The organism is Phenylobacterium sp. (assembly GCF_019636135.1).
In the GTDB taxonomy this organism is placed as follows: Bacteria; Pseudomonadota; Alphaproteobacteria; order Caulobacterales; family Caulobacteraceae; genus Phenylobacterium.
Genome location: NZ_JAHBYD010000017.1, coordinates 1 through 54,757, shown reverse-complemented (window position 1 = coordinate 54,757; position 54,757 = coordinate 1). Strand labels below are relative to the sequence as shown.

Genomic DNA, 54,757 nt, shown 5'->3' with positions numbered 1-54,757 from the left:
GTGCGCAATCCGCTGCCCGACATGCGCGCGCTTCGCGCCGCCGCCGACGGCGACCTGTCCGCGCTCGGCGACCTGGCCGACCGCGCCGACGCCATCCGCCGCGACACCCGGCTCTATACGCCGCCGGCGGGCGACCTCGATCCGGCGGAGGCCTACTACCGCGACAGCCTCGAACGCGCCGGCGCGCGCACCGCGCGCGATCTGGCCGTCGGCGAGGCGGTCGGCGGCGCCGCGGACCGGCGTCTACAGGGTCTGGAGACGCTCCGCTCCGCCCTCGACACAGCACCCAACGCCCGCGCCGTCCTCGACCTCGAGGCCCGCCTCGCGGCCGAGCAGGCGTTGATCCAGAATGAGCAGGTCCGGCTGCAGGGTCTCGCCCTGACCCAGGCGGCTGAGGCGCGCCTGGAGGAGCAGCGCGCCCGCGAACGGGCCGAAGCCGCCCGGACGGCGCGCATGGACGTCTATGAAAGGGCGTTCCGGTGAAACGGTCCGCCCTGCTCGTCGCCCTCGGACTCGTCGGTTGCGGGGCGCCCGAGCGGACCGCTGAAGACTTCGCCGCCGATCCCGACGCGGCCGAGGCGGTCGTGGCGGCGTGCGGCGCCGGTCGAGCCGAGCGCGAATGCGAAGCGGCGCGTCAGGGCCTGGCCGAAGCGCGTCGGCAGGCGCGGATGCGCGTCTATGAGCGGGCCTTCTGAGGATCCCGACGATGAGCTTTCGCGTCTTCGAGCCCAGCTACGACTTCATCGACGAACGGCTCAACGTCTTCCTCGGCGACCGCCTGTCGTCGGTGATCGCCGAGGTCGAGGGCCCGCTGCGCATCGCCCTGGTCCTCTATGTCGTGCTCTACGGCGTCGCCATCCTCAGGGGGGCGATCAGCGAGCCGGTGATGGACTTCGCGGTCCGCTCGCTGAAGCTCGCCTTCCTCTATCTGCTGGCGACCACGGCCGCCTATTCCACCTTCGTCACCGAACCGCTGTTCACCGGCCTGCCCAACGCCCTGACCCGGGCGGTCAGCGGCGCGGACACCCCCAGCGTCGGCGCGGCCTTCGACCAGTTCTTCGCCTATGCGGCTTGGCTGGGCGAGGACATCTCGCGTGAGGGCTCCGCCTTCAATCCGGGCCCTTGGGTGGTCTCGGCCGCCGTCTTCATCATCGGCGCCCTGGCCGCCGCCCTCGGCTTCGGCGTGGTGCTGGTGGCCAAGCTGGCCCTGGCCCTGCTCGTCACCCTCGGCCCCATCTTCATCGCCTGCGCCCTGTTCGATGCGACCCGCCGCTTCTTCTTCGGCTGGCTCAGCCAGGCGGTGAACTATCTCGTCCTGTTCGCCCTGATCATCGTCATCTTCCAGCTCGTCCTGTCGCTCGTGCGCGACCAGTGGGGCGCGATCCAGGGGGCCGACCCGATGATCGGCGGGCTGATCTTCATCGCCCTGTGCCTGCTGGGGGCGATCTTCTTCCTTCAGACCCCGGCCATCGCCGCCGGCATCGCGGGCGGCGCCAGCGCCGGCCTCGCCGACTTCGCCAACGCCGCGGCCCTGGGCGGGAGCGGCTCGGGCCGCGCCCAGGGTCCGCAAGAAGCCAGCCGCCAACCGCCCAGGGGCGGCGGCTCCATCCGACCGAGAGGCGCCTGACATGATCTATCGCTCCCTCCTGTTCGCCGGCCTGATGCTGTTGGGCGGCTGCGCCCACCAGAGCGATCCGGCCCTGCCGACCTGCGACGGCTCGGCCCGGCGACCGGCCAATCCCCACGGCTCGGTGCTCGCGCCCCAGGCCGGACCACGATCGGCCGAGGCCGCCGTCGATGCCGGCCCCGACGCCGGAACGGGAGGCTGCGCATGAGCGGCGTCCCCTCCTCCGAGCTGAAGCGCTACTTCACCGAAGCGCGGCGCTGGGACCAGGACCGCCTGGCCTCGGCGCTCCGGTCGCGCCGGCTCGCCTGGTCGATAGCGGCCACGGCCACGGGTCTGGCGGTGATCGCGACCGGCGCGGTGGCGATGCTGACGCCGCTGAAGTCCACCGAACCCTTCGTCATCCGGGTGGACCGGACGACCGGCGCGGTCGACGTCGTGCGTGGCCTCTCGGCCGAGGACGGGCCGGTCCGCTACGACGAGGCCGTCAGCAAATATTTCCTCGGCCAATATGTGCGCCAGCGCGAGGGCTACCTCGATCCGGCCGCCGAGGACGCGTTCCGTCTGGTCTCCATTCTGTCGGCGCCGGCCGAACAGCGGCGCTGGGCTGATCTGTTCCGCGGCTCCAATCCCGACAGCCCGCAGAACGTCTACGGCCGCGACGGCGAGGCCGTCATCTCGATCCGCGCCATCGGCTTCATTAACGACGGCGTCGCCAACGTCCGCTTCCACCGAACGGTCCGCCAGGCCCAGCAGACGGTGGAGAGCGACTGGATCGCCACCATCGCCTTCACCTACACCCGCGCGCCGATGTCGGAACCGGACCGGCTGAGGAATCCCCTCGGCTTCCAGGTGACCTCCTACCGCGCCGATCCGGAGGTCATCCGATGAAACGTCCCCTCGCCGTCCTTTGCCTGGCCGCCGGCCTCGCCCTCGCATGCCCGGTCGCGGCGCAGACGCCTCAGGACCCGCGCATCCGCGAGCTCGCCTATGATCCGGCCGCCGTCTACCGGATCGCCGGGGCCTTCCGCACGGCGACCCAGATCGTCTTCTCGCCCGAGGAGACGATCCGTCACGCCGCCATCGGCGACAGCGTCGCCTGGGAGGTCGCCGCCGAGGGGTCGGTGCTCTTCCTCAAGCCGCGCGAACGCCATCAGGCGACCAACCTCCTTGTCGTCACCGAGCGCGCCGGCGCGATCCGCCACTACGCCTTCGAGCTCGTCGCCCGCGAGCCCGGTGATCGGACCGCGATCGCCTATCAGGTCCGGTTCCGCTACCCGGCCGACGACCAAGCCGAGGCGGCACGGGCGCTGGCCGTCCAGGCCGAGGCGGTGGAGCAGCGCCTCATCGGGCTGGAGCTGGAGCGCGGCGTGGTTGAAGGGATCCGCAATCTCGCCTGGTCGGCCCAGGGCGACGCCGCTCTGCAGCCGAGCGAGGTCAGCGACAACGGCCGTTTCACCGTGCTGCGCTTCCCCGGCGTCCAACCCCTGCCGGCCGTGTTCGAGGTCGGCGACGACGGCTCGGAACGGCTTATCCCCTATGACGTCCGCGGCGAGTTCGTCGTCATACACGGCGTGACGCGCGGCCTGCGGCTGCGGCGGGGGCAGTCGGTCCTGTGCCTGTTCAACGACGCCTATGACGCGCGCGGCGTCGCGGTGGGTACGGGCACGGCCTCTCCGGCCGTTGACCGCGCCCCCCTCGGAGGCCGGTCATGACCGCGCCCGATTCCATGCCGCCCATTGACGGGCCGCCGCCTCCGCCCGCCGCGCCCGGCGATCGCGGGATCTCGCCGATCGCCGGGCGGTTCGGCGGACGGCAGGGCAAGGTCATAACCCTGGCCGCTCTGGCCGTCGGCTGCGGCGTCTTCCTGATCGCCAGTTGGGATCGCGGCGACGCCGAGGGCAGCGAACCGTCGCGTCGCGACGAGCCCGCCCGGCAGACGACGCCGTTCGAGCCCGCCCGTCGCGAGCCGCCGCCCCTGCTCAGCGAGGCCGCCTTCGATCCGGATGCGCCGGTCTTGAGCGACGAAGATGCCATCCCGCCCCTGGAAGTCGCGCCCCGGGGTGAAGCACCGCCCCGTTCCGGCCCCGGTCCCGCGGAACAGCGGCGCGCCCTGGCCGAAAGCGCCCGGCGGGCGCCCGTGCTCGCCTATAGCCGGGCCGGCCGCCAGCCCGGCCCGCCGCCGATCCCGACGACGCCGACGACCCCGACGACCCCGACGCCTCTAGGCGAACCGACGTCGCTCGACCAGCTCCGTCAACTCACGCCCGTGGGCCAGACCCGCGCTGGCCGCCTGCCCGACCGCAATCTGCTGGTCACCGCCGGAACCAGCGTGCCCTGTGTCCTGCAGACGGCCCTGGACAGCACCACGCCCGGCTATGTCACCTGCGTCCTGCCGCGCGACGTCTGGTCCGACAACGGCGCCGTGGTGTTGATGGAGCGCGGCACCCGGGTTCTGGGAGAATACCGCGGCGGTCTCCAACAGGGCCGCCGCCGGCTGTTTGTGCTCTGGACCCGGGCGGTGACGCCAACGGGGGTCGCCGTCGCCCTCGCCTCGCCCGCCGCCGACGCTCTCGGCCGGTCGGGGTTCGACGGCGTGGTCGACACCCATTTCTGGGACCGGTTCGGCGGGGCGCTGCTGCTCTCCATCGTCGACGACGGCGTTTACGCCGCCGCAGGCCAAGGCGAAGGCGCCTCCTCCCTGGCGCGCGTGCCGTTGGACGCCGCCAGCGTCGCCCTACAGGGCTCGGTCGAGATCCCGCCGACGCTGCGCAAGGGCCAGGGCGCGGAAGTGTCGATCTTCGTCGCGCAGGACCTGGATTTCGCCGGAGTCTATCGGCTGCGGTCCCGCTGATGGACGACACCTCGGTCCTGGATCATTACCTTGCGCCGCTGCGCCCCTTCCTGGAGCCGGCGGCCGTGACCGAGGTCGTCATCAACCGACCGGGCGAGGTGGGGGTCGAGGCGGACGGGGCCTGGCAGTGGACCGAGGCGCCCGAACTGACCGAGGCCTGGCTGCGCACCCTGGCGGTGGCCGCCGCGGCCTACACCCGTCAGGACGTCGGCCCCGAGCAGCCGATCTGCTCAACCACCCTGCCCGGCGAGGTGCGCTGCCAGATCGTCCTGCCGCCGGTGGCGGCGGACGGGGGTCTTTCCCTGACCCTGAGAAAGCCGTCGCGGCGACGTCTGGGACTGAAGGCGTTCGCGGCGGCCGGCTTGTTCGACGAGGTCGCCGACGCCCAGACGGACGCCACGGATCTCGTAGACGCCGAACTGGTCCGTTTGCGGCAGGCGGGCGACTGGCCCGGCTTTCTGACCCTGGCGGTCACCGCCCGGCGCAACATCCTGATCTCCGGCGCGACCGGCTCGGGCAAGACGACCCTGGCCAAGGGGCTGATCGAGCTGATCCCGGACCACGAGCGGCTGCTGACCATCGAGGACACTCGCGAGTTCGTGGTGCCGCACCGCAACGTCGTCCATCTGGTCTATTCCAAGGACGGTCAGGGCCTGGCCCGGATCGGCCCGAAACAGCTTCTGGAAAGCGCCCTGCGCATGCGGCCGGACCGCATCCTGCTTCAGGAGCTCCGCGACGGCACGGCCTTCTTCTATCTGCGCAACGTCAACTCGGGACACCCGGGCTCGATCACCACGGTGCACGCGGATTCCGCCGCCCTGGCCTTCGAACAGCTCACCCTGCTGGTGCGGGAATCCGAAGGCGGGCGCGACCTGCCGCGCGAGGACATCCGCGCCCTGCTGCATCTGCTCGTCGACGTCGTCATCCAGATGAAGAAGGTCGACGGGCGCTTTCGGATGACGGAGGTCTGGCATGACCCGGTTCGCAAGCGCCAGCCCGGGGGCTAGGGCGGCGGTCGCCGCCCTCGGCGGCCTGGCCGCCTTGAGTCTGCTGGCCGCCCTCGCCGCCCTCATTGCCCTGATCGGTCTGGGCCAGGTCTCCGGCGACCTCGACCCCGCCCGTGTCCCCGGCTGGTTCTGGTACTACCGACAGGACCCGGAGGTGCGGCGCTGGCTGACCGTCGGCGTCTCGGTCTCGGCTCTGCTCGGCGGGGTTCTCGTCGCGGCGATCCTGCTCTCCCGACGCCGCCCCCTGCACGGCGCCGCCCGCTGGGCCTCCGGGTCCGAACAGCGGCGCGCGGGTCTGCGGGCCGACCGCGGCGTCCTCCTCGGCCGGGCCGACGGCGGCTTCCTCATCGCCGATGGGCCCGAGCACGTCATGCTCTACGCGCCCACCCGCACCGGCAAGGGGGTCGGCGTGGTCATCCCCAACCTCCTGGCCTGGCCGGACTCCGTGGTCGTGCTGGATATCAAGCGTGAGAACTTCCTCGCCACGGCGGGCTATCGCGCCGAGGCCGGCCAGATCGTACACCTGTTCGATCCTCTGGCGCGGGACGGCCGCACGGCGCGGTTCAATCCGCTCGGCCATGTCGATCGCGCCGACCCGATCGCGGTACTGGACGAGCTGCAGCGCATGGCGGTGATGCTGTTTCCGGTTCACGAGCGGGCCGATCCCTTCTGGGCGGAGGCGGCCCGGACGGGGTTCATCGGCGTCGGCGGCTATGTCGCGGCCACGCCCGAACGGCCCTTCACCCTGGGTGAAATCTTCCGCCAGCTGACCGCCGGAGACGCCCGCGGCCGCCTGCCCCGGATCATCGCGGCCCGGGAACAAGAGGGCCGCCCCCTGCCCGGCCCGGTCGTGGCGGCGCTCACCGACTTCACCGGCTCCAGCGAGAACACCTTCGCTTCGGTGCGCCAGTCGATCACGACCCGGATGGGGCTCTGGCTCAATCCCCGGGTCGACGCCGCCACCTCCGCCTCGGACTTCGACCTGCGCGACCTGCGCGGCGGCCGGCTCTCCCTCTATCTGGGCGCCACGCCGGACAACATGCTGCGCATCCAGCCGCTCTATGCGCTGCTCTTCCAGCAGCTGGTCGACCTGAACAGCCGCGCCCTGCCCGGCCCCGCCGACCGACCCGCCCTGATCGTGCTCGACGAGTTCGCCCGTCTCGGACCCGCGCCGGTGCTGGCACACGCCTTCGCCTGGGTCGCCGGCTACGGTCTGCGGCTGCTCGCGGTGCTTCAGAGCCCGTCCCAGCTGAGGGCCATCTACGGCCCGGACGTGGCCGAGGAGGTGATGACCAACTGCGGGGTCGAGATCGTCTTCGCGCCCAAGGAGCTGAAGATCGCCCAGGAGCTCAGCGATCGGCTGGGCGCCTATACGACGGACGGCCGCAGCCGCAGCCGGCCGACGGGACTGAGCCAGGGTCGCCGCAGCACGACCGTGTCCGACCAGCGCCGGGCGCTGATGCTGCCCCAGGAGCTGATGCAGCTCCCGCAATCGGCCCTGATCGTGCTGAAGGCCGGCCTGCCGCCGGTGCGGGGCCGGAAGATCGCCTACTTCCGGGAGCGCGTCTTCCAGCGCCGGCTGCGGCCCGCCCCCGACCTGGCTCCCATCGCCGCGCCGAACGAGCCTCCTGTTCCAGAGGAGGATCCGATGGATTTCGACGTCATCGCCCGGGCCTTCGCCGCCGAAGGCCTGCCGCCGCCTCCAGCCGGGGCGGATGAGAGCGCCGTCGGCGCCTGGCTGGATCGGGTCGTCGATACGGCCGTGCTGGAGCGCGAGCCATGAAGACGCCCGACGCCGCCCCGTCCAACCGCCTCGGTCCCGCGCCGGGCCCGACCGGGTCGCGGCGTTCGACCGCCAAGGGCGATGTGCCGGAGGCGGTGCTCGATCGCTATCTGGTCGAGCGCGACCTGCGGGGCCGACCGGAACGCTTCTTCCGCGATCATCGCGCGTCCGAGCCGATGTTCCGCGATCAAGGCAGGTCGCTCGTCTCCAGCCAGGCCTATCCGGACGCGGTCGTCGACATGCTCAAGATCGCCCGCCACCGCGGCTGGGATAAGGTTCGGGTGTCCGGCGACCCGGCCTTCCGGCGCGAGGTCTGGATCCAGGCCCAGGCCTTGGGGCTGGAGGTGCAGGGCCATCGACCGCGAGAGCGGGATCGCCAGGCCGCCGGCCTCGACCGTCCGTCGCCCCGGCGAGACGCCGAAACCGCGAAGGCGCACGACGCGCTCGGCGAGCGTTTGGCGAAGGCCGCCATCGTCGTGGCGCGCCTGGTCCCTGACGCCGCAATCCAGACACGCCTGCTCGAGGCCGCCTGGGCGCGCGCAGGCCGCTCCCGCCCGACGGAGCGGGAACCGGCGCGTGGACGCGACCGGCAGCGTTAGCGGCGTCCCGTCTAGAACTGGTTCTTTAGGTAGGGCGAGACCTTGAAGGCCGGAAACGCAAGGCCGCCCCGCTTCAGGTTCATCAGGTCCCAGTACATGCCGAGCGCCAGAGGATCGCGGATCTCCGTCGGGACGTCGAAGCTGTAGTCGCCGTCGAACCGATCGCCGCGCCGCCAGGCCCGCGCATATTCCGGCGACAGATAGTCGAACAGGGCCCGCCGGATCTGGTCCAGGAACTCCGCGATGGTACTGGCGTGATAGGAGAAGACGTCCCTGTAGAACCAGTGGTGGAAGTCAGGAAGGGTGCGGTAAACCCTGCCCTCATCGATATCGTGGCCGTGCCGGGCGAGCATCTTGCGGATCTGTTTCACCCGCTCGCCCAGCCGTGAAAAGTTGTGCTTGTTGGCGTCCCCGACCACCTTCAGCAGCCAGATCCGTGAGACGCGCAGGTCCAGGGACAGATCCAGTTCGGAAAGCCAGACGGCCGGACAGTAGCACTCGGCGTTCAGCCAGTCGGCGAAGGCCGAGGCCGCCGCCGCCAGCCCCGAGGCGTCGGGACCGAGTTGCGGCTGGCGGCCGATGGCCTCGAGGTAGAAGAGATAGGTCCGGTCGGTTTCGCGCGAAGCTTGGCCCGACGGCGCGAAGGCGAACGGCAGGGCCGAGGGTTTCGGCTGGGCCAGAAAGTCCGCCAGAAGGATCGCGAAGACCCGTTTGTGCGAGCCGGACTCGAACACCAGATTGGTCGGCCGGGAGGTCACCGGGTACTGGAAGATCTCGAAATTGACCATGTCGTCGATCATGTCCCAGACGGCCTTCAGCAGGATCGCCTCCTGCTCGATGGCGGCATAGGTCATGGTCAGGCCGCCGCGGCGTTGGCGCGCCGGGCGAGATCCGCACAGGTCTCCATCAAGGCCTCGAACGGTTCGGCGTCCACCTCCAGCAGACCGTCCTCGACCATCCGGCGATAGTCCTCGCCCAGGGCCTCCAGGGACGCGCCTCCCGGCTTCAACTGAAGACCGCCGGCGGCCGCCCGACCGTAGTCGATCTCCACCCCGTCGGCGGTCTCGCGGAAGAACATCGCCTTGTGCCGCGCGACCGCCTCGGCGACCGCGCGATCGATGATCGCCGTCGCCGCGAAACCGGCGGCGTCCAGACGGGCGAGATCGTGCCAGTGACGCGAGAAGCGATCCCCGCGCAGGCGACCCTGGACGCAATAGACATGGGCCGCGGTGGCCTTCTCCCAGAAGGTTCGTTCGGCGGCCATCACCCGCGGCGTGGTGATCGGGAACGCCACCCCCGGCAGATGAGCGGCCGCATCGCAGACCACCGGACGCGGCGCGCTCGGTTCGCCGGTCGCGCGGGCCCCGAACTCGAGCATCACGCTGGGCGAGACATAGCCCGTGCCGGTGCTGGTCGGGGCATAGTCCACGAAGGCCTTGGCGCCCTCGATCCGTACCCCGGCGGCGACGCCGTCAGCGGCCAGGCGCGCCTCGAGCATCGGCCGGACCTCGCCCTCGACCCAGAGCGGCAACAGCCGCTGAACGTCGCGCGACCAACGCCGCTCCTCGGCGCGGGTTTCCGGCACGGGGTCTTCGGGCGCATCGGCCAGGTCCGGAAGGAGCCGACGGATGTCATAGGTCAGGTCGATGTCTTCGGAGAAGCGCTGGATGACGTCATAGGCCTTGGACAGGGACGTGCCGCCCTTGAAGACCAGCGCCTCGCCCAGCGGCGCCTCGAACAGGGCCCGAAGCGCCCACACGACCCAGACGTCCTTCTCCAGCAGGTGCGCGGGACGGCCCGACTCGGCCGCCGCCGTCGCGAGCGCCTCGATCCGGTCCTCGGCGGACAGCTGCAGGAAGACATCAGACATGCGCCGCCTGGCTCACCGAACGCGCCAGCCACGTCGGCAGACGTGGCCCGACGGACACCAGCTCTCCGAACGCCGAAGGGCCCAGCTTGCGCTTCAGGGTTTCGAGCGCTGTTCCGGCCTTCTCCGGCCCGAGCCAGGCCAGGGCGCGAACCGCCTCGCCGGCGGGACGATCGGCCAGGAGCAGCTGCCATGCGGGCGCGTGCTGGAACTCCACCGTCTGCTTGCCGACGCTGAAGATACGGCTCTTGCCGTTGGTCAGATAGACCATGCGGATAGGCACCTGGGTGGTCAGGCCGAGGGCATTGGCCGCCGCCGCCCCGTTGGAGGCGACGACCTCGCCACGCTGCTCGCTGACGGCGCGCACCACCTTTTCGATCGAGGGCGTGCGGGTGCCGAACCGGCTTTCCAACGGGCGCATGTAGACGCCGCGACTGGCGCGCAGCAGCCGCCCCCGGCGCACCAGCCGCGACAGGGCCTGGTCCACCGCGGCGCGGCTGCCCAGATGCAGCAACGCCTTGGCGGCGATCGGCGCGCCTTCCGGCAGCGTCGAGGCGCGCTCCATGATCTGATCGGCGAGTGTTTGCATCATAACCTCTGCGTCAGAAATATAGGTCAACTTCTGACACTTCGCAAACGCGACGCCCCACCTGCAATGTCCGACCTATCGGTCACGCGTCCGGCCGACATCGCGCCAAGCCTCCCGTCCCTGTCGCAGCGCCTGATCCCGAGTCATCGGCGCCGGCCGTTCCCGCACGAACCGCTCCACCAGAGCCGCGAGCGCGCGATCCCGGGGCTGCTCCGATCGCGACAAACGCAGGGCCTCGGCCACCAGGGTCCGCCGGATGGCCAGCTCGCGTATCCGGATCGCGTCCAGCCAGGGCGCTTCGCCGCCGCCTGCCGTGAGCGCGGCCCGATAGGCGGCGGCGAGCACTTCGGGCAATGGCCCCTGCCCCGCCGCGAACCGCTCTCGCATCTTGCGCACCGGGATGCGCTCGGCCTTGCGAGTGACGCCCCGCGTCCGGCGCGGCGTCGCCTCGGCCTCGACCGACCGGTCGCGAAGGGCGCGCGCGAAGTCTTCCCGCCAAACCTGCAGGTCGGCCTTGCGGGGATTCAACCGCTCGCCGTCCCGCCCCAATCTTCGCACCGTCAGATGGACGTGCGGATGTCGGCCTTCATCATGCAGAGCGAAGACGTATGAAAAGCGCTCGCCGAACGTCCCGGCCGCAAAGGCCCTCGCCGCGTCCTGCAGACGGGCGGCGTCGGTCCCGGCCGGCATGCTCAGCACGATCGAGAGGGTGATCGAGGCGTCACGCCTGCGCCCCGGCTCAAGCGCGAACTCCTCGGCCCAGTCGCGCGCCAGCTCTCGCACCGGCCCCCGGCCGTCCAGCCGCTCTCCGTCGGGCCCTTCCAGCGCCAATGCGCCGTTGCGGCTGATGTAGTCCAGGTGCGCCTTCAGATGAGCGCCGTCCCGGGTTCGTCCGGTGATCTTCACCATCACCTCGGGTACGCGGCGCGCCACCCGCGCGAACCGGACGGACGGATTTCCGCCGTCCCCGCGAGACGGACGCAGCACCGCAGGCGTGATCCGGGCGCGCCGGATTTCGACCGGCGGACGCAGCACCTCCTCGAACCCGCGTGACGGCCGGAAGTCGGTCAAGACGCCGGCGCCCAGTAGGCGAGATTGCCCTCGAAGGCCTCGCCGAGCGCCTCGACCCAGGCGGAGATCTCAGCCTGAAAGGCGCCGAGTTGGGCCAATTCCAGATCCAGCACCGCGCCCTCCATCACGGCCGTGTTCAGCGCGCGGGCGATCTGGTTGATGTTCACGCCGATCCGCCTGAGCTCGCGGCGCACCTCGATCAGGGCCAGGGCGTCGGGCCGGCCGAACTGGGGCCGATCGTGCAGGCGACGACGGATGAGCGCCACGCTCCACTGGGTTCGCGACAGGCCCGTCGCCGCCGCCTCGCGCTCCAGGAGACGCAGGTCCGCTTCGCCCAGACGCAGGGTCAACTTGCCCGACCTCGCCGTCGGCGGCGCGTCCTCCGGAGCTGGTAGGGACGCCTGAGCGGCACCGTCCATGAGCCTCCGGAGAAGCCGCGAGCGTCCGCCCTGACCGGCCGCGGCGGCGTCGAACCGGCGGATCAGATCGGGCGAAACGCGGAGGGTGAGGCGGTCCATGGGAGAGCGGGTCTGTCAGACATTGCCGGCGCAAAGCCTATCCTGCCCTAGACCGTCACCGCCCTCGCCCCGTAGGCCTCCGGTGCTGCCCGCCCTCCCCTCGGCGACCGACGCCGGTCGCTCGCCCGCCGCCCTGAAGGGCGCCCCAGCCGGGCGGTTTCGGAGAGCCTCAGATCACCAAGGCCAGAGGTCCCAGATCTTCAGCAGCGTGGCGACGACCGCGAGAACGCCGCCGCCGATCGTGACCGCCAGATAGACCGGATGCTCTTTCAGCCAATGCATCAGCTGTCCGAGCCCGCCGATGCCGTCGTACCAGCGCGCGTCCGTTTTGAGCGTGCCCTCCGTCGCCTTGATCGCGATCGAATAGAGCAGATCGACGCGGTTCAGGAGCGACCGCTCTACCGGCCGGTAGTCGCCACGCGTCACCCGCTCGCCCTGCTCGGCGCCCTTGATCAGGTTGGCCATGCTCAAGCCGTTGCGGGCCGCCAGCGTCTCGAGACGACTGGGCGGCGCGGCGTAGCGATCCCCGTAGAGGTCGAACATCCGGGAGGCGAGGTCGATGCGAAACGACGGAGGCGGAAGCGGTCCGGGCGTCCCGCCGAGCGCACGCTGACGGCGGTGCAGGGCGTCGAAGCCGAAGGTCGCGTCGCGCATGTTCCAGTGGAGCCAATGGTGGTGCGGATGGCCCTGCAGGAAAAGATCGAAAGCCTCCAACATCGCCAGTTCGGCACGGTCCAGCACCGCGGGCGGCGCGGACTTGGGCGTCATCCCCGACGGCAGCCGGGACGTCACGTCGAACAAGGTGCTGGCGCCGTTGCCGAGGTTGCGCACGGCGATCGCGGCGATCCGCCCGTCGGGCCGGTCGAAACCCTCGCAGGCGTAATGAACGACGGAGGCATGCGAGCGGGCCTGCAGGGCGGCCTTCAGTTCATCTAGGGCGAGCTTGCGTCGGGCAGGCGTGGTGGTCATGGCCTGGCGATTTGGAACCGCCACGCCGTTCTGTCGAGTCCGGCGGCCTCAGCCTGACTGCTCGTGGAGCCAGGTCACCGCCCGTTGCGCGTGAGCCGCCGCCGAGACGATGAACCGCCTGTCGTCCCGGAGTACCTTCAGCCATGACGCGATATAGGCGGCGTGGTCCTCGCGGGGTTCGAGCGCGAGGCCGAGATCGGCGCAAAGTAAGGCGGCGCCGAGTTCGGCGACCAATTCCTCCCTAGCGTAGCCCGCATCGCCGTGACGCTGCCGACCGAGGTCCCTATCGAGCCGGCTCGAGTGGCGGGTCCAATGGGTCAACTCGTGCGCGAGGGTGGCGTAGTAGCCGTCGGCGTCCACGAAGCTCTCGAACGGCGGCATCTGCACGTAGTCGGGACCGGGCGCGTAGTAGGCGCAGCCTCCGCCGTGACGAATGTCGGCCCCGCACCGGCTGAAGAAGGCGTCGACCCGCCGGATGCGGTCATCCGGATTCAACGCCGCCGGTACCGCCGGGGCGTGGTCTTTCCCAAGACCGTCGATCTGCTCGGCGTTGAAGACCGTATAGGCCTTGAGAAAAGGGATTCGCCGTTCGATGTCCTCTCCGGCCTCGTCGGTGTCGGCGCGCAACAGCTGGTTGGCGTAGACCACGATGGACCCGCGCTCGCCCTTCCGGACGCAGCCGCCGAGCGCGAGCGCCTGGCGAAAGGTCATCCATGTGGAGGCGGTGTAGCCCCGGTCGACTGCTTCAGACCAGAGTAGGACGACGTTGATGCCGGTGTAGGGCGTGCCGTCATGGCGAAGCGGTCGACTGACGGGGCCGCCGGCGCGCCAGGGCTGGGTCCAGGGCCGGACGCCGGCCTCGAGGTGGGTGATGATCGTCTGGGTGATCCGGGTGTAGACATCCGGACGTGCGGGATCGGCGGGGCGCGACATGGCGGCCTCCTTGGAAACGGATGGAAGGGAAGGAAGCGGCGGCGCGTCGCCCGCGCCGCCGCGGCTTCAGGTCAGCGGGACCAGATCAGGCTGTGCCCGCCGTCGACCTCGACCAGGGAGGCGTAGATCGGGGCAGGGAAGCTGGGATCGTCGAGCTTGACCGAGAGGTATTCGCGGTTCTGCTGGCTCGTCTTCTTCCAGGCCGCCCCGAACTCGGTGGCGCCGGCGAAGATCCGGTAGTCCGGGGCCTTGTCGTCGCTCTTCTCATTCGGCCGCAGCACGGCCTGGCGAACATTGAGGGTCAGGGTCTTGATCGAGCCGGTGTAGCCGTCGCCCTGGGCGGTGAAGGTGCCGATGGTGGCCATGTCAGTCTCTCCTTGCTGTCGGGCCACGCCTGCCGCGGCCTCGATGGCGATCGGGAGGCCGATGGCGGGACGGCGCGCAGGCGACCGCAGGAGCCCCGCAGCGCAGCGGAGGACCGCAAGGGCGAGTTTCTTGTTCCGCGAGGAGGTCGTCAGGCCGGGGAAGAAAGTCGAACGCGCGGTTGCGCCGAGCCGGACCGACTTCGGTCAGATCCGCCCCTCGAGAGGCCGCGCCGGCTGGCGCGTGCTGGAGCAGACACGGCCCGCCCCGGCAGTCCCCGGCAGAGCGCGACCATCCCCCGGCCGCTCAACCTCCCCTCCCTCTGGATCAGGCCGCCGCCGGGAAGACCTTTTCGACATCAAGCGATCCGGCTGGAAGCGCCCGCAGCAGCTCGCCTTCGGGCTTCTGGAGGTGGAGCCAGGCCGCGCCTTCCTCGGGACGCAGCACGACGATCTGCCGGTTGTGATAGGGCGCGATATCCGGTCCCGGCTCGGTGGTCAGCATGGCGAAGGCGCCGTCCTTCACCAGGCCCGCGACCCAGAAAAGCCGCTCGCCCGCGAGGGTGAAGCGCCATTTCGTCTTTCGCTTCTGGCCCGGTTCGGGGTCGGTGAACTCGAAGAAACCGTCCGCCGGGATCAGGCAGCGCATCGAGTTGGCGAAGGAGCGGCCATCCGAGCGGAAGTTGAACACGGGCGGTCCCTGCGGCGATCGCCACGCCCAGGGCGTGGTGACGAGTTGCGGGCCGCCGCCGCCCAGGGTGATGATCGGCACCCGATCGCCGATCCGGATCGACGCCGCCGGTCCGAAGTTCGGCATGCCGCCCGGAAAGGTCAGCGGATCCCCGGTGCGGTTGAAGGTCTCGATCACGTCGTCAAACGGCAGGACGAGCTGGAACTCGTTGCACATGGCGCGTCACGTTTCCCCGAGTCGCTTGTACCAATCGGCGTAGACGGTATTGACCGCCATTCTGCGGTTCACGTCCACTGCGCCGTCCGTCCACCAGGGCGGACCCCGCTCTCCCAACGCTTCCTTGGCCGTCCGCACCGCGCTTCGGGCGTCGCGAAGCGCCTGATCATCATACTTCCGCAGAGCGCTGCGCACCGCGCGACGCGCGTTCATCAAGGCGTCGACCCACCTCTGCCGGTCGGTCGGCGACAACGACGGGTCCGAACATCGCCAGAGACGGCCCCGGACGACGAGGTAGCGGCCGTCCGGCGTGACGGGGTGACTCACGGAACCCGACTCGCCAGCGCGGATTCTTCTCCATCGAAGGGAGACGACCATGTCCAAACGTGAACTGATCGAACCGACGCCGGGCGACAAGCGATACGTCCGCCGCGACGACGAGGGCCGCTTCGACGAGCAGGTCGATGTCGGCAAGGCGTCGGCTCAAGATCAGAAGCGCCAGGCCAAGACGGTGTCGCGGCCCGGTCAGGGCGACAAGGGCGACCGCCGTCACTAGCCCGCCCGGCGACGGGCCTGCGTGCGCGCGGGCTTCGTCGTCGATGCGGCGCGGCCCGGGGCTCGCGCCCGACCGCCCGAGCGCGGCGCGGGCCCCTTTAGGCTGGTGCGCAGCGCCGCCATCAGGTCGCCCACCTCCGTGTCGTCGGGCTCGGCGGAGCGGACCGGCGCCTGCCCCCTTTGCTTGGAGGCGATCAGAGCCTTCAGCGCTTCCTCGTAGCGATCCACGAACTGGTCGGGGTCGAACGGGCCCGCCTGCTGCTCGATGATCCGCCGCGCGATGTCGATCATCGCCGGATCGGGCGCCTTGTCCGAGATCGCGCCGAAGACGTCGCGCGTGTCACGCACCTCGTCGCGGGTGCGCAACGAATAAGCCAGAATGCCCTTGCCGCGCGGTTCGAGCGCCAGAAGGCGCTCCCGCGTGGAAAGCACGACGCGACCCAGGGCGATCTTGCCCTCGGATCGCATGGCTTCGCGGATGACGCCGAACGCCTCCTCGGCGATCCCGCCGGCCGGCGCGAGGTAGTAGGGATTGTCCCAATAGACCCGGTCGATCTCGTCCTCCGGGACGAAGCGCTCGATGTCGATCGTCTTGGTGCTCTCGAGCTTGACCGATTTAATCTCCTCGTCGGTCAGCAAGATGTATTCGTCCTTGGCCACGGCGTAGCCCTTCACCAGCGAGGACCGTTCGACGGGCCCCGTCTCCGGGTCCGTGGTGACCATCTTGATCCGGTTGTTGGTCGCCGGGTTGATCAGGTTGAAATGGACGTCGCCGCCCGAACTGGTGGCGGTGTAGAGCGCCACCGGGCAGATCACCAGGGACAGACGCAGGTGTCCCTGCCATGTGGGCCTGTAGGCCATCGTCGAAGTCTCCGCACGGGCCCGTCCGGCCCGCCAAGACTCGACTCAACACCGAGCGGGGTGATTCGCTCCGGCATCTCGGGTCAGTCGCAGGGCTCGGCTTCGCCGACGCTTAGATCGACTGTGAAGCAATGCTCCTGGCCGTCGTCGATACCCGTCACGAAGATGCGGATTTCGCCGTCGCCATCGACCGGCGGCGCATAGAGCTCGGTGTAGCCGACCGCAGCCGCTTCGTAGCTGGTCGCTTCCACGACATGGCCATGGCCCCGGCCGACGCCGTCGGCCCAGGCGAAATAGCGGTGCTGCTCAGGATCGGTCATCGGATCTCCTTGGACGTCCAAACGCGAAACCAGCCGAAAGGATTCACCGCGATTCGTCCGGGGATAAGGCGCCTGCCCCGTTGACTCCGCCACGAAATGAGAACCAGAACGTTTCGGGAACATTTATGACGTAGAACCACGGGAGGCCGATATGCATGCCCGGCCTTCCGCCGAGCTCGAAACCCTCAGGGCGCGCATTCGCGCGCTCGAACAAGACGGGCGGCCGGCCGGCGAGACTTTGCCTTTCGGCGTAGCGCCGCTCGACGCGGTTCTCCCCGGCGGCGGTCTGGCGCTTGGCGCCCTGCACGAGGTCGCGGGCGGCGGAGACGGCGCGGTTGACGGCGCCGCGGCGGCGCTCTTCGCCGCCGGGATCGCCGCGCGCCGACCCGGTCAGGTGCTCTGGTGCGTGACCCGCCCGGACCTGTTCGCGCCGGCGCTCAGCCAGGCGGGGCTCGGGCCAGACCGGGTGATCTATGTCGAGGCGGGCGACGAGCCCAGCCTCATGGCCTGTTTCGAGGAGGGCCTGCGGCACGGCGGGCTCGGCACGGTCGTTGCCGAGACGGCGCGGCTCAGCATGACCGCCTCGCGACGGCTGCAGCTGGCGGCGGAGACCTCGGGCGCGCTCGCCCTCGCGATCCGGCGGTGGTGCCGCGCCGCCGACGCCGCCGAGTTCGGCCAACCGACCGCCGCCGTCACCCGCTGGCGGGTCAGCCCTTCGCCCTCCTCTCCCCTACCCGTGCCCGGCGTCGGCCGGGCGCGGTGGTTTGTTGAACTTCTCCGTTGTCGCGGCGCGGAGGCCGCGGAATTCACCCTGGAAGCCTGTGATGAGACGGGTCGTCTCGCTCTACCTGCCGAACTGGTCCGTCGATCGACTGCGTCGTCAGCTCGGGAACGACGCGCCGCCGCCTGACCAGCCGCTGGTCCTCGTGGGCCGCGTCGGGCGGCGCCGGGTCGTGACCGCCGCCAACGCCGCCGCCCTGCAGGCGGGCGCCCGCCCGGGTCAGGCCGCGACCCAGGCGCAGGCCCTGATCCCCGGTCTCGACGTGCGGGACGCGGACCCGCAGGGGGACGCGGACGCCCTCGAGCGGCTCGCCGTGTGGGCGCTCAGACGGTATGCGCCCGTCTGTCAGGCCGATCCCCCCGATGGTCTCGCCATCGACGCCACCGGCGCCGCCCATCTGAAGGGCGGCGAGACGGCGATGCTGGCGGACATGGTCGATCGCCTCGCCGAGGCCGGGGTTCAGGCCGAAGTCGCCATCGCCCCGGCCTACGGCGCCGCCCATGCCCTCGCGCGCTTCCGCCGCGACCTGCGGATCGTGGACGACGGCGGGATCGACGCGGCCATCGGCCCCCTGCCTCTCGAGGCCCTCCGCTTGCCGCACGATCTGGTCGCCGGCCTGAGGCGCATGGGGTTCGAGCGGATCGCGGACGTGGTCCACCGGCCGCGCGCCCCGCTGGCGCTCCGGTTCGGCCCCGATCTCGGTCGCCGCCTCGATCAGGCCTATGCGCGGACGGCGGAGCCCCTGATCCCCGTCGAGGCGCCGGAAGCGCCGCGGGTCGAGCGCGTCTTCGCCGAACCGATCGGCGCGCCGGAGACGCTTGCGCGCTACGCCGGGGCCTTGGCCGCCGATCTGTGCCGCGCGCTTGAGGCCGCAGGACTCGGCGTCCGTCGCCTCGACTGGCTCTGCTATCGGGTCGACAACCGGCTTGAGGCGGTCCGCGTGGGCCTAGCCCGGCCGGTCCGCGATCTGTCGCGGATCACCCGCCTGTTGACCGACAAGATCGAGACGATCGATCCGGGGTTCGGGATCGACCGGATGATCCTCGTCGCCACGAGCGCCGAACGGCTGGACTGGCGTCCCGGCGCGGCCGCCCTGGCGGAGACGGCGACGCCGGACGTGTTCGACCTGATTGACGTGCTCGCCAACCGGATCGGCGCCCGGCGTCTCTACCGGCTGCAGCCCGTGGAGAGCGACGTTCCCGAACGCTCGATGCGCAAGGTCCCGCCCCTCGCCGCGCCGTCCGCCCGGGATTGGACGCCGGACTGGCCCCGGCCGACCCGGCTTCTGCGCCGCCCCGAGCCCGTCGAGACCCTGGCCCTGCTGCCGGACAATCCGCCGACCCACTTCACCTGGCGCGGAATCCGTCGACGCGTCGTCCGCGCGGACGGGCCGGAGCGGATCTTCGGCGAATGGCGCCGCCGCGACGCCGAACTGCACGCCGTCCGCGACTACTTCCAGGTCGAGGACGACGCCGGCGAGCGCTTCTGGCTGTTCCGCGCCGGCGACGGCGAGGACGCGACGACCGGCTCACAGGCCTGGTTCATCCACGGCCTGTTCGGATGAGACCCGCGCCCTTCCCGCACGTTGCGCCCTCATGACGCTGCAGACCGATCTGTTCGGATCGCCGCTCGAGCCGGAAGGTCTCCGGTACGAGCCCGCGCTTGTGACGCCTGACGAACAGGCCCCACTGATGGCGGTCATCGCCGATCTGCCGTTCGCGCCGTTCGAGTTCCACGGCTGGCTGGGCGCCCGCCGGGTGGTCTCGTTCGGCTGGCGCTACGACTTCACCCGGGGCCGTCTCGACCAAGCCGCTCCGCTCCCTCTCTTCCTGCACGATCTGCGTGACCGGGCGGCTCGCTTCGCCGCCATCGACCCGACGTCGATCGGCCAGACCCTCGTCACCGAATACGCGCCCGGCGCCGGCATCGGCTGGCATCGCGACCGACCCCAGTACGATAAGGTGATCGGCGTATCGTTCGGCGCACCCTGCCGGATGCGCTTCCGCCGCAAGGCGGGCGCCGCTTGGGAGCGGCGTCACCTCGATCTGGCGCCCGGCTCCGCATACCTGCTCGATGGTCCATCCCGGCACGACTGGGAGCACAGCATCCCGCCGCTCGCCGACCTTCGCTACTCTGTGACCTTCAGGACGCTCACGCGAACCTGACCCGTCCCCTTGCATGCGGACTCGCCAAAAGAACAAAAAAGGAACATATCGGCGCGATGCGCTACGCCGAGCTCCATTGCGCGTCCCACTTCTCCTTTTTGCGCGGCGCCAGTTCCTGCGAGGAATTGTTCGGGCAGGCCGCCGTCTGCGGCCTTGAAGCCTTGGCGATCACCGACCGCAACAGCCTCGCCGGGATCGTTCGGGCCCACGAAGCGGCCAAGGTCACCGGGGTGCGGCTGATCGTCGGCTGCCAGTTGGTCCTCGAGGACGACACCGTCCTGCTCGTCTATCCCCGGGACCGCGCGGCCTACGCGCGTCTGTGCCGGCTGCTGACCTTGGGCAAGGGCCGCGCGGGCAAGGGCGGTTGCATGCTCGGCTGGGAGGATGTCGCCGCCTTCGCGGAGGGTCTGGTCGCCGTGCTCGTCCCTGACCGCGCCGACGGGCGGTGCGACGTGCAGCTCGAGCGGCTGGTTTCGGCCTTCGGCGCGGACGCCCATCTCGCTCTGACCCTGAGACGGCGGCCGAGGGACCAGCTCAGACTCCATGAGCTTTCCGAGACGGCCCGACGCCATGGGGTGAGAACGGTCGTGACCAACGACGTTCTGTTCCATCACCCCGACCGGCGCATCCTTCAGGACGTGGTCACCTGCATCCGCGAGGGCTGCACGATCGACGAGGTGGGCTTCCGCCGCAGCCGGTTCGCCGACCGCCACCTCAAGCGGGCCCAGGAAATGCACCGGCTGTTCTCCCGCTATCCGGACGCGCTCGTCGCCACGGTCGAGATCGCGAACCGATGCCGGTTCAACCTCGACGAACTGGCCTATCAGTATCCCAAGGAAGCGGCCCTGCCCGGACTGACGCCGCAGCAGGCTCTCACGCAGCTCACCTGGGAGGGCGCCGAAGAACGCTATCCGGAGGGGGTGCCGAGCAAGGTCCGCGCGACGCTCAAGCACGAGCTTGGTCTGATCGAGAGCCTCGGCTACGCCCCCTACTTCCTGACGGTGAACTCCATCGTCCGGTTCGCCCGCAGCCGGCAAATCCTTTGCCAAGGACGAGGGTCGGCGGCCAATTCAGCCGTCTGCTATGTCCTCGGGATCACCTCGATCGACCCGGGCCGTAACGATTTGCTGTTCGAGCGTTTCGTCAGCCAGGAGCGGAAAGAGCCGCCTGACATCGACGTCGACTTCGAGCACGAGCGGCGCGAGGAGGTCATCCAGTGGGTCTATGAGACCTACGGGCGGGACCGGTCCGCCCTGTGCGCCACCGTCATCCGCTACCGCTCGCGCGGCGCCCTGCGCGATGTGGGCAAGGCGCTGGGCCTGACCGAAGACCTGATCAAGACCCTGTCGTCCCAGGTCTGGAGCTATTCGTCAGAGGGGGTCGAGGATCGGCACGCCGAGGAGCTCAACCTCAATCTGCAGGACCGGCGTCTAAGGCTGGCGCTGGACCTGTCGCGCCAGCTGATCGGCTTCCCGCGCCACCTGAGCCAGCATCCCGGCGGGTTCGTTCTGACCGACGACCGGTTGGACGATCTCGTGCCCATCGAGCCGGCGGCGATGAAGGATCGTCAGGTGATCGAATGGGACAAGGACGACATCGACGCCCTGAAGTTCATGAAGGTCGATGTGCTGGCGCTCGGCATGCTGAGTTGCATGCGCCGCGGCCTCGACCTGCTGCGCGAGCACAAGGGGATCGATCTCGATCTGGCCAGCATCCCCGCCGAAGACCCGAAGACCTATGCGATGATCCGCAAGGCCGACACCCTGGGGGTCTTCCAGATCGAGAGCCGGGCGCAGATGGCCATGCTGCCCCGGATCAAGCCGCGCACCTTCTACGACCTGGTGGTCGAAGTGGCGATCGTCCGGCCCGGCCCGATCCAGGGCGATATGGTCCATCCCTATCTCCGCCGCCGCGAAGGCAAGGAGCCGGTCGTCTATCCCAAACCCGAGCTGAAGAAGGTGCTGGGCAAGACGCTCGGCGTCCCCCTGTTCCAAGAACAGGCGATGCGGGTGGCGATCGAATGCGCCGGCTTCACCCCGTCGGAGGCGGACCAGCTCCGCCGCGCCATGGCGACCTTCAAGTTCACCGGCGGCGTCAGCCACTTCAAGGACAAGCTGGTCTCCGGCATGGTCGAGCGCGGCTATACGCCCGAGTTCGCCGAGAAAACCTTCGGTCAACTGGAAGGCTTCGGCTCCTACGGATTCCCTGAGAGCCACGCCGCCTCCTTCGCCCTGATCGCCTACGCCTCATCGTGGCTGAAATGCCATCACCCGGACGTCTTCTGCGCTGCCCTGCTGAACGCCCAGCCGATGGGCTTCTACGCCCCGGCCCAGATCGTGCGGGACGCCCGCGAACACGGCGTCGAGATCCGGCCGGCGTGCGTCAACGCCAGCCGTTGGGACTGCACCCTCGAACCCACCGATCGAGACAGCCGGTTTGCAGTCCGTCTCGGCTTGCGCATGGTCCGCGGGCTGGCCAACGGCGACGCGGCGCGGCTCGTCTCCGGTCGAGCCGACCTGCCGTTCCGGACGATCGACGAGCTCTGGCGGCGAGCGCAGGCGCCGGTCTCAGCCCTGACCCGTCTGGCCGAGGCCGACGCTTTCCTGCCCAGCCTCGGCCTGCAGCGCCGGGAGGCACTCTGGGAGATCAAGGCGCTGCGCGACGATCCCCTGCCCCTGTTCACCGCGACCGCCGAGCGCGAGCATCAACGGATTCCGGAAATCCAGGAACCCGCCCCCGACCTTCTGCCGATGACGGCCGGTCGCGAGGTCGTCGAGGACTACACCCACCTCGGCCTCACCCTCCGCGACCATCCCCTCGCCTTCCTGCGAGATGAACTCCAGCGCCGGCATGTGATGACGTGCGCCGACGGGACGGCTATGCGCGATCGGCGCCTGACCCGGATCGCCGGCCTAGTGCTCGTCCGTCAGAAGCCCGGCTCGGCCAAGGGCGTGATGTTCATCACCATCGAAGACGAAACCGGCGTCGCCAACCTGGTGATCTGGCCCAGCCTCTACGAACAGCGGCGCCGGGTCGTCCTCTCCTCAAGCCTGCTCATCGTGGACGGCAAGGTGCAACGCGAAGGCGAGGTCGTCCACATCGTGGCCACCAACCTCCATGATGGGTCGGACCTGCTCGCCTCCGTCGGCGATCGAGGCGACACCTTCCCCCTGCCCCATGGCCGCGGCGACGAGGTCTATCACGGCAGCGCGCCAGACCCTCGCCAAGCCCGTCCAAAGGCGCGAGACATCTACATCCCCGACCTCCACCTCGACACCATCCGGCCTCGGACGCGGGATTTCCGTTAGGCGCCAACTGCGGACATTGGCTGCAGCGCCCCCAGCGGACATTCTGATCGCAATTTGGCTGTGGCCGAATTGCCCGACGCCGATTGGGTTGAACCATCAGGCCAAAGGGTGAGGCGTGTGGGTTTTATCACCCGCCCAGCGCGACACGAAGGCTGGGACTGGGCTCAACCTGATCGATGATCGCGTTGTAGATCTCGATCAGCCGCGTTAGCTGGCCTCGAACATCTAAAGCTTTGAAGCCACCGAGGCTGTAAAGTTGCACGCAAACGAACTGTTCGAAGTCCACAAACTCGATCCGACTGCCAAGCCCTTCTGCGTCCGCGAGAACCTCCGCCGCGATCAAGGGCTTGGGATTGGTGATGATGACGGGCCGCGTCCCGGCATCCAGGTTCGCGCGACATTTGCCGATCAGCTGGGCGGTGGGGGCATTGGTGACATGCAGCACCGCGTCTCCGAGCTCGAAATCTCCGCCCCTGCCCTTGGCGTCATTCTGGTTGGAGCCGTGATGGGCCACGCGCCCCTCCCCCAGCGACAGCTCCAGGGCCGCGCCCACGATGTGCTGCATGACCGCGCCGACGATCATGACCCCGCCCATGGACTTCTGCCGTAGCTCGGCTTGGGCAAGCAGCTCGCGCAAGGCCATCCGCAGGCTCAAGGCCGGATCGGCCCGGAACGCGATCGGGGTGGTGTTGAAATAGTCCCGCGCCTTTTGCACCCAGAAGGCTTCCACCGCATCGAGATCGAGATCCCCCGCCGCGTGACGACGGTTGAGCAGGGCGACCAGCTCCTCCATCCGGTCGATACTGCCGCGGCTCGTCCGCCCGCCCTCGCTGCCCAGGCTGTTGTTGACGCCATGACGCCTGAGGATCCGGTTGGCCGCCGCCCCGCCGGCTCCGGCGACCTGGGCGCTGTTGGCGGCCCTAAAGTCGACCGGGTCCAGCGGCAGGCCCCGCCCCCTGGCGCGATCCACCACGACCAGGGCGATCGCCAGCGGCCCGGTCGTGGCGAAACGGCCGCCATCGACCAACGCCTCCAGGTCTGCTTGGGCCTCAGCGCTCAGGGCCGAAGGCGTCAACTCATCATCGATCATGCGCGATCTACCGGCAGGGCCTGATCGGTCAGGGCCAGTTCCGCAAAGCGGAGGAAGTCTTTCACCTGACGGGCGTGAAGCACCAGAACACCATCCTCGGTCACGATTTGCAGAAGCCCGGCGCGGACCGCCCATCCGGACACCGTCAGGAACCGCCTCGGACGGATGTAGCAGGCCACATAGGGGTTGGCGCCCATATGGACTCCGCCAAACGCGCCGCCGTTGCAGCTGGCGACGGGAACCGCGCCGGCGGCGGCCAGGACCAGCACGGCAGAGGCGACGCCCAGGTCGAGCCCCCGCAACGGGGTTTCGTCATCATCGTCGCGCTGGCCGTCCAGCTCGGCCTCGACCCGGCTTGCCTCGCCGCTGGGGTCGAGGGCGTCTTCGAGCCGGCGCACCAGGGCCGCCTCCACCTCCAGCACGCGGAAGACGTCCGCCCAGCTGGCGGCGGTGAGGTCCTGATAATGCTGATTGCCCGCCGGCGCGGCCTCGTCGCCCGACACTTCCCAGCGCCGGGGCCATCGGAGCCGCCCCGGATCGGGCGCGGCGGGCGTCTCAAGGTCGAAGGTCTTCATTCCAGCGCTCGCCTAGCGTGCAACCTTGTCCACCGATTCGCCTTTTTCAGCATTGACGTTAACGGAACATAAGTGGAACTAGAAAGAAGATGTGCGCCGATTCGGAGGGTGAGCCATGACCGTCAGCCCGTTCCCTGCGCCCGGATCGCAAGGCGCGCAGCGCGTCTTCTTCGAGTTCTTCGCCGGCGGCGGCATGGCGCGAGCCGGCCTCAAGGGCTGGCGCTGCGATTTCGCCAACGATTTCGACCCGATGAAGGCGGCGATCTACGCCGCCAACTGGGGTGACGACCACCTGGTCTGCGGCGACGTCGCCAAGGTCAAACCGACCCAGCTGCCCGGCCGCGCCGATCTCGTCTGGGGCTCCTTCCCCTGTCAGGACCTGTCCCTGGCCGGGCTCAACAAGGGCCTGGGCGCGCGCAACGACAACGAACACACCCGCTCGGGCTCGTTCTGGCCGTTCTGGTCGCTGATCACGGCGCTCAAGGCCGAGGGTCGCGCGCCGCGCACCCTGATCCTGGAGAACGTCTATGGTGCCCTGACCTCCAACCAGGGCCGGGACTTCGCCGCTATCTGCGAGGCCATCACCGAGGCCGGCTACCGGTTCGGTGCCATGGTCATCGACGCACGCCGGTTCGTCGCCCAATCGCGTCCGCGCCTGTTCATCGTCGCTGTCGACGAGACCGTCGCCCTGCCCGACGGCACCATCAGCCAGACGCCCGAGGCGGCCTGGACGCCGGCCCGGTTGCAAGCCGCCGTCGACGGCCTGCCCGAAGCGGTGCGCCAGCACCATGTTTGGTGGGCCTTGCCCGTTCCTACGGAAGCCCCGCCGCTCTTCTCCGACCAGATCGAAGAAGAACCGGCCGACGTGTCCTGGCACACACCCGCCGAGACGCGGAAGCTGCTGGCCATGATGAGCCCGCTCAACCGCGCCAAGGTGAAGACCGCTCAGACTCAGGGCCGGCGCGTGGTGGGGGGGGTTTACCGCCGCACCCGTCCGGATGCCCAAGGCCGCAAGGTCCAGCGCGCCGAGGTGCGCTTCGACGAGGTGGCCGGCTGCCTGCGCACCCCTGCCGGCGGCAGCTCCCGCCAGATCATCTTGGTGGTCGAAGGCGACCGGGTCCGTTCACGACTGCTGTCCGGCCGCGAAGCCGCCCGGCTGATGGGGTTGGACGACGATTACGTCCTGCCGGCCCGCTACAACGACGCCTACCACGTCGCCGGTGACGGCGTCGTCGCCCCCGTCGTCACCCACCTGGCCCGCAGTTTGATAGAGCCCGTTCTTGCTTGGGATGACGGCGCACCGGCGATGATCGCGGCTGAGTAGGGGCAAACTGCGCCACGCGGGTATGCGCAACCCACAACAGCCACCGTATTCCTGAACGCGCCAGAAGCGGAAGCGGTGGCGTGTCCAAGACGCTAGCTTGACCGGGCTGTGCGTTTTACGACGACGGTCTGGGCGACGATGCGTCGGTTGATCTTCACTTTCCAGGCCAGCTGCTTCTCCGACAGAATACGCTTGCGCACGGTCTGTTTGAGGAAGGTGTATTCTTTCTCGCCGTAAAGATATCCCATGCGCATCGCATGCTCGATCAGATCGTTGTTCGCATTGGCCGTCGGATCCTTTGCGATCCGCTTCAGGCCGTCGAACAGATTGCCGGTGTCGATCTGGATGAAGCGGTTGATACAGACGTTGCCGACATAGGTCTCGCGGCCGGTCATCCGATTGCGGATATAACAATGCTCCTTGATGTCTTGGCCGCACGGACACTGGTCCCACTCGTCGCTAATCTCCACCGCGACGAGCCCCCACTCTCGCCGGGCGACGTCGAAATCGTGGGAGAGCGACAGCGGCAGGATGTGGGCCTTCAGTCTCTCGAAGTTGTGGCCGTCCATTTCCGCGTCTCCGTTGACGGTCGCGCATCCCGCTTCGGCGGCATGCGGACGGGCTCACGCCCTACTTCGACCAGTGCCCGAGCACCCACTCCCAGGCGTGACGATCGTAGTCCCAGCGCCAGTGGGCGCGGACCCATTTGGTTTTCCCCAAGGGGCGGATCGTCCGCATGTTCTGCAGACGATCGACGGGCTTGGGCGGACGGGGCGGGCGGATTCGACGGGGCTTGATCATGGAGACCTCAGTTCAGGGTGTACTCGCGCCAGGGAATGGCGCTGAGGGGGACGCGGGCCAGAAAACGCGCGATGTCGGGCCGCCCGAAATAGGTGGCTGCGCCCCGATGGTTCTGAGCCATCAGCACCACGGGCATGCCGGGGAAGGCCGGTTGGAAGCTGCGCGCTACCCGGTTGGCTTCTGCGTTGTTGTCGAGGATGTGCCGCTTCACCACGACGATGGCGAAGACGATCCCCTGTTCGCGAACGATGGCGCCTTCAAAGCGCATGGATACCTCCTGATGACCGAAAGGCCGCGTCACGGATGACGCGGCCTTTCGAGGTTCAGCCTTTCGGCGGGTAGGGATCGTTTCCGAAGCTGTCGCGCTCGCGGATCTGACCGTTGCGACCGTGGATCAGCAGTTCGCTCTGCTGATTTTGAGCGATTCCTCGGGCCTGAGAGATCGCTTCGGCCTGCGTCGGATGCACCGTGGTTGCGCGCGCATTGCCCGCGCCACGGACGGCCCAGCCATTGGCGTGGGGAACGACGTGTTGGTTCTTGCCCATTTCCTTCACCTCCTTTCTCGCTCTCGATGAACGTGGCGTATGATATAGTTTACGGCGGTGGCGCTTGTCAACCCCGTCTTCCGACGCGTATGATTCATCTGTACAGCGTTTCCGAGGGACCGAATGTCTTTGGCCACCAAGCTCAAGGACCTGCGAGTCAAAAGCGGGCAATCGCTTCAGCAGGTCGCCGACGGCGTCGGCGTATCCAAGGCTCACATCTGGCAACTCGAACGCGGCGACAGCACCAATCCGAGCCTAGACCTGCTCCGGGGGCTCGCGGACCATTACAAGGTGACGGTGGCGTTCCTGTCGGACGAGAGCGAGCCTTCGGAAGAGGCACCGGCCCTCCAGTTCTATCGGGAGTTTGACGGCAAGCTGGACGACAAGGCTTGGGCGGCCGTTCGCGCCATGGCCGAGGCGTTGAAGAAGTCGTGAGCGAGCTCCTCATGGATTTGGCGGACTGCGGCTCTCCCGAGCGGCTGATCCAGACGATCCTGAGGCATCACCCTGACTGGACGCCGCCTGTTCCGATCGAGGCGCTCGCGGTGGCCGTGAATATTCTTGAGATCAGGGATCTGGACACGACCTCCTTCGAGGGGGCCTTGCTGACCGATCCTGACAAGAGCCAAGGCATAATTCTCTGCAGGCCGGGCGTGCCCGGCGGCCGTCGGCGCTTCACCATCGGTCATGAGTTGGGACATTTCCTGATCCCCACCCACGTCGGGAACCAGCGGTGCACCCAAGCGCATCTTAGCGAGCGCGGGTTCTCGACACCCGCGCAACGGCGGGAGGCCGAAGCAAATCGTTTCGCGGCGGGCATTCTCATGCCGAAGCCCTGGTTTGAGCGCGACGCGGACCGACTTGGCCTCCCGGAGGTCGGCCATCTCCGCAAGCTGGCAAGGTCCTACGACGTCAGCTTGGAAGCGGCCGCGAACCGGTTTGTCGAGCTGACCTCGACCCCATGCGCTGTCGTCTTCTCCTACGACGGCGTGGTCCGGTACGCCCGTTCGCATGTGAGTTTCCCGCGTTTGGCCGTGGAGCGAAAAAGTCGCCTTCCCTCAGACTGCGTCACAAAGGTCAGGCCGAACGCCGGCACTGCGGCTCCGTCCGACTGGATCGAGATGGATGGGACGATCTGGCTTCAGCATGAGTGGGGGCGTCCGTCGCCCCGTGTCCTTGAACAGGTCCTTCGGCAGGCAAACGGGCACGCGGTGACCATGCTGCTCTTGGCCGACGGCCCGACCGACGACGAGGACGAAGAGGAAGACGACGTCTTGGCGCGCTGGAGCCCACGATTCTAGTCCCTGTGCGGCGTCGGAGGGACTCGATCAATCGCCTAAGATATTGAGCAGGGGATCTGGCGCGTCAGGCTCGGCGGGACCATCCCCCCCGTCAGCGATTGGGGGTTCAGCGCCAGGATGCGCAGGCATCCATTCAGCGATGACGTCCTGCCAATTCAAATCGCGCGGCGATTTCTGTGTCCAGACATCCCAGAAATCGGGGTCTTTCGATTGCGGCTGGTGCGCATCCGGCAGCTCATCGATTTCAACGAGGATCGGAATCGGCGTCGCCCACCCAAGAAGGATAGCTTGTCGAGAAGGCAGGCTCGGCAATTCCTTGAGAAGCCCCCCGACATTGTCGGGCACGAGCTTAGACACGAGGCCTTGGTCTGCGTCGTTGACGAGGCGATGCAGAAGAAACGTATTGCATTGAGCCAGCACCGTCGGAGATAACTCGGATGGCCGCTGCGAGGATAGCACGAGACCTAATCCGAACTTTCGGCCTTCCCTAGCGATGCGCTCGAACGTCTCTCGACAAAGGTGACTCGGTGACAAGGCATCGATATCGCCGCCCTTCTTGATAAACGAATGAGCCTCTTCAAGTACCAGCACCGTCGGCAGCGGCTTCCCTTCGGGGTGGGCGCGTCGATATCGTTGGAGCGCCTCGAAGATCAGCCGAGCCGTGACGGCGACGACGATATGAACGACTTCGGCGGGCACAAGCGAAAGGTCAATGACCGCAAGCGGTCCGTTGCTAGCGCCATCGTCGCCCACATAGTCTTTCAGCCAATTCTCAAAGGTTGTGGGCGGGTCACGGGAGATGACAGGGCCGAGCCTTTGGTCCGCGAGCATGCTCTTGATCCGAAGGCCCAGCGTCGAGATGAACGCCGCAAGATTGCCTCCTTGTTCGGTGGCGATCTGCTCAAGATGTGCAGGCAGCTGGTTCACGTCGAAATAGGTAGGGGAATCCTCGCTCGTGCCCATGAGTTCGACGGCTTCCGGAAGGTCGCGAATTAGCGCCTGGATTTGATCGCGCACGCCTTCAAGGTCATCGAAGCTGAAGTCATTGAAATAGCCATTGCCGGAGCTACGGTCGTCTAGAACCTGGCTTGCCGCGACTGAAATCTCGCGCAGTGCGTCGTGATAGGCGACGTCCATATCATCTACGAACGCCAGTGTGTCGTCTCGTATTCCTTCAAGGAGTCGGGCCGCAGAAAAACGAGCTGGCACGCTACCGCTGAACGCCGGAGCGCCTTGATTCAGAAGCGCCACGATCCGGATGACATACGATCCAAGGTATCGTCGAACGATGGCCTCCCTTGGCACGCCATGAATATTCCCGCCTTTCAGCTCACGAAGCCCCTGCATCAGAAGTGGGCGCTGAGCACCAGGCTGCGCATGGGCTACGGCCGTCCATTCGTGGCCGCTCCAAAGCCACGCCGGAACGTCTAGCGGTCGAACATCGTCGGCTACCGGGGGGACACGGAAGACACGTGTTTGCCCACCTAGATCGTCGAAGGCCTTGGAATACTCTCCGTTCGGATCCAGGACGATGAAGCGCGCATTCGGCGTAGGATTCTCGCCTCCAATCTCTCGCTTACTTGCCTCCAGTGACCAGCGAATGAGGCCCGCAACGCTGCACGATTTTCCACTACCGGTGTTTCCCAAGACGGCGAGGTGCCGCCCAAAAAGCTTGTCTGGATCGACCTTGATCGCTGCGTCGGCCGCGAGCGGTGATGCGCCAATCCGGACGCGTTTCTCCGAATCCTTTCCGCCGACAATCGCGTCGATCTGTTCGGGCGTCGGAATCAGAACTTGGTCGCCGACAGAAGGGAAGGCGCTTACCCCTCGCGACAATTCGTACTTTACCGTACCGGATGCGCTGTCACGGCGAGACCGAAGAGTGCCAACGGGCGCCACCCACATCTTTCTCAGCGGGAAGGGAAGGTCGATGAGGCCGAAGTCTTTGAGGCCAGCCCGTTTCGGGTACGGAGAACGCTCGATCCCGATCCAGTGAACGTAGGCGACGGTCGCGCCGGCTTCATTCGGGATGACGACATAGCTGTTGAGTCTCGGAAACGACGACGGCGTACCCGTGTTGAGGGCTGTCGTGTGCGGAGCCTCAAGCTCGAGCTGGATCCGTATCTCACCAGGCGCAACCGACTCGACTGAACCGATGACGAGTTCAGCAAGGCGTTCGATGGCGCTGGTCATCCCTGCGCTCCTTCTCCGCCACCGACAGCAATGTCCGGTGCAGGTTGGTCGACCGCGGCTTCGCGGACTGGAGCGATATCTGGCCGCCGTCGAAGGATGTCAGACAGGCGGCCGGTGATGTAGTCGAGCGCCGGCTTCGGCAAATAATGCTCGACGAGATTTTCGAGGCTGCCGAAATGCGATCCGCAAAGAAGCGAGACTTGGGCCGTCCGGACCTTCTTGCAGAAGTTCTTTAGCCGATCATCGACGCCATAGCTGATGATGACGATGTGCGTGGACGGGATCGAGAGCATGTCGAGCAACACGCGATTGATATGATCGTCTCCGAACCCGTAGCCGTAGGTGACGACCACGGCGTTGGGGCGACAGACGGCTGCCGCCATATCGCGGAAAATCTCGGCGTAAGGGTAAGCGGTGGTTTCCACGTCCTTTGCAGGGTTGGGATAGATCATCACCGTATCGATTGGACTTTGCGGAATGTCCGTGTGGTTGTCGGCAGCACCAAAAGGAATGCCGACTCGCCGGATCACTTTCGACGCCTTATCGAACTGCCAGTCGATCGACCCGTGCAGTTTCGACACCCGCACGACGCCTTCCATGAACCGAGGCTCGCCTCGAATTCCCGGCGGGTTGTAGTGCATATCCAGTTCGACCCGCGATGATCGGAAAAGCGGATTGAGCGCACCAACGAAACGATCGACGATCCGAAGACCGGCGAGATCGCAGCCGTGCTCGATCAGCCGCTCGTAATTCGTCGTGAAGACGTGCAGGCGCTCGCGGGACGCCGAACGACTGGCAAAGCTCAAGAGGAAGGATTGGAGGAGGCTTTCAGCTTTCAACCGACCATCTTCGTTGGCCCCTGATATGGCCCGTTCCGTCGCCAGAATGCTGCGCAGGAACTCCAACATCTTGGCATCAATCTGCCTTTTGAAGGCCGCTGCAGCAGCCGCGTCTGTGACTGTCAGCCCCTCAAGAACGGCGAGCGCGCTACGGAACTGATCTTCGATGTTTGCAGCCCCTCGCCCCATTGATTGAGCCGTGGTCTCAGCGTGCCGATTGATGCTTGCATCATAGGCGCTACCGAAGGCGATCTGGCCCATGTCAGCCGCTCGGCCGCCAGCGGCAAAAGCGACCGCTGATGTGAACCCACTGCCCAGCATCAGATTTAGATGCTCGGCTTGGAAGACGGCCGACAACCAAGGTTCGATATAGCGTCGGGACCGCTCAATGAACTTCTCAAGATCTTCACCCGCAGGCAGATCGTCGACGGCCTCGAGGTGCGAGCCGGCCCTGTAACAATGCGGTTTCCAATCCATCGCCTAACCTCCTGGATTTCCCGACGTTGGAGGTTCGGGCCCTCTACGACAAGTTGAACGGTAAAGTGTGCGAGACTCAAGGTCAGTCGCTATTGGTGCGGGCGGTTGGAGTCGAACCGACCCGACTTGCGTCGCGCTCGAAACGATTGGAACGTCCGATCTTCAGATCCGTAGTTGGATGCCGTCAGCGGACGCTCCCAAAGTCCGACATGAGTCAGCAGCAGTCGTGTCGGCGACTCGTTAGCCTTCGGCTTCAGCTTGCCTACGGAGATCTTCCAGCCGTTCGGTGCAAATGGTCGCCGTCAGGCCGCGAAGCACATCGACCCGCTCGGCCAACCATGCGAGCTCCTCGGCAGTGATCTTGAAGTGCTCGGAGTAGCGCGCCTTCACATAGGCCTCACGGAGAAGCTCGAAGCAGCGGCGTTCGAACTTGGTTTCACGGGGCCACGCGTCGGCGAGCCGGGTGTCGATGCCCTCGGCCTTTTTCCGGAGGAAGGCGAGGTTATGAGCCTTGCCGCTGTACAGCGTCGTGACGAGCAAGACGCAGTGGTAGAGATGCTCTGACGCTTGATGCAAGGAGAAGGCAGCCAGGTTGGCGCTTTCACGTTGGATATAGAAGCGAGCACCAGCCTGAAACTCTGCCGAGCTCGCCATCCACTTCTCGTAGTGTCGCTGCGCTTCCTCCAGCGCGAGACGCGCTCTCAAATCGGCCGGCTTGTGCAGCTTGCCCGCCGGGGTATCGTAGACCACCACGCCTTCGCGCACGATGTCGGCGAAGAAGTACCGCCCACGGTCCAGCTGGTCGTTCACGTCGTCGAGCGAATGGACGATCAAGCTGACGGGGGTGCGAATGTCCGGACCGATGGGCATCGTCCGGTTCTCGGCCTCGTGCCAGAATTCGCGGTCGGTGAGGTCTTCATGATCGACGACGAACAGTAGATCGAAGTCCGAAAAATACCGTCCGACCGGGTCGTGCACCCAGTCGCCGCGCGCATAGCTGCCATAGAGAATGATCTTGAGGATCTTGCCGTGCTTGAGCCGATCAGCGCGCCGGGTGGCGGTCGCCTCCTCGAAAGCCGCGCGCACAGTCTCGACCACCTGGCGGAGTTCGGCCTGCTTGCGCGGCGGCAGATGATCAAGGCTCGTCTTCATGGCCGGAGTCTCCGCGATACGGCCGCACACGGCAAGGCTGAAACGGCCTTTCTGTCGACCTTAGCCTTGACGTCATGCCTGATTTCGCCAAACGAAAAAGCCGCGCGCCCCCAAAGGGCGCGCGGCCCGTTTTTGTCTCCAGCGGCGCTATTCGGCGGCGAACGAATAGGCGTCGTCGTCGCGGGGCGTTTCGGCCCCCCGCTCTTCCGGCTCCGCTGCGTCCGACACCGTCCGCAGCGGCGCGGGCAACCACCCCTTGCCCTCGATCAGACGCTCTGCGGCCTCGGCCATGTCCGCCTTCTTGAAGCCGGCGATCCGCGCGGCCTCTTGGGCGCCCGCCGCCTCCGTCACCGCCTCCAGCACCTTGGGTTTGGCGACACGGGTGAAGTAGCTGGCCGCTGTCGCCGTCCACGTCCCAGCCATATCCAGACCGACCGCCGTCGCCAGCGTCTCGGCCTGAGCCAAGGCCCCGGGTCGTCTGTCGTGCGGATCGCGCACGGCGTAGAGGCCGACCCCGGCGCAACAGGCCATCAGGTCCAGTTGGTCCGACGGCGCCAGCGCAGCCACCACACCCCAGAGGTCTTCCGGACGCTCGGGAAGGCGCGCACCCCACGCCTCGCACCGGTCGCGGACCCTCCGACCGGCGGGGCTGTCGTCCACCCCCGGCGCCAGCCGCTCCAGCCCCGTGGTCGTCAGCCGAAGCTGCAGGGGCGTCCAGACGCTGTAGCCCGAATAGAAGACCTGCAGGACGAGGGCGTGGACCACGGTGGCCAGCGCCACGTTCACATCGGCCTGCACCGCATCCCGCAGCCCCATGGTCTTGTGGGCCGTCAGGTCGATCAGCAGACGATCCGACAGGGCCGAAGGCGTTTCGTCCTCGGGCGCGTCCACACTCGACGGCGTTGCGCCGTCCACACCGTCGTCCGCCGCCTCGTCCTCCGACCACGGCGACGGCGGATCGGCGGGCACGTCCTCGGCCCGGACCAGACCGCGCTCGAAGCGGGCGAGGCCGTCGTGACCGAGCATCACCATGACCCCGGCGCGCGCCCTGGCCTCGGGGGCGTAGGCGAAGTCCGGGCCGAAGGCCTGCAAGGCCTTGTCGATCTCCTCCAGCCGCGCGTCCGCCTCGGGCGACAGGCCGTCGTCGCCCGCCTCCGAAACGATGCCGTCGTACTCCTCGGACAGGGCCGCGATCTCGGCGGCGTCCGCCTCCGAGCGTTCGACGGCGACCGGATAGACCCGACCGAACGCGGACAGGTCGGGATACTCCAGACCCGCCTCGGCCCACTTCCAGCCTTCCCGCTCGCGCGCCTCGTCGGCCAAGCCGGTCAGCTTCTCGCCGACCAGCCGGTCCAGCAGGACCACGTCCTCCAACCAGCCTCCGCCGTCCTCGGTGAACAAATCCCGGAGGATTCCCCCGCCCGCCGCCTCATAGGCCTCCACGCCGACGAAACGGGCGCGCCGGTCGCTCACCGCCACCTTGGACTCGGTCATGGCCCGGCGAATGGCGTGGACGGGGCGATATTCGCCCAACTGCTCGAACACCTGCCGCTGCCGGTCCTGATCCGCACTGACGCAGAAGGCCATCAGCTGGTCCAAGGCCAGCGCCCCGGCCCGATAGGCCGCCATCAGTTCGGGCGCCGCCGCGCCCAGCCGCAGTCGCTGGCGCACGACATGGGCCGACACGCCGAACCGGGCGCCGATCTCCTCGGGACCGTAGCCCTTCTCCGTCGCCAGCCGCTGGAAGGCCTCGAACTGATCGGCGGGATGCATGGCCTCGCGGGTCATGTTCTCGTCGAGACTGATTTCGTGGGCGTCATTCTCGGCGTCCACGATGCAGCGCACGGGATGTGTGCGCTTGATCGCCTTGCGCTTGGCCAGCAGCCGGAGCCCCTGACGGCGACCTTCGCCGATGGTCACGAAGTAGTTCCCGGTCGGAACGCCCTCCCCGTCCCGCTCGACCTCGACCACGGGCGGCTGCAACACCCCCTTGGCCTTGATGGAGGCCGCGAAGGCCTCGATGGTCGCCGGGCTGTGCGGGGTCTTCCGGGCGTTCCTCGGCGAGGCCTTGAGCCGGTTCAGCGGCACGATCACCTCCGCGCCGTGCTGCGGCGCGGTCGCTTCGGTCTGGGCGGTTTGGGTGGATTGAGCAGTCATGTCTGCCTCCTTTGGGCAAGGGTTGCAGGCACGCGAACTGCGCGCCTGAAACCCTGCCCGTCGGCGAGACCGGGGTAGCAAGGGCCAGGGCGGACCGGCCGGAGGGGGATCGCCCGACCTGCACAAGCCTGACCCTGATGATTGTCATGACGCCGATCGCCGGCGCGGAAGGTCGGGGAGACCGGCCGGTCCGGCGGCGCAGCCGCTTCACCCTGGCCCGCGCGAGGGCGGAGCCCTTAGCCCTTCTGCGACGTCCGCAACGTGTCCTTCTGGCGCGGCGTCGCAGGCTCCAGCTTGAGGAAAACGAACTGACCGGGCCTCGCGTGTGAGGTCGTCGCAACGGGGCTTTTGACCCACGGTCGCGTCAGGCCACCGGCCGATCCGCACTGACCCCGGCGCAGGCGTCGCAGGCCTCGGCGGGTTCAACCGGGCCTGGACCGGCCGATCGAACCCATACCGGAACGCCGCCGCCCCCATGAACGCCGCCGCCAGACCGGCGGCCCAGACGCCCCAGCGCATCCCGATGGACCAGTCCGACTGTCCGACGGCGTCGAAGACGCCGAACCAGACGATGCGGGCGACTTCATTGGTGAGAAACATCGCGAACGACATCAAGCCGAGGTGTTCGATCAGGCGCGACGAGCGCACCACGGGCAAGGCTCCAGCCGCCCAGATGATGATCGTCATCAGCAGCAGGGAGGCCAGGCCGAAGGGGCCAACGGCCTGACCGAGCGCGAGCGCACCGAAAGCGCCGAGTCCCAAGGCGCCCGCCACGGACGGACGCACGTAGACGCGCGCACCGACCACGGCGGCGGCCACGCCCAGCAGGAAGAGCGGAAGGGCGCGGAGGAATCCGAACCGCAGGGGCAGGCGATAGACCGGATCGCCCAGCCAGACGCGGCTGGCGACGTCGGCGGCGAGAAGCAGGGTGATCGCGATCGCGGCCGTGGCCCGGGGTCGGCTCCAGAGCGCCCGGCAGATCCAGGGCAGGAGCAGATAGCAGCCGATCAGAGCCGACAGCGTCCAGGTCGGCGCGTTCCAGCCGACGCCGCCCGGCACGCCATAGGCCTGCACGAGCAAGACCTGGGCGGGCAGCTGGCTCCAGTCGAACCATTGGGGATTGCTCGGTCGGACCCCGGCCAGAGCGGCGGCCGCGACCAAGGCCGCGAGACCGGCGATCACGGCCAGATGGGCCGGGAACACGCGCAGCAGCCGCTGGCGCGCGTAGGCCCCGACGTCGATCCCGCCCGAGGCCAGGCGCTCGCCGTAGATCCGGGCCAGCACATAGCCGGAGTCGATGATGAAGAAATTGGTCAGCAGGAACCCCCGGTCGAACACCGGATGGATCTGTCCGAGCGGCAGCGGGGCCGCTTCCCGGAAGTGGTAGAGGATGATCAGCGATCCCGCGGCGAACCGCAGCACGTCCAGCCACCCTCCGCGGGCGATGCGCGCGGGGCGGCGGGCCTGACCTTCCCCGTCGGAGCTTCTCGTCATTCGCGCTTCCCTGTGGCGGCGGGGCGTTCGTTGGCGTGAGGATGGTCGTGCACGTCCGCCCGCACCCCGTACAGGATGAGCGTTCCGGCGACGCAAAGCACGCCGAGCCCGCCGGCGATCATCAATCCGGCTCGGTCGCGGGGACCGAACACCAGACAGCCGCCCGTCACCAGGCTCATCATCACGCCGTAGCCGATGTAGAGCGGCGTTCCGTAGGCGCCGAGCAGGGAGAAGGCCATGCACAGGACGAAGAAGGCCGCGATCAGGCTGGCGCCGACGGCGATTACGACATCAAGTACTGGCCGGGGCTTCGGCGGCCGGCGCGGGCTCGAGCCGCGGCGGCCCTTGTAGCGCCCTTGGCGCCAGCGGATGCTGCGGCTGCGGACCGTGAAGCGCTTGCCGGCCATCGGGTCAGGGCCGTTCTGAGACTGCCGGCGCGTCCTCGTGCCGCGCCAGCATGATCCGCATCCGCAGGATTTCGGCTTCCTGGGCGCGGATGATCTCCTGCGCGAGACCGCGCACGTCATCCCCCTCGCCCTCCTCCACCGCGATCCTGGCCATGGCGATCGCGCCCTCGTGGTGGGCGATCATGCCGCGCAGAAAGTCGATGTCAGCGTCGCCGGAGTAATCGATGTTCATCGCCTGGTGCATGCGGTCAGCGGCCTCCCGATAGGCCCGCGTCGACGGCGTATCCGAGGGGTCGCCCGCGTGACCGGCGTGGGCGTCGATCGCTCGCGCCTCGACCGGCGGCGGGGCCGAGGCGTCGGGCGCGCCGCGACGGGACAGAATGCCGAAGGCGAAGGCGGCGACGGCGAGGAAGACCGCGATCACCGAGATCCAGCCGGTGCGTTTCATGGCTTTGTCTCCGAGATTTGGACAAGGGGCGGGATCGTGGTGCCGGACCTGGCGGGCTCGTCATTTCGGGTCATGCGTGCAGACCTCCCGCATCCCCGCACGGCTCAAGCTCGGTCTGGACGGTCGTGTGATGCAGGTCGAACCGCTCTTCGAGCATGTCGCCGACGGCCTGTCGGACTGCGTCGGCGTCGGCGCCCTCGACCAGCACGACGTGAACCGTGCAGCTCGCCTGATCCGCCCCCGAGACCCAGACGTGGAGGTCGTGAAGGCTGGCGACCCCGGCGGTGGCGAGGATGGCGGCCCGCACATCCGACAGGGCCACGCCGCGCGGGGCGCCCTCCAGCAGGATGCGGGTGGTGTCGCGCAGCAGTATCCAGGTCCGGGGCAGGACCCAGAGGCCGATGGCGATCGCGACGATGGGATCGACCCAGCGCCAGTCCGTCACGGTGATGACGACGGCGGCGACGAGGACGCCGAGCGATCCGAGCATGTCCGCCCAGACCTCGAGATAGGCGCCCTTGACGTTGAGACTGCGATCCTTGCCGCTCGACAGGATGCGCATGGAAATCAGATTGATCACCAGGCCGGCGGCGGCGACGATCAGCATCCCGATCGAGCCGACGGGCTCGGGATCGAGGATGCGCTTGATCCCCTCATACAGGACGTAACCGGCGACGACGAAGAGCAGCACGGCGTTGAACGCCGCCGCCAGGATCTCGAACCGGCGATAACCGAAAGTGCGCTTCTCGTCGGCCGGCCGCTGGCCGATCTTGATCGCCAGCAAGGCGATGGCCAGGGCCGCCGCGTCGGTGAACATATGCGCCGCGTCCGACAGCAGGGCGAGGCTGTTGAACACCAGGCCGCCGATGACCTCGACGACCAGGAACGTTCCGGTCAGCGCCAGGGCGATAGCGAGTTGCCGGGCGTTGGCGCCGGCGGTGTGGTCGTGGGCGTGGCCGTTCGAGTGGTCGTGACTGGTCATGAGGCGCGTTCCTGTGGGTGGTCGGAGGCGGCGTTGGCGTCGCGGAGAATCTCGACGCCGCCCTTGATCGCGATCGCCGCGACGAGGATGCCGACGACAAGGTCGGGCCAGGCCTGGTCGAGCCAGAGGACCAGGCCGCCGGCGACGAGGATGCCGCCGTTGGACGCGAAGTCGTTGAAGCTGAAGGTCTCGGCCGCCTTCATGTTGACGTCGCCGCTGTGCTGGCGGCGGATGAGCTGCAGGCAGATCAGATTGACCACGGCGGCGACCAGGGCGAGCGCCATCATGGTCGGACCGATCGGCTCGGTCCCGGTGATCACGCGGCGCACGGCGTCGACGAGGACGCCGGCGGCGAAGACCAGCAGCATGACCCCCGACACCCTTGCGGCGCCCCGCTTCCAGCCCCCTGTCCGCCCGATGGCCAGAAAGCTGATCAGATAGACCGCCGCGTCCGAGGCGTTGTCGAGCGCATTGGCCAGCAGGGCGCTGGAATCGGCGGACACGCCGCCGATTCCGAGCGCCGCCGCCAGGCCGGCGTTGAGGCCGAGAACCGTCAGCAGCGTCCGGCGCTGCCGACGGTCATCCTGGGTCCGGGCCATCAGTCTTCGATCCCCTCGTCCTGGCGGTGCCGCACCGCCTTGGCCGCGAAGGTCGGGAGGACCAGCAGGGTCAGGGCGGTGGCGGTGATCAGGCCGCCGATGACGACGGTCGCCAGCGGCTTCTGTACCTCGGCTCCCGCGCCATGGGCGATGGCCATCGGAATGAAGCCGACGATGGCCACCATCGCGGTGGTGAGCACCGCCCGCAGGCGGCTGGACGCGCCCTCGATGGCCGCGTCACGGGGCGGCAGTCCCGCCTGGAGCCGCTCGCGGATCGACTGCATGAGCACCAGGCCGTTCAGCGTCGCCACGCCCGAGACGGCGATGAAGCCGACCGCCGCCGAGACGGAGAACGGCATGCCCCGCAGAAGCAGCGCCAGCGCCCCGCCCACCAGGGCGAGCGGCACGCAGGCGAACACGAGACCCGCCTCGGCGAAGGAGCCCAGCGCCATGAACAACAGCACGCCGATCAGGACGAAGACGATCGGAATGACCAGGCCCAGCCGCTGTTCGGCGCGCTTGAGGTTTTCGAACTGACCGCCCCAGTCCAGGCGGACGCCCGGCGGAAGCTGGACCTGATCCACCGACCTCTGGGCGTCGGTGACGAAGCCGCCCAGATCGCGTCCGCGCACATTGGCCTGGACCACCATGCGTCGGCTGCCGTCGTTGCGGCTGATCTGGTTCGGTCCCTCGGCGCTCTGGATGCGCGCGACCGAGGACAGGGGCACGGTCACACCGGTCGAGGACACGATCGGCAAGGCCGCGAGCGCCGCCGGGTCGTTGCGCGCGGCGTCGGGGAGACGGACCACGACATCGAAACGCCGGTCGCCCTCGAAGATGCGGCCCGCCTCGGCGCCGCCGATCGCGGCCGAAACCGCTTCGGAGACGTCGGCCGCCGACAGGCCGTAACTGGCCGCGGCGAAGCGGTCCACGCTGATCGTCAGGGTGGGAAGGCCGGACGCCTGTTCCACCCGCACGTCCGCCGCCCCGTTCGTCTGGCGCAGGACGTTGGCCACCTGGTCGGCGACCCGCTGCATGGTGGCGAAGTCGTCGCCATAGACCATGACCGCGAGGTCGGTCCGCACCCCGGAGATCAGCTCGTTGAACCGCAGTTCGATCGGCTGGCTGAATTCGAAGTTGTTGCCGATCTGCCGCGACGCGACGTCCTCGAAACGGGCGATCAGCTCTTCCTTCTCCAGACCCGGGTTGGGCCAGTCCTTGCGATCTTTCAGGACGATGACGCTGTCGGAGATGTTGGGCGGCATGGGGTCCACCGCCGCTTCGGCGGTGCCGGTCCGCGAGAACATGGTCTCCACTTCCGGCTGGGCCTTGATCGCCCGCTCGATCGCCATCTGCATGGCGAGCGACTGCTCGAGCGACGCCGACGGAACCCGCAGCGCCTGCATGGCGATGTCGCCCTCGTCCAGGGTCGGGATGAACTCCCGACCGAGGGTGGTGAAGGTGACGCCGCCGACGACCAGGGCGCCGAGCGCGGAGAGCAGAACGATCTTCGGACGATCGACCGCCGTGCGGATGGCCGGAGCGATCCAGCGGCGCGCGTGGCGCAGCAGGAAGGTCTCGTGCTCGTGGGCGTGGCCGTGGTCGTCGACCTCGACCGTCTTGGGATCCCGCACCAGGAGCGCCGTCATCGCCGGCACGAAGGTGAAGGAGAAGATGAAGGCGCCGACCAGGGCCAGCATGACCGTGGCGCCCATCGGGATGAAGGTCTTCCCCTCGACCCCTTCCAGCATCAGCAGGGGGGTGAAGACCAGCAGGATGATCAGCTGACCGAAGGCGGCCGGCTTGACCATCTGGCGCGCCGCCGCGGCGGCGACGCCCAGACGCTCGTGCCGGGTCAGCATGCGCCCGGCCTCCGCCCGCTTCTGGCTGAGCATCAGCAGGGTGTTCTCGACCACGACCACGGCGCCGTCGACGAGCAGACCGAAGTCCAGCGCGCCAAGGCTCATCAGATTGCCGCTAATGCCGAACCGGTTCATCCCGATGACGGCGAACAGGAAGCTGATCGGGATCATCAACGCCGTGATGCTCGCCGCCCGGATGTTGCCGAGCAGCAGGAAGAGCACGACGATAACCAGCAGCGCGCCTTCGGTCAGATTGCGCGCCACCGTGGCGATGGTGGAGTTCACCAGGGCGCTCCGGTCCAGCACCGTCACCGCCTCGATGCCGGGGGGCAGGGTCTTCTGCACCTCCTCGAGCCGGTCTCCGGCGGCCTGGGCCACAGTGCGGCTGTTGCCGCCCGCGATCATCAGGGCGGTCCCCAGGACCGCTTCGTGTCCGTCGCGGCTGGCGCCGCCCAGACGCGGCGCCTGGCCGACCTCGACGGTGGCGACGTCGGCGACGCGGACCACGAGGCCGCTTCGATTGACGACGGGCGCCTGGGCGAGGTCCTCGACGGTCGAGGCCAGGGCGTCCGTGCGAACCGTCAGGGCCTCGCCCGCACGCTGCACATAGCCCGCCCCGGCCTGGGTGTTGGCCCGGTCGAGCGCCTGGATCAGGTCGCCCATCCCGAGACCGTAGGCCGACAGACGCGCCGTGTCCGGACGAACCGCGTATTCCTTCACATAGCCGCCGACCGTATCGACGCCGGCCAGGCCGGGCGCCGTCCGCATCTGCGGCGCGATGATCCAGTCCTGCACGGTCCGCAGATAGGTGGCGCGCTGTTGCGGGGTGGTGAGAAGATCGCCTTCAGGCGTCAGATAGGCGCCGCCGGCCTGCCAGCCGGTCTGGCCCGGCTTGGCCAGGTTGGCGCTGTTGAACGGCTTATAATCGACCGTCCACATCAGCACCTCGCCCAGGCCGGTGGTGATGGGCGCCAGCGCCGGTTCGACGCCTTCGGGCATCGTCTCGCGCGCCTGCGCCAATCGTTCGGCGACCTGCTGACGGGCGAAATAGATGTCCGTCTGGTCGGTGAAGATGACGGTCACCTGGCTGAAGCCGTTGCGGCTCAGCGACCGGGTCGAGGTCAGGCCGGGGATGCCGGCCATGGCGGTCTCGATGGGATAGGTGACCTGACGTTCGATCTGTTCGGGGGCCAGGGCCGGGGCGACGGTGGTCACCTGCACCTGGCGGTTGGTGATGTCCGGCACGGCGTCGATCGGCAACCGTGTCAGTTCGAGGAGGCCGTAGGCCGCGACGAGCGCCGTGGCCAGGACGATGAACCATCGGAATTTGACCGACAGTTCGATGATGAATTTGAACATGCGCGCGCCCCCCTAGTGGCCGTGCTCGGCCTCGCCCTTGGCGAGTTCGGCTTTGAGGAGGAAGGCGTTGGTTCCGGCGACCCGCTCGGACCCGTCGAGGCCGCGCAGGATCTCCGTGCGTCCCCCGGCCTGGCGACCGACGAGCACCGGACGGAGCTGGAAGCCGTTCGGGACCTGGAGGAAGACGACGCTGGCGCCGTCGACGGTCTGGATGGCTTCCGTCGGCACGGTCAGGCCGCCGGCGGCTTCACCCGTCACGATCGCGCCGGTAACGGCGGAGCCGGCCGGCGGCAGGGTCGCTCCCGTCGGGCGCGCCCGGATCACGGTGGCGCCGCTTTCCGCGCCGGCCCCGGCGGCGACGCCGGTGACGACGGCGTCGAAATCGCCCGCGGGGCTGGAGACCCGCAAGGTCGATCCCGCGCGGACGAGCGCCGCAAGGTGCGGCGGCGCGTTGAACACGAGTTCGACGCGGGCGGGGTTGGTCACCTCGGCGATCACGCCGCCCTGCGGGACGAATCCGCCCGGGCCGACCTGAACGCTGGTGACCACGCCGGCGATCGGGCTGTTCACGCTCAGCCGTCCGGCGGCGTTGGGCGATCCGGCCGCGCTCGACCGCGCGCTGGCCGCTCGGGCCGCCGCCTCGGCGCTCAGCAGCTGCGCCCGGGACGCCTCGACCTCTTGCCGGGCGACGACGCCCTGGTCGGCGAGGTTGCTGTTGCGCTGATAGGCCTGGCGCGCGACTTCGGACTGGGCCGCGGCCGCATCCGCGTCGGCGCGGAAGGTGGCCGCGTCGCCGCTCACGAGGCTGGCCAGGGGCTGGCCGATCCGAACGGACTGGCCGGGCGCCACCAGCACCCGTTCCACCCGTCCGCCGACGGACGCGGCGACGGCGGCACGGGCGTCGATCATGGGCTCGACGCGACCGGAGAGCCGGGTCTCGGCGCCCCCGCCCCTACCGACGCCGACGACGACCAGATTGGCGGCCTGGGCCTGGGCGGCGCTGAGAGCGACGAAGCCCTCGGGCGCTTCGGCCTCGCCTTCGGCGTTACCGCCCTCCTCTTCGGCGTGACCGGCTTCGCCTTCAGCCGCCGCGCCTTCGGCGGCGGGCGGATCCGACCGCCCCATGGCGAGGTAAAGACCCTCGGCCCCGAGGATGACGAGGGCGGCGACCCCGCCGATCAACAAGGTCTTGTTGGAAGTGCGCTTGCGCATCATTGGGCTCCTTGGAAGGGGGCGCGGCCGTCCTGGCGCGCGAGATCGATTTCCGCGCGGACCCGGGCGAGGCGGGCGTCCACGGCGGCGGTTCTGGCGTTGACCAGGGCGGTACGGGTCGCGCGAAGCTCGAGCTGCGAGATCCGGCCCGCCTCGAAGCCGATCCGCGAGAGGCGGTAGGCTTCTTCGGCGGAGGTCACCCCGGCGTCGGCGGCGTTGACGCGGCTCACCGAGGCGCGGAGGCGCGCCTGTGCTGCGGCCCGGTCCGCCTGGGCTTCCTGACGGGCGGTCATCAGCCGGGCGTCGGCCGCCCTGAAGTCCGCCTGGGCGGCTTCGATGTTGCCGCGGTTCCGATCGAACAGCGGCAGGGGCAGGCTGAGGCCGAAGGTCAGCGCCGTCGCGTCTTCCGCCTCGTAGCGGCGAAGTCCGACGCTGGCGCTGACGTCCGGTCGCGACCGGGTGCGTTCGACCGCGATGCGGCTTTCGGCGGCCGAGCGCTCAGCCTCGGCCACGCGCACGGTCGGCGTCTGGTCCGTCGGCGAAAGGGCGGTCGCTGGCGCGAGGTCCAGCAAGCTGACGTCGATCGTCGTCACCGGCTCGGCGAGCATGGCCACCGCCGTGAGCCGGGCGAAGGCCGCGTCCCGTTCGGCGATGGCTTCGTCGAGACCGGCGCGCGCGGCGGCGGCTTCGCTCTCGCCCTGGATGCCGCGCAGAAGCGGCTCGCGCCCCTCCTCCACCAGCACCAGGGCCGCGCGGGCGTCGGCGAGGGTGAGGCTCAGGCTCTCCTCGGCCAAGGTCGCGCGACGCTCGGCCGCCTCGGCGTCGGCGTAGACCAGCGCCAACCGTCCGGCGGCGTCGACCACGGCCAGGTCTCGTCGGAGCGAGGCGGTCCCGGCATCGGCGCGGGCCGCGTTGATGCGAGCCGTGCGTCGACCCCAGAGCTCAAGATTCTGAGTGATCGAGAGCGTGGTCTCGGCATTGCCGTAGCCAGAGAAGGGCCCGCTCCCGAACGCGTTCTCGGCGTCGAGGGCGAGGGTCGGGTTGGGGCGGACACGCGCCTGGCGCGCCCGGGCTTCAGCGGCGTCCAGAAGCGCGCCGGCTTCCAGGGTGGCCGGGGTCTGGTCTAGCCGGGCGAGGAGCTCGGCGAACGAAGGCGCAGGGTCAGCCCACGCGGGGCTGGCCAGCACAGCCGCGATAGCGGCGAGCGCGCAGCCGACCGCGAAACGCGGCGGCCGGCGATATGAGGCAGGCATGATTCATCTTCCAGAGGGAGTGACACGAGAGAGCCCGCGCGGAAGCGCGGTCGTCGTGTCAGGCTCTGGGAGGGCGTTTCAGTCCGTCGGGCGCGATGGAGCCGAAGAGATCGCTCAGGGGCAAGGCGTGGAGCGGCCGGTCGAAGGCTTGCAGAGGCAGGTCCTCGCCGACCGTCGTGCGAGCGGCGGCGGTATGATGGCAATGGCCGTGCGAGCAGATGCCGTGGTCCTTGCCGCCGGTGTGGTCGCCTTCGGCCGGATCGTGATCGACCAGCGCGTGGGCGGCGGGCGGTTCGGGCTGGCAGGTCGCTGCGTCAGCGATGGGCGCGACGAAGAAGGCGGCGGCGACGAAGGTCACCGCCAGAATCAACTTCGCCCATGTCACCATCGACCAGGTCATCGGCGGCTGCATACTTTCGTTCGCCCGTATCGGCAATCTGTTACACAGTACGCTGCTCCGGCGACCCCGGCCTTGCGCGACGGGCAGGCGCTCCGGCCCGCCCTGCTGCGACGACCGGTCACGCCTGATCGAGCCCGGCGGATCAAGCGCCCGCTCCAGGCAGGGCGGCGGACGAGCGAGCGGCCTCGCGGGTCTCGACCAGCGCCTGTTGGGTGATCGACCAGGCGGATTGCAGGAAGATGAAGGCCAGCAGGGCGCCGGCGGCGAGATCCGGCCAGCGCGATCCCGTCAGCCAGACCAGACCGCCCGCCGCGGCGACACCGAGGCTGTGGGCCAGGTCGTTGCGCGTACAGAGCCAGACCGATCGAACATTGGCGTCTCCGTCCCTGAAGCGCAGCAGCAAGGCGGCGGCGACCAGGTTGGCGGCGAAGCCGAACAGACCCAGGCCCGTGATCACGAAGCCCTCCGGCGCTGCCCCGGTCATGGCCCGCCAGACTGCGAAGCCGAGGACAGACAGCCCCAGCACGACCAGGCTGGCGCTCTTGGCGAGCGCCGCTCCCGCGCGCAGGCGCATCGATCGCCCGATGACCCAGAGGCTGACGGCGTAGGTGACGCTGTCGGCGAGGAAGTCGAGCGCATTGGCGGCGAGCGCGGCCGACCCCTGCGCGACGCTGCCGGCCAACACCGCGACGAAGCCGACGAGGTTGATGGCAATCACGGCCACCAGCACGCGGCGATAGGCCGGCGTGGCGCCGTCGAACTTCACGTCATGACCACAGCAGCCGGAGGTCGGGCGGCAGGAGGTTTCGGTCTGGTCCATGACCTCGGTCTACATCCTCTAGTCACTAGAGGATCAAGCGCCTATTTTCAGCCGATGACGCTCCCTTCCGCTCCGCATCTGACCATCGGCAAGCTCTCCGCCGCGACCGGCGTGAAGGTGCCGACCATCCGCTTCTACGAGCAGGCCGGGCTCCTGCCCGAGCCGCCGCGTACCGCCAGCGATCGTCGGCTCTACGACGAACCCGCACTGCGCCGGCTCGGCTTTATCCGGCACGCCCGCCAGTTGGGCTTCGACCTGGACGCTATCCGCTCGCTCCTCGACCTTGCCGATCACCCCGACCGCACCTGCAGTGACGCAAACGCCATCGCGGAACGGCACCTGGCCGATATCACGGAGAAGATTCGGCAGTTACAGGCGCTTCAGACTGAACTTTCACGGATGACCACCGACTGTGCCGGCGGGCGAGTCTCGGCCTGCAAGGTCATCGAAGTCCTTCAGGACCGCGACTGCCGACACTAGGCAGACCGACAGTCAGGCGTTTGGTCGGGATTGGGGCGCAATCGCGATAGACGAGAGATCGTCCGCGGCGTCGATCGGAACCCCGGCCGCCTTGCGCTCGGAATAGCGGTCGACCAGCCGGGCGGCGTGAGGCCGGGTCAGGATCGTGAAGCGGACCAGCTCCTCCATCACGTCGACGATGCGCTCGTAGTAGGCGGACGGCTTCATCCGCCCGGCGTCGTCGAACTCCTGGAAGGCCTTGGCCACGCTCGATTGGTTGGGGATGGTGATCATCCGCATCCAGCGACCGAGCAGCCGCAGGGTGTTGATGGCGTTGAAGCTCTGCGACCCGCCGGAGACCTGCATGACGGCCAGGGTCCGGCCCTGGGTCGGGCGCACGCCGCCCATGCTCAGGGGCAGATGGTCGATCTGCAGCTTCATCAGGCCCGAGACCTGGCCGTGCCGCTCCGGACTGCACCAGACCATGCCCTCGGACCACAGGGCGTGCTGGCGCAGTTCGCGCACCGCCGGGTGGTCGTCGTCGCCGGGCGACCCCGGAAGGGGCAGGTCCGACGGATCGAAGATGCGGGTTTCGCAGCCCATCCACTGCAGCAGGCGAGCCGCCTCCTCGACGCAGAAGCGCGAATAGGACCGTTCGCGCAGCGAACCGTACAGGAGCAGGATCCGGGGCGGAGGGTCGTGCGGCCCCAGACCGCGGGCCGGATCGACCGCGAGATAGGTCTTGTCCAGGGCCGGCAGATGATCCGGATCGGGCAGCGCTCGCAGGCGGGTGAAGGTCATCAGAGGTCCTTGGTCAGATAGGCCGCCGACGCCGGGCAGAGCCCCGCGAACTCGCGGGTCCGCCGGATCGTCTCCGGCGCCGTCTCGCGGTTCGCCGCCCGATAGCCCTTCCGGGCGAAGAAGGGCTCGGCCGTCGTGGTGAGCAGATGCAGGCTTGCGGCACCCAGGTCGCCGGCGACGATCTCCGCGGCGGCCAGCACCCGGGCTCCCAGGCCGCGCGCCTTCCGGTCGGCGAGGACGACCAGGGAACGCAGCAACAGGTCGCGCCCCTCCCCTTCCAGTCCGACGTAGCCGACGACGGCGCCGCAGTGATCGGCGCTGAAGTAGCGGCCGGCGTCGGGCGCGGGCAGGCCTTCGGCCCGCAGCGCGGCGATCAGGCCGGCGTCGGTCGGCTCGATCAGATACATGACCACCATCACCCGGCGTCCGCCGGCGGGACGGTGTCCGGGAACCAGCGCCGGCCCATCCAGAGGGCGACCGACACCAGCAGGATCAGCACCGGCACCTCCACCAGCGGGCCGATGACGGCGGCGAAGGCGACCGGCGAGGCCAGGCCGAACGCCGCGATGGCGACCGCGATGGCCAGCTCGAAATTGTTCGAGGCCGCGGTCAAGGCCAAGGCCGTGGTGCGCGGGTAGTCGGCCTCGATCAGCTTGCCCATCAGGAAGCTGACGACGAACATGACGAGGAAGTAGATCGTCAGGGGAATGGCGATGCGCAGGGCGTCGAGCGGCAGGGCCACGACCTCTCCGCCCTTGAGGCTGAACATGGCCACGATGGTGCAGAGCAGCGCGATCAGGGTGATCGGCCCGATTCGCGGCAGGAAGCGGCGCTCGTACCAGTCGGCGCCCTTGCGGGCGATCAAACTGCGGCGGGTCAGGAACCCCGCCAGGAACGGCACGCCGAGATAGACCAGCACGGCTCCGGCGATGGTCCAGACGCTGACGTCCACCACGCTGCCCTGCAGGCCGAACAACGGCGGCAGGACGGTGAGGAAGACCCAGGCGTAGAGGCTGAAGAACAGGATCTGGAAGATCGAGTTGAAGGCCACGAGACCGGCCACATACTGGTTGTCGCCGCGCGCCAGCTGGTTCCAGACCAGCACCATGGCGATGCAGCGCGCCAGGCCGATCAGGATCACGCCGGTCATGTACTCCGGCTGATCGCGCAGGAAGATCACCGCCAGGGCGAACATCAGCACCGGACCGAGAACCCAGTTCTGGATCAGGGACAGAGCCAGCACCCGCTTGTCGGCGAACACGCGCGGCAGGGCCTCGTAGCGGACCTTGGCCAGCGGCGGGTACATCATCAGGATCAGGCCGATGGCGATCGGGATGTTGGTGGTCCCGACCGACAGGCTGTCGACCCAGGCGGGCAGGCCCGGCACCACGGTTCCGAGCAGGACGCCCAGCGCCATGGCGGCGAAGATCCATACCGTCAGCCAGCGGTCGAGGAACGACAGGCGGCGCGGCGGAGCGGCGGGCGCGTCGGTCATCTCGCCACCCGCTGGCCGTCCGCGTCGATTACGACCTCCCCGTCTTCCTTGGTGAAGGGCTTCAGGTTCTCGGCCGGCAGCAGGTCCAGCACGGCCTCCGACGGGCGGCACAGGCGGACCGCAAGGGGGCTGACCACGATCGGACGGTTGAGCAGGATCGGATGGGCCTCGATCGCATCGAGCAACTGGTCATCCGTCAGGGCGGGATTCTCGAGACCCAGTTCGGCGAAGGGCGTGCCCTTCTCGCGCAGCAGGCCCCGAAGCGTCGCGCCGGTGCGCTCGGCCAGCCAGGCGATCATGGCGCGCGACGGCGGGGATTTCAGATACTCGATGACGTGAGGCTCCACGCCCACGTGGCGGATCAGCTCGAGGGCGTTGCGCGACGTCCCGCAGGCGGGGTTGTGATAGATGACGATGTCCACGGGATCCTCAGGGGCAGCAGGGCGCGAGTTCGGCCAGCAAGGGCTCGCAGAGGTCCGCCCTGCCCCCGCAGCAGTCCTTGAGCAGGAACAGGACCAGGTCGCGAAACCGGTCCAGGTCGGCTCGATAGATGATCGAACGGCTGCGCCGCTCCGACTTGATCAGACCCGCACGGGTCAGGACGCCGAGATGAGACGACAGGGTGTTGGCCGGAGTCGCCAGGTGGTTGGAGATGTCACCGGCCGGCAGACCGTCGGGTTCGTGACGCACGAGGAGACGAAACGCCTCCAGCCGCGTCGATTGCGCCAAGGCGGCGAGAGCGAGAATCGAGGCTTCGGTTTCCATAGTTCCGAGATAGTCGAATTATGGAAATGTTCAAGCCCCTCGCCCGTTCGCGCCGCAAGCCTACGGTGGGGAGGTTGCGGCTAGGCCTTCCGCAGTCTTTCGAGTTCGATTCCCCACAGCAATGTGGAGATGTCCGATGGCCCAGGCCGACCCGCCGCTGAGGCGCACGATCAAGAAGCCGCAGCTCCGTCAGATGGTGCCGTTGGCCGACAGCACCATCTGGGAGATGGAACAGCGCGGCCAGTTCCCGAGGCGGTTCCTGCTGACGCCCCGATGCGTCGTCTGGGACCTGGCCGAGATCGAGGCCTGGCTGGTGCTGCGCCGCGCCAAGCCGATCAAGCGGGCTCCCGCGCCTGACGTCCGCAAGCGGATCTCACGGCCGGTCAGAGCCGGGGATCGAAGCGAGGACCGGCTGTTTCCGGGATGACGAGCACGGGCGTGAACGCCCGCCCGGCCTCCCAAGCGTCGACCGCGTCCGACCACTGCTGCGCCATGTGACGCCGCTGCGTCTCGAACTCGGCCTTGTTGTAGACTCCGCGCGAAGACCGCTCCTCGTGGGCGAGGCCCTTCTCGATCCAGTCCGAGTTGAAACCCATCTCGTGCAGCAGGGTCGAGGCGGTCCGGCGCAGGTCGTGGACCGTGAACGGCTCCAAGGGCAGATCGCGCTCCCGGGCGCGCTCGGCGATGGCGCTGGTCACCCGATTGAAGGTGGCCCGCGACATCGGGGCGTCGGCGTCGTAGCGGGACGGCAGGATGTAGCGGGAGTTTCCGGCGCAGGTCTTCAGCGCGATCAGGATGTCGAGCATCTGGGTCGAGAGGTAGACGTTGTGCGGCCGGGACCGCTTCATCCGCTCCTTCGGGATCGACCAGACGGCGTTCTCGAAATCGACCTCGCTCCAGACGCCGTCTTGGAGCTCGCTCTTGCGGACCATGCTCAACAGGATGAACTTCAGGCCGAGGCGGATGGTCGGCAGCGTCGCCACCTCGCCGAGCAGCCCCAGCATGATCCGGATCTCCGTCGGCGACAGCGCACGGTCCCGCGGGCGGAAGGTGGCGATCGAGGCTGGGCCGACCCCGTCCGCCGGATTGTCGATCTTCTCTCCGTGCAGGATGGCGAAGGCGTAGATCTGTTTGACGATGTCGCGGACGTGGATCGCCGTCGCCGGCGCGCCGCGCTCGACGATCGTCTGGCAGTGGGCTCTCAGGTCGCCGGGCGTGATCTCGTTCAGCAACCGGTTCTCCCAGTGGGGCAGAACCTCCCGTTTGAAGATGGACCGCCGCATGTTGCGGGTACTGTCCGCCATGGGCGCGTGGTCCATCCATCGCTGGGCGACGTGGCCGAAGCTCCGGGCCTCTTTCAGCCGCCGCTTGGCCCGCTGCTTCTCCAAAGCCGGCGAGACGCCTTCCGCGATCATGCGCTTTGCGTCGAGGACCTTCTCACGGGCCTTGGCCAGCGACATGCCGGCCGGCCCGTAGGCGCCAAGGGTCACCGACTCGCGCCGCCCGTTGAAGCGGTAGTCGTACTTGAACGCGATGCCGCCCTTCGGTGAGATGAGCAGATACAGACCGTCCCTGTCGGTCATTTTATAAGACTTTGATTTCGGGCGAATATTTCGCAATGCGGCGTCGGTTAGCATGCCGTTTTGACTCCAAAAGACCGTCAGGCGCTTTCGGGGTCTTTCGGGATCATTTTTCTTAGACAAGTCAGCAACTTGGCCCAAGAAAAGACCGTCAGGACCCTTCTGGCCCTCTGACGGTATGGAGCGGAGTCTCGTGAGGCAACGGCGACGGGACCGTCAGACCGACCGACACAGCCGTACGCAGCCCCTCGAAAGGTATCGAGAGACTGCGAGAACATTTTTCTTACAAGTCAGTGTTTTGGTGAGGGTTTCGGAAGCGATCTGGAAACTTTCAGAAGGCCTCAAATTATTCCCACTCGATGGTTCCCGGCGGCTTGGACGTCACGTCATAGACGACGCGGTTGACGCCGCGCACCTCGTTGATGATCCGCGTCGCCGTGCGGGCCAGGACGTCCCAGGGGAACTGGAAGAAGTCGGCCGTCATGCCGTCGGTCGAGGTGACGGCGCGCAGGGCCAGAACCTTCTCATAGGTGCGGGCGTCGCCCATCACCCCCACCGTCTTGACCGGCAGCAGCACCGCGAACGCCTGCCAGATCTCGTCATACAGGCCCGCCTTGCGGATCTCGTCCAGATAGATGGCGTCCGCTTCCTGCAGGGTCGCCACGGCGTCGGGCGTGATCTCGCCCGGAATGCGGATGGCCAGACCCGGCCCCGGGAAGGGGTGGCGGCCCACGAAGGCGTCGGTCAGGCCCAGTTCGCGGCCGAGCGCCCGCACCTCGTCCTTGAACAGTTCACGCAGGGGTTCGACCAGTTTCAGCTTCATATAGTCGGGCAGGCCGCCGACATTATGGTGGCTCTTGATCACCGCGCTGGGGCCGCCCGAGGCCGAGACGCTCTCGATCACATCGGGATACAGCGTGCCCTGGGCCAGGAATTCGGCGCCCTCGATCCTGTTCGCCTCACGGTCGAACACGTCGATGAAGATCTTGCCGATGGTCTTGCGCTTGGTCTCGGGGTCCGAGACGCCGGCCAGGGCGCCCAGGAATTCCGCCGAGGCGTCCACATGGATCAGCGGGATGTTGTAGTGCTCCCTGAACAGGGTCGTGACCTGTTTCGCCTCGTCCTTCCTCAACAGGCCGGTGTCCACGAAGACGCAGGTCAGCTGGTCCCCGATGGCCTCGTGGATCAGGACCGCCGCCACCGAACTATCGACCCCGCCCGACAGGCCGCAGATCACCTTGCCCGATCCGACCTGGGCGCGGATCTTCTCGATCTGCTCGTCGCGATAGGCGGCCATGGTCCAGTCGCCGGTCAGGCCCGCGATCCGGTGGGTGAAGTTCTTCAGAATGACCGTCCCGCGCGGGGTGTGCATCACCTCCGGGTGGAACTGGACCCCATAGATTTTCCGGCCCTCATCGGCGATGGCGGCGAAGGGGGCGCCCTCGGAGGTGGCGATGACCTCGAAGCCGGGGGGAATGGCGGTGACGCGGTCGCCGTGGCTCATCCACACAGGCTCGCCCTCGCCCACCCCGGCCAGGCCCGCGAACAGGGGGCTGTCCTTCTGGACGGCGATCTCGGCGCGACCGAACTCGCGGTGGTGGCCGCTTTCCACCTTGCCGCCCAGCTGGGCGCAGATCGCTTGCTGGCCGTAGCAGATGCCCAGAACCGGCACCCCCGCCTCGAACAGGGCGGCGTCGGCGCGCGGGCTTTGCGGCTCCGTCGTCGAGGCCGGTCCGCCCGACAGGATGATGGCCTGGGGCTTCATCGCCGCCAGGGCCGCCCCCGCCTTGTCGAACGGATGGATCTCGCAATAGACCCCCGCCTCGCGCAGCCGCCGCGCGATCAGCTGGGTCACCTGACTGCCGAAATCGACGATCAGCACCTTCTGGTGGGCGGCGGTGGTCATGGGATCGCTTCCGAAACAGGGGATTGGGCGGGGTCTTGGCCGGGACCGGCCGTCATTTCAAGCAGGCTCAGACCCTGCGACTGCAGGCCGTCCTTCAGCCGATCCAGCGCCGCCGCCAGGTTCGCATCGACCAGATGCAGGGTCCCGGTCCAGTCGCTCAGAACCTTCAGCTCGGCCTTGCCGTCCGACACGCCGCGCAGGGCGATGAGGGGGACGCCGAACGTCTGGGCCGCGCGCAACAGGGCCCAGGTCTCCATGTCCACCATATCGGCGTCGATGGCGTCATAGGCGGCGCCGGACACCACATCAGCCCCGGTCGACAGGCGCGCGCAGGGCACGCCGGCGATGGGGCACGGCAGGGTCAGGACGGCCGGCAGGTCCAGCAGCGGCGTGATCCCTTTCGCAAACCCCAGCGGGCTGGCGTCCATGTCGCGATAGGCCACCGACGACGCCTGATAGACCGCCGCATGCTCCAGCGTCGGCGACCCGCACGACCCCAGCGAGACGATCAGGTCCGGCGTCTGCCCTTTCGCCTCCAGCCGGGCCAGGGCGGCGGTCAGGGACACCGCCGCCTCGACCGGGCCGATGCCGGTCATCAGGGGGTCGATGCGCGCCCGCAGATGCTCCCCATATTCCGCCGGCGCCGCCATGACCGGCAGGACAACGACATCACCATAGCGTTCCAGCCTCATGCCGACCGCTCATAAAGGGCGGCGAAGAAGCCGTCGGTGTTCGTCGATGCCGGCGACAGGCGCAGGCGGCGCACTCCTCCCCCATCGGGGGAGGGGGACCGCGAAGCGGTGGAGGGGGCCAACCCCAGACTCCGCAGCCCGGACCAGCCCCCTCCACCATCCTTCGGATGGTCCCCCTCCCCCGAGGGGGGAGGAGCGAACATAGCCACGGGCCGGAACTCCGGATGCGCCGCCTCGAAGGCGTCGGCGCTGGCCTCGTTCTCGGCCGCCAGCATCGAACAGGTGACATAGATCAGCCGCCCGCCCGGCCGCACCAGCTTGGCCGCCTGGCCCAGGATCCGAACCTGCAACCCATGCAGCCGCGCCACCTCCTCGGCCGTCAGGCGCCAGGCGTCCTCGGGCCGGCGTCGCCATGTGCCCGAACCGCTGCACGGCGCATCGACGAAGACCAGGTCGGCGGCGCCGTTCAGGTCTTCCATCCCCCCGCCGTTCTGACCCAGCAGGCGAAGCTCCGCCTCGACCCCCGCGCGCGCCAGCCGGGGCCGGATGGCGTCCAGCCGCTTCTGCACGACGTCGGATGCGATCAACCGCCCCTTCTCCCCTCGGGGGAGAAGGTGGGCGGCGGAGCCGCTCGGATGAGGGGGTCCCGACCGCGAGTCCGGCTGAGGATCGCCAAGGCCGCCGACAGCCCCCCCA

58 protein-coding genes and 1 pseudogene (1 of these 59 cut by a window edge) are annotated in these 54,757 nt (G+C 68.4%); 20 read left to right on the top strand and 39 right to left on the bottom strand.

Annotated elements, in window-relative coordinates:
- The 10 genes in view from KF737_RS13170 to KF737_RS13125 are tightly spaced (at most 11 nt apart) and all read left to right on the top strand, a layout consistent with a single transcriptional unit that may run on beyond the window.
- Positions 1-483, top strand: partial view of a type IV secretion system protein gene (locus KF737_RS13170; protein WP_292044844.1) — the 3' portion only. 246 nt of this gene lie to the left of the window's left edge; only the last 483 of its 729 coding nucleotides appear in the window; its start codon lies beyond the left edge, outside the window; the stop codon is at positions 481-483.
- Entirely contained in the window at positions 480-695 is a 216-nt protein-coding gene (locus KF737_RS13165; RefSeq protein ID WP_296455323.1) for an EexN family lipoprotein, read from the top strand. Before KF737_RS13170 ends, KF737_RS13165 begins: the two co-directional genes overlap by 4 nt.
- Before the next feature lie 11 nt (positions 696-706).
- Complete coding sequence (locus tag KF737_RS13160) at positions 707-1,627, top strand: type IV secretion system protein (RefSeq protein WP_296455320.1); 921 nt, start codon at positions 707-709, stop codon at positions 1,625-1,627.
- Position 1,628: 1 nt separating this feature from the next.
- The gene (locus tag KF737_RS13155; RefSeq protein WP_292044850.1) at positions 1,629-1,835 is read left to right on the top strand and encodes a hypothetical protein; all 207 of its coding nucleotides are present in this window, start codon (positions 1,629-1,631) and stop codon (positions 1,833-1,835) included.
- Positions 1,832-2,515 carry a virB8 family protein gene (locus KF737_RS13150; protein ID WP_292044851.1) on the top strand — a complete coding sequence of 228 codons (684 nt, stop codon included), beginning with the start codon at positions 1,832-1,834 and terminating at the stop codon, positions 2,513-2,515. Before KF737_RS13155 ends, KF737_RS13150 begins: the two co-directional genes overlap by 4 nt.
- A complete protein-coding gene (locus KF737_RS13145) occupies positions 2,512-3,339 on the top strand; it encodes a TrbG/VirB9 family P-type conjugative transfer protein (RefSeq protein WP_292044853.1) in 828 nt (275 codons plus the stop codon). The genes KF737_RS13150 and KF737_RS13145 overlap by 4 nt, the downstream gene beginning before the upstream one ends.
- Entirely contained in the window at positions 3,336-4,478 is a 1,143-nt protein-coding gene (gene virB10, locus KF737_RS13140; RefSeq protein ID WP_296455308.1) for a type IV secretion system protein VirB10, read from the top strand. The genes KF737_RS13145 and virB10 overlap by 4 nt, the downstream gene beginning before the upstream one ends.
- Positions 4,478-5,485 carry a P-type DNA transfer ATPase VirB11 gene (gene virB11 / locus KF737_RS13135; protein ID WP_296455305.1) on the top strand — a complete coding sequence of 336 codons (1,008 nt, stop codon included), beginning with the start codon at positions 4,478-4,480 and terminating at the stop codon, positions 5,483-5,485. Before virB10 ends, virB11 begins: the two co-directional genes overlap by 1 nt.
- Positions 5,451-7,268 (top strand): type IV secretory system conjugative DNA transfer family protein, encoded by a 1,818-nt coding sequence (locus KF737_RS13130; RefSeq protein WP_296455303.1) that lies wholly within the window; start codon positions 5,451-5,453, stop codon positions 7,266-7,268. Before virB11 ends, KF737_RS13130 begins: the two co-directional genes overlap by 35 nt.
- Positions 7,265-7,867, top strand: coding sequence for an LPD7 domain-containing protein (locus KF737_RS13125; RefSeq protein ID WP_137721978.1), 603 nt, complete (start codon positions 7,265-7,267; stop codon positions 7,865-7,867). The genes KF737_RS13130 and KF737_RS13125 overlap by 4 nt, the downstream gene beginning before the upstream one ends.
- Positions 7,868-7,878: 11 nt before the next feature.
- Here the strand turns inward: KF737_RS13125 and KF737_RS13120 are convergent, their stop codons facing one another.
- From KF737_RS13120 to KF737_RS13080, 9 genes are all read right to left on the bottom strand, one after another.
- Positions 7,879-8,721: a hypothetical protein gene (locus KF737_RS13120; RefSeq protein ID WP_137721979.1), complete on the bottom strand. Its 843-nt coding sequence runs from the start codon at positions 8,719-8,721 to the stop codon at positions 7,879-7,881.
- Between the two features lie 2 nt (positions 8,722-8,723).
- The gene (locus KF737_RS13115) at positions 8,724-9,737 is read right to left on the bottom strand and encodes a nucleotidyl transferase AbiEii/AbiGii toxin family protein (protein ID WP_296455298.1); all 1,014 of its coding nucleotides are present in this window, start codon (positions 9,735-9,737) and stop codon (positions 8,724-8,726) included.
- Complete coding sequence (locus KF737_RS13110; RefSeq protein ID WP_296455295.1) at positions 9,730-10,323, bottom strand: DUF6088 family protein; 594 nt, start codon at positions 10,321-10,323, stop codon at positions 9,730-9,732. Before KF737_RS13110 ends, KF737_RS13115 begins: the two co-directional genes overlap by 8 nt.
- Before the next feature lie 75 nt (positions 10,324-10,398).
- On the bottom strand, positions 10,399-11,394 hold the full coding sequence (locus KF737_RS13105) for a hypothetical protein (RefSeq protein ID WP_296455292.1): 996 nt from the start codon (positions 11,392-11,394) through the stop codon (positions 10,399-10,401).
- A complete protein-coding gene (locus KF737_RS13100; protein WP_296455288.1) occupies positions 11,391-11,912 on the bottom strand; it encodes a MobC family plasmid mobilization relaxosome protein in 522 nt (173 codons plus the stop codon). Before KF737_RS13100 ends, KF737_RS13105 begins: the two co-directional genes overlap by 4 nt.
- 174 nt (positions 11,913-12,086) lie before the next feature.
- The gene (locus KF737_RS13095) at positions 12,087-12,881 is read right to left on the bottom strand and encodes a hypothetical protein (protein WP_295190519.1); all 795 of its coding nucleotides are present in this window, start codon (positions 12,879-12,881) and stop codon (positions 12,087-12,089) included.
- 48 nt (positions 12,882-12,929) lie between these two features.
- Positions 12,930-13,814, bottom strand: coding sequence for a zincin-like metallopeptidase domain-containing protein (locus tag KF737_RS13090; protein WP_296455285.1), 885 nt, complete (start codon positions 13,812-13,814; stop codon positions 12,930-12,932).
- 71 nt (positions 13,815-13,885) lie between these two features.
- Entirely contained in the window at positions 13,886-14,179 is a 294-nt protein-coding gene (locus KF737_RS13085; RefSeq protein WP_295190513.1) for a DUF736 domain-containing protein, read from the bottom strand.
- A 325-nt stretch (positions 14,180-14,504) separates the two neighbouring features.
- A complete protein-coding gene (locus tag KF737_RS13080) occupies positions 14,505-15,083 on the bottom strand; it encodes an SOS response-associated peptidase (RefSeq protein ID WP_295190510.1) in 579 nt (192 codons plus the stop codon).
- 376 nt (positions 15,084-15,459) lie between these two features.
- Between KF737_RS13080 and KF737_RS13075 the strand changes: the two genes are divergently transcribed.
- On the top strand, positions 15,460-15,639 hold the full coding sequence (locus KF737_RS13075; RefSeq protein ID WP_295190504.1) for a hypothetical protein: 180 nt from the start codon (positions 15,460-15,462) through the stop codon (positions 15,637-15,639).
- On the opposite strand, the gene KF737_RS13070 is transcribed toward KF737_RS13075, so the two are convergent.
- Both KF737_RS13070 and KF737_RS13065 read right to left on the bottom strand, forming a co-directional pair.
- Positions 15,636-16,499: a Ku protein gene (locus KF737_RS13070; RefSeq protein ID WP_296455281.1), complete on the bottom strand. Its 864-nt coding sequence runs from the start codon at positions 16,497-16,499 to the stop codon at positions 15,636-15,638. The two genes, KF737_RS13075 and KF737_RS13070, sit on opposite strands and share 4 nt — an antisense overlap.
- Before the next feature lie 83 nt (positions 16,500-16,582).
- Complete coding sequence (locus KF737_RS13065; protein WP_295190501.1) at positions 16,583-16,819, bottom strand: DUF5961 family protein; 237 nt, start codon at positions 16,817-16,819, stop codon at positions 16,583-16,585.
- Between the two features lie 151 nt (positions 16,820-16,970).
- Between KF737_RS13065 and KF737_RS13060 the strand changes: the two genes are divergently transcribed.
- Genes KF737_RS13060 through KF737_RS13045 form a run of 4 tightly spaced genes read left to right on the top strand, consistent with a single transcriptional unit; the run spans position 16,971 to position 23,073 of the window.
- The gene (locus KF737_RS13060) at positions 16,971-17,729 is read left to right on the top strand and encodes a damage-inducible protein (protein WP_295190498.1); all 759 of its coding nucleotides are present in this window, start codon (positions 16,971-16,973) and stop codon (positions 17,727-17,729) included.
- Positions 17,644-19,164, top strand: coding sequence for a DNA polymerase Y family protein (locus tag KF737_RS13055; RefSeq protein ID WP_296455277.1), 1,521 nt, complete (start codon positions 17,644-17,646; stop codon positions 19,162-19,164). Before KF737_RS13060 ends, KF737_RS13055 begins: the two co-directional genes overlap by 86 nt.
- A gap of 31 nt (positions 19,165-19,195) precedes the next feature.
- On the top strand, positions 19,196-19,765 hold the full coding sequence (locus KF737_RS13050) for an alpha-ketoglutarate-dependent dioxygenase AlkB (protein WP_295190492.1): 570 nt from the start codon (positions 19,196-19,198) through the stop codon (positions 19,763-19,765).
- 56 nt (positions 19,766-19,821) lie between these two features.
- Positions 19,822-23,073, top strand: a complete 3,252-nt coding sequence (locus tag KF737_RS13045; RefSeq protein WP_296455273.1) for an error-prone DNA polymerase — start codon at positions 19,822-19,824, stop codon at positions 23,071-23,073.
- A 127-nt stretch (positions 23,074-23,200) separates the two neighbouring features.
- On the opposite strand, the gene KF737_RS13040 is transcribed toward KF737_RS13045, so the two are convergent.
- The gene (locus tag KF737_RS13040) at positions 23,201-24,163 is read right to left on the bottom strand and encodes a DUF4928 family protein (protein ID WP_296455270.1); all 963 of its coding nucleotides are present in this window, start codon (positions 24,161-24,163) and stop codon (positions 23,201-23,203) included.
- A complete protein-coding gene (locus KF737_RS13035; RefSeq protein WP_295190487.1) occupies positions 24,160-24,738 on the bottom strand; it encodes a hypothetical protein in 579 nt (192 codons plus the stop codon). The genes KF737_RS13040 and KF737_RS13035 overlap by 4 nt, the downstream gene beginning before the upstream one ends.
- A 115-nt stretch (positions 24,739-24,853) precedes the next feature.
- Here KF737_RS13035 and KF737_RS13030 point away from each other — a divergent pair, with 115 nt between their 5' ends.
- Positions 24,854-26,062, top strand: coding sequence for a DNA cytosine methyltransferase (locus KF737_RS13030; protein ID WP_295190484.1), 1,209 nt, complete (start codon positions 24,854-24,856; stop codon positions 26,060-26,062).
- A 92-nt stretch (positions 26,063-26,154) separates the two neighbouring features.
- On the opposite strand, the gene KF737_RS13025 is transcribed toward KF737_RS13030, so the two are convergent.
- From KF737_RS13025 to KF737_RS13015, 3 genes are all read right to left on the bottom strand, one after another.
- Entirely contained in the window at positions 26,155-26,631 is a 477-nt protein-coding gene (locus tag KF737_RS13025) for a hypothetical protein (protein WP_077355194.1), read from the bottom strand.
- A gap of 239 nt (positions 26,632-26,870) precedes the next feature.
- Entirely contained in the window at positions 26,871-27,131 is a 261-nt protein-coding gene (locus KF737_RS13020) for a hypothetical protein (protein ID WP_295190475.1), read from the bottom strand.
- Between the two features lie 55 nt (positions 27,132-27,186).
- On the bottom strand, positions 27,187-27,408 hold the full coding sequence (locus KF737_RS13015) for a DUF2188 domain-containing protein (RefSeq protein WP_219896610.1): 222 nt from the start codon (positions 27,406-27,408) through the stop codon (positions 27,187-27,189).
- 129 nt (positions 27,409-27,537) lie between these two features.
- On the opposite strand from KF737_RS13015, the gene KF737_RS13010 reads away from it, so the two are divergent.
- Positions 27,538-27,843, top strand: coding sequence for a helix-turn-helix transcriptional regulator (locus KF737_RS13010; RefSeq protein ID WP_295190466.1), 306 nt, complete (start codon positions 27,538-27,540; stop codon positions 27,841-27,843).
- Positions 27,840-28,709 (top strand): ImmA/IrrE family metallo-endopeptidase, encoded by an 870-nt coding sequence (locus tag KF737_RS13005; RefSeq protein ID WP_295190463.1) that lies wholly within the window; start codon positions 27,840-27,842, stop codon positions 28,707-28,709. The genes KF737_RS13010 and KF737_RS13005 overlap by 4 nt, the downstream gene beginning before the upstream one ends.
- A 27-nt stretch (positions 28,710-28,736) precedes the next feature.
- Here KF737_RS13005 and KF737_RS13000 read toward each other — a convergent pair whose 3' ends face one another.
- The 14 genes from KF737_RS13000 to KF737_RS12935 all read right to left on the bottom strand — a co-directional run bounded on the left by KF737_RS13000 (position 28,737) and on the right by KF737_RS12935 (position 46,363).
- A complete protein-coding gene (locus KF737_RS13000) occupies positions 28,737-30,902 on the bottom strand; it encodes an ATP-binding protein (RefSeq protein ID WP_295190460.1) in 2,166 nt (721 codons plus the stop codon).
- Complete coding sequence (locus KF737_RS12995) at positions 30,899-32,218, bottom strand: SIR2 family protein (RefSeq protein WP_296455261.1); 1,320 nt, start codon at positions 32,216-32,218, stop codon at positions 30,899-30,901. The genes KF737_RS13000 and KF737_RS12995 overlap by 4 nt, the downstream gene beginning before the upstream one ends.
- Positions 32,219-32,458: 240 nt before the next feature.
- Complete coding sequence (locus tag KF737_RS12990) at positions 32,459-33,370, bottom strand: HEPN domain-containing protein (protein ID WP_296455258.1); 912 nt, start codon at positions 33,368-33,370, stop codon at positions 32,459-32,461.
- A 147-nt stretch (positions 33,371-33,517) separates the two neighbouring features.
- Entirely contained in the window at positions 33,518-35,527 is a 2,010-nt protein-coding gene (locus tag KF737_RS12985; RefSeq protein WP_201463918.1) for a ParB/RepB/Spo0J family partition protein, read from the bottom strand.
- Between the two features lie 207 nt (positions 35,528-35,734).
- The gene (locus KF737_RS12980) at positions 35,735-37,021 is read right to left on the bottom strand and encodes an acyltransferase (protein WP_296455255.1); all 1,287 of its coding nucleotides are present in this window, start codon (positions 37,019-37,021) and stop codon (positions 35,735-35,737) included.
- Positions 37,018-37,428, bottom strand: coding sequence for a hypothetical protein (locus KF737_RS12975; protein WP_112862346.1), 411 nt, complete (start codon positions 37,426-37,428; stop codon positions 37,018-37,020). Before KF737_RS12975 ends, KF737_RS12980 begins: the two co-directional genes overlap by 4 nt.
- Before the next feature lie 4 nt (positions 37,429-37,432).
- A complete protein-coding gene (locus KF737_RS12970; protein ID WP_367273227.1) occupies positions 37,433-37,852 on the bottom strand; it encodes a DUF305 domain-containing protein in 420 nt (139 codons plus the stop codon).
- Positions 37,853-37,946: 94 nt separating this feature from the next.
- Complete coding sequence (locus KF737_RS12965; RefSeq protein WP_296455252.1) at positions 37,947-38,858, bottom strand: cation diffusion facilitator family transporter; 912 nt, start codon at positions 38,856-38,858, stop codon at positions 37,947-37,949.
- Complete coding sequence (locus KF737_RS12960) at positions 38,855-39,457, bottom strand: cation transporter (RefSeq protein ID WP_296455250.1); 603 nt, start codon at positions 39,455-39,457, stop codon at positions 38,855-38,857. The genes KF737_RS12965 and KF737_RS12960 overlap by 4 nt, the downstream gene beginning before the upstream one ends.
- Complete coding sequence (locus tag KF737_RS12955; RefSeq protein ID WP_296455248.1) at positions 39,457-42,678, bottom strand: CusA/CzcA family heavy metal efflux RND transporter; 3,222 nt, start codon at positions 42,676-42,678, stop codon at positions 39,457-39,459. The genes KF737_RS12960 and KF737_RS12955 overlap by 1 nt, the downstream gene beginning before the upstream one ends.
- A 12-nt stretch (positions 42,679-42,690) precedes the next feature.
- The gene (locus tag KF737_RS12950; protein WP_296455245.1) at positions 42,691-43,890 is read right to left on the bottom strand and encodes an efflux RND transporter periplasmic adaptor subunit; all 1,200 of its coding nucleotides are present in this window, start codon (positions 43,888-43,890) and stop codon (positions 42,691-42,693) included.
- Positions 43,890-45,143, bottom strand: a complete 1,254-nt coding sequence (locus tag KF737_RS12945; protein ID WP_296455242.1) for a TolC family protein — start codon at positions 45,141-45,143, stop codon at positions 43,890-43,892. The genes KF737_RS12950 and KF737_RS12945 overlap by 1 nt, the downstream gene beginning before the upstream one ends.
- Positions 45,144-45,201: 58 nt before the next feature.
- A complete protein-coding gene (locus tag KF737_RS12940; protein ID WP_168189988.1) occupies positions 45,202-45,543 on the bottom strand; it encodes a hypothetical protein in 342 nt (113 codons plus the stop codon).
- A 142-nt stretch (positions 45,544-45,685) separates the two neighbouring features.
- Positions 45,686-46,363 carry a cation transporter gene (locus KF737_RS12935; protein ID WP_296166054.1) on the bottom strand — a complete coding sequence of 226 codons (678 nt, stop codon included), beginning with the start codon at positions 46,361-46,363 and terminating at the stop codon, positions 45,686-45,688.
- Positions 46,364-46,417: 54 nt separating this feature from the next.
- On the opposite strand from KF737_RS12935, the gene KF737_RS12930 reads away from it, so the two are divergent.
- Positions 46,418-46,843: a helix-turn-helix domain-containing protein gene (locus tag KF737_RS12930; RefSeq protein ID WP_137722000.1), complete on the top strand. Its 426-nt coding sequence runs from the start codon at positions 46,418-46,420 to the stop codon at positions 46,841-46,843.
- Positions 46,844-46,855: 12 nt separating this feature from the next.
- On the opposite strand, the gene arsH is transcribed toward KF737_RS12930, so the two are convergent.
- Genes arsH through KF737_RS12905 form a run of 5 tightly spaced genes read right to left on the bottom strand, consistent with a single transcriptional unit; the run spans position 46,856 to position 49,883 of the window.
- Positions 46,856-47,623, bottom strand: coding sequence for an arsenical resistance protein ArsH (gene arsH, locus KF737_RS12925; RefSeq protein ID WP_137722001.1), 768 nt, complete (start codon positions 47,621-47,623; stop codon positions 46,856-46,858).
- The gene (locus KF737_RS12920) at positions 47,623-48,039 is read right to left on the bottom strand and encodes a GNAT family N-acetyltransferase (protein ID WP_137722002.1); all 417 of its coding nucleotides are present in this window, start codon (positions 48,037-48,039) and stop codon (positions 47,623-47,625) included. The genes arsH and KF737_RS12920 overlap by 1 nt, the downstream gene beginning before the upstream one ends.
- On the bottom strand, positions 48,039-49,118 hold the full coding sequence (arsB, locus tag KF737_RS12915; protein ID WP_137722003.1) for an ACR3 family arsenite efflux transporter: 1,080 nt from the start codon (positions 49,116-49,118) through the stop codon (positions 48,039-48,041). Before arsB ends, KF737_RS12920 begins: the two co-directional genes overlap by 1 nt.
- Positions 49,115-49,540: an arsenate reductase (glutaredoxin) gene (gene arsC / locus KF737_RS12910; protein WP_137722004.1), complete on the bottom strand. Its 426-nt coding sequence runs from the start codon at positions 49,538-49,540 to the stop codon at positions 49,115-49,117. The genes arsB and arsC overlap by 4 nt, the downstream gene beginning before the upstream one ends.
- Before the next feature lie 7 nt (positions 49,541-49,547).
- A complete protein-coding gene (locus KF737_RS12905) occupies positions 49,548-49,883 on the bottom strand; it encodes a helix-turn-helix transcriptional regulator (RefSeq protein ID WP_296455227.1) in 336 nt (111 codons plus the stop codon).
- Between the two features lie 136 nt (positions 49,884-50,019).
- Here KF737_RS12905 and KF737_RS12900 point away from each other — a divergent pair, with 136 nt between their 5' ends.
- Complete coding sequence (locus tag KF737_RS12900) at positions 50,020-50,310, top strand: AlpA family transcriptional regulator (RefSeq protein ID WP_137722006.1); 291 nt, start codon at positions 50,020-50,022, stop codon at positions 50,308-50,310.
- On the opposite strand, the gene KF737_RS12895 is transcribed toward KF737_RS12900, so the two are convergent.
- The 4 genes and pseudogenes from KF737_RS12895 to KF737_RS12880 form a co-directional block, all read right to left on the bottom strand.
- Positions 50,267-51,520: a tyrosine-type recombinase/integrase gene (locus tag KF737_RS12895; protein WP_137722007.1), complete on the bottom strand. Its 1,254-nt coding sequence runs from the start codon at positions 51,518-51,520 to the stop codon at positions 50,267-50,269. The two genes, KF737_RS12900 and KF737_RS12895, sit on opposite strands and share 44 nt — an antisense overlap.
- Before the next feature lie 289 nt (positions 51,521-51,809).
- On the bottom strand, positions 51,810-53,369 hold the full coding sequence (gene guaA / locus KF737_RS12890; protein ID WP_296455221.1) for a glutamine-hydrolyzing GMP synthase: 1,560 nt from the start codon (positions 53,367-53,369) through the stop codon (positions 51,810-51,812).
- Positions 53,366-54,019, bottom strand: coding sequence for a 5'-methylthioadenosine/S-adenosylhomocysteine nucleosidase (locus tag KF737_RS12885; RefSeq protein WP_296455218.1), 654 nt, complete (start codon positions 54,017-54,019; stop codon positions 53,366-53,368). Before KF737_RS12885 ends, guaA begins: the two co-directional genes overlap by 4 nt.
- Positions 54,020-54,057: 38 nt before the next feature.
- A pseudogene (locus tag KF737_RS12880) lies at positions 54,058-54,757 on the bottom strand (hypothetical protein); the annotation flags it as partial.

Excerpts from the sequence above, each read along its gene's own strand:
- KF737_RS13160 (WP_296455320.1), top strand. The coding sequence starts at position 707 with ATGAGCTTTCGCGTCTTCGAGCCCAGCTACGACTTCATCGACGAACGG.
- KF737_RS13155 (WP_292044850.1), top strand. The coding sequence starts at position 1,629 with ATGATCTATCGCTCCCTCCTGTTCGCCGGCCTGATGCTGTTGGGCGGC.
- KF737_RS13150 (WP_292044851.1), top strand. The coding sequence starts at position 1,832 with ATGAGCGGCGTCCCCTCCTCCGAGCTGAAGCGCTACTTCACCGAAGCG.
- KF737_RS13145 (WP_292044853.1), top strand. The coding sequence starts at position 2,512 with ATGAAACGTCCCCTCGCCGTCCTTTGCCTGGCCGCCGGCCTCGCCCTC.
- virB10 (WP_296455308.1), top strand. The coding sequence starts at position 3,336 with ATGACCGCGCCCGATTCCATGCCGCCCATTGACGGGCCGCCGCCTCCG.
- virB11 (WP_296455305.1), top strand. The coding sequence starts at position 4,478 with ATGGACGACACCTCGGTCCTGGATCATTACCTTGCGCCGCTGCGCCCC.
- KF737_RS13130 (WP_296455303.1), top strand. The coding sequence starts at position 5,451 with ATGACCCGGTTCGCAAGCGCCAGCCCGGGGGCTAGGGCGGCGGTCGCC.
- KF737_RS13125 (WP_137721978.1), top strand. The coding sequence starts at position 7,265 with ATGAAGACGCCCGACGCCGCCCCGTCCAACCGCCTCGGTCCCGCGCCG.
- KF737_RS13120 (WP_137721979.1), bottom strand. The coding sequence starts at position 8,721 with ATGACCTATGCCGCCATCGAGCAGGAGGCGATCCTGCTGAAGGCCGTC.
- KF737_RS13115 (WP_296455298.1), bottom strand. The coding sequence starts at position 9,737 with ATGTCTGATGTCTTCCTGCAGCTGTCCGCCGAGGACCGGATCGAGGCG.
- KF737_RS13110 (WP_296455295.1), bottom strand. The coding sequence starts at position 10,323 with ATGCAAACACTCGCCGATCAGATCATGGAGCGCGCCTCGACGCTGCCG.
- KF737_RS13100 (WP_296455288.1), bottom strand. The coding sequence starts at position 11,912 with ATGGACCGCCTCACCCTCCGCGTTTCGCCCGATCTGATCCGCCGGTTC.
- KF737_RS13095 (WP_295190519.1), bottom strand. The coding sequence starts at position 12,881 with ATGACCACCACGCCTGCCCGACGCAAGCTCGCCCTAGATGAACTGAAG.
- KF737_RS13090 (WP_296455285.1), bottom strand. The coding sequence starts at position 13,814 with ATGTCGCGCCCCGCCGATCCCGCACGTCCGGATGTCTACACCCGGATC.
- KF737_RS13085 (WP_295190513.1), bottom strand. The coding sequence starts at position 14,179 with ATGGCCACCATCGGCACCTTCACCGCCCAGGGCGACGGCTACACCGGC.
- KF737_RS13080 (WP_295190510.1), bottom strand. The coding sequence starts at position 15,083 with ATGTGCAACGAGTTCCAGCTCGTCCTGCCGTTTGACGACGTGATCGAG.
- KF737_RS13075 (WP_295190504.1), top strand. The coding sequence starts at position 15,460 with ATGTCCAAACGTGAACTGATCGAACCGACGCCGGGCGACAAGCGATAC.
- KF737_RS13070 (WP_296455281.1), bottom strand. The coding sequence starts at position 16,499 with ATGGCCTACAGGCCCACATGGCAGGGACACCTGCGTCTGTCCCTGGTG.
- KF737_RS13065 (WP_295190501.1), bottom strand. The coding sequence starts at position 16,819 with ATGACCGATCCTGAGCAGCACCGCTATTTCGCCTGGGCCGACGGCGTC.
- KF737_RS13060 (WP_295190498.1), top strand. The coding sequence starts at position 16,971 with ATGCATGCCCGGCCTTCCGCCGAGCTCGAAACCCTCAGGGCGCGCATT.
- KF737_RS13055 (WP_296455277.1), top strand. The coding sequence starts at position 17,644 with ATGAGACGGGTCGTCTCGCTCTACCTGCCGAACTGGTCCGTCGATCGA.
- KF737_RS13050 (WP_295190492.1), top strand. The coding sequence starts at position 19,196 with ATGACGCTGCAGACCGATCTGTTCGGATCGCCGCTCGAGCCGGAAGGT.
- KF737_RS13045 (WP_296455273.1), top strand. The coding sequence starts at position 19,822 with ATGCGCTACGCCGAGCTCCATTGCGCGTCCCACTTCTCCTTTTTGCGC.
- KF737_RS13040 (WP_296455270.1), bottom strand. The coding sequence starts at position 24,163 with ATGATCGATGATGAGTTGACGCCTTCGGCCCTGAGCGCTGAGGCCCAA.
- KF737_RS13035 (WP_295190487.1), bottom strand. The coding sequence starts at position 24,738 with ATGAAGACCTTCGACCTTGAGACGCCCGCCGCGCCCGATCCGGGGCGG.
- KF737_RS13030 (WP_295190484.1), top strand. The coding sequence starts at position 24,854 with ATGACCGTCAGCCCGTTCCCTGCGCCCGGATCGCAAGGCGCGCAGCGC.
- KF737_RS13025 (WP_077355194.1), bottom strand. The coding sequence starts at position 26,631 with ATGGACGGCCACAACTTCGAGAGACTGAAGGCCCACATCCTGCCGCTG.
- KF737_RS13020 (WP_295190475.1), bottom strand. The coding sequence starts at position 27,131 with ATGCGCTTTGAAGGCGCCATCGTTCGCGAACAGGGGATCGTCTTCGCC.
- KF737_RS13015 (WP_219896610.1), bottom strand. The coding sequence starts at position 27,408 with ATGGGCAAGAACCAACACGTCGTTCCCCACGCCAATGGCTGGGCCGTC.
- KF737_RS13000 (WP_295190460.1), bottom strand. The coding sequence starts at position 30,902 with ATGACCAGCGCCATCGAACGCCTTGCTGAACTCGTCATCGGTTCAGTC.
- KF737_RS12995 (WP_296455261.1), bottom strand. The coding sequence starts at position 32,218 with ATGGATTGGAAACCGCATTGTTACAGGGCCGGCTCGCACCTCGAGGCC.
- KF737_RS12990 (WP_296455258.1), bottom strand. The coding sequence starts at position 33,370 with ATGAAGACGAGCCTTGATCATCTGCCGCCGCGCAAGCAGGCCGAACTC.
- KF737_RS12985 (WP_201463918.1), bottom strand. The coding sequence starts at position 35,527 with ATGACTGCTCAATCCACCCAAACCGCCCAGACCGAAGCGACCGCGCCG.
- KF737_RS12980 (WP_296455255.1), bottom strand. The coding sequence starts at position 37,021 with ATGACGAGAAGCTCCGACGGGGAAGGTCAGGCCCGCCGCCCCGCGCGC.
- KF737_RS12975 (WP_112862346.1), bottom strand. The coding sequence starts at position 37,428 with ATGGCCGGCAAGCGCTTCACGGTCCGCAGCCGCAGCATCCGCTGGCGC.
- KF737_RS12965 (WP_296455252.1), bottom strand. The coding sequence starts at position 38,858 with ATGACCAGTCACGACCACTCGAACGGCCACGCCCACGACCACACCGCC.
- KF737_RS12960 (WP_296455250.1), bottom strand. The coding sequence starts at position 39,457 with ATGGCCCGGACCCAGGATGACCGTCGGCAGCGCCGGACGCTGCTGACG.
- KF737_RS12955 (WP_296455248.1), bottom strand. The coding sequence starts at position 42,678 with ATGTTCAAATTCATCATCGAACTGTCGGTCAAATTCCGATGGTTCATC.
- KF737_RS12950 (WP_296455245.1), bottom strand. The coding sequence starts at position 43,890 with ATGCGCAAGCGCACTTCCAACAAGACCTTGTTGATCGGCGGGGTCGCC.
- KF737_RS12945 (WP_296455242.1), bottom strand. The coding sequence starts at position 45,143 with ATGCCTGCCTCATATCGCCGGCCGCCGCGTTTCGCGGTCGGCTGCGCG.
- KF737_RS12940 (WP_168189988.1), bottom strand. The coding sequence starts at position 45,543 with ATGACCTGGTCGATGGTGACATGGGCGAAGTTGATTCTGGCGGTGACC.
- KF737_RS12935 (WP_296166054.1), bottom strand. The coding sequence starts at position 46,363 with ATGGACCAGACCGAAACCTCCTGCCGCCCGACCTCCGGCTGCTGTGGT.
- KF737_RS12930 (WP_137722000.1), top strand. The coding sequence starts at position 46,418 with ATGACGCTCCCTTCCGCTCCGCATCTGACCATCGGCAAGCTCTCCGCC.
- arsH (WP_137722001.1), bottom strand. The coding sequence starts at position 47,623 with ATGACCTTCACCCGCCTGCGAGCGCTGCCCGATCCGGATCATCTGCCG.
- KF737_RS12920 (WP_137722002.1), bottom strand. The coding sequence starts at position 48,039 with ATGGTGGTCATGTATCTGATCGAGCCGACCGACGCCGGCCTGATCGCC.
- arsB (WP_137722003.1), bottom strand. The coding sequence starts at position 49,118 with ATGACCGACGCGCCCGCCGCTCCGCCGCGCCGCCTGTCGTTCCTCGAC.
- KF737_RS12905 (WP_296455227.1), bottom strand. The coding sequence starts at position 49,883 with ATGGAAACCGAAGCCTCGATTCTCGCTCTCGCCGCCTTGGCGCAATCG.
- KF737_RS12900 (WP_137722006.1), top strand. The coding sequence starts at position 50,020 with ATGGCCCAGGCCGACCCGCCGCTGAGGCGCACGATCAAGAAGCCGCAG.
- KF737_RS12895 (WP_137722007.1), bottom strand. The coding sequence starts at position 51,520 with ATGCTAACCGACGCCGCATTGCGAAATATTCGCCCGAAATCAAAGTCT.
- guaA (WP_296455221.1), bottom strand. The coding sequence starts at position 53,369 with ATGACCACCGCCGCCCACCAGAAGGTGCTGATCGTCGATTTCGGCAGT.
- KF737_RS12885 (WP_296455218.1), bottom strand. The coding sequence starts at position 54,019 with ATGGCGGCGCCGGCGGAATATGGGGAGCATCTGCGGGCGCGCATCGAC.